At 67.8% G+C, this 54,805-nt stretch carries 57 protein-coding genes (2 of these 57 running past the window's edge); 21 read left to right on the top strand and 36 right to left on the bottom strand.

Features of this window, described 5'->3' with window-relative positions; all coding sequences use genetic code 11:
• The 3 genes from AE618_RS01700 to AE618_RS01710 form a co-directional block, all read right to left on the bottom strand.
• Positions 1–50, bottom strand: partial view of a hypothetical protein gene (locus tag AE618_RS01700; protein WP_054207329.1) — the beginning only. It extends 487 nt beyond the left edge of the window; 50 of the gene's 537 nt are visible here — the first part of the coding sequence; it begins with the start codon at positions 48–50; the stop codon falls past the left edge of the window.
• 271 nt (positions 51–321) lie between these two features.
• Positions 322–882 (bottom strand): 16S rRNA (guanine(966)-N(2))-methyltransferase RsmD, encoded by a 561-nt coding sequence (gene rsmD / locus AE618_RS01705; RefSeq protein ID WP_054207330.1) that lies wholly within the window; start codon positions 880–882, stop codon positions 322–324.
• Positions 883–892: 10 nt separating this feature from the next.
• On the bottom strand, positions 893–3,103 hold the full coding sequence (locus AE618_RS01710; protein WP_054207331.1) for a pseudouridine synthase: 2,211 nt from the start codon (positions 3,101–3,103) through the stop codon (positions 893–895).
• 167 nt (positions 3,104–3,270) lie between these two features.
• Here AE618_RS01710 and AE618_RS01715 point away from each other — a divergent pair, with 167 nt between their 5' ends.
• Positions 3,271–3,726 carry a nucleoside deaminase gene (locus AE618_RS01715; protein ID WP_054207332.1) on the top strand — a complete coding sequence of 152 codons (456 nt, stop codon included), beginning with the start codon at positions 3,271–3,273 and terminating at the stop codon, positions 3,724–3,726.
• A gap of 35 nt (positions 3,727–3,761) precedes the next feature.
• Here the strand turns inward: AE618_RS01715 and AE618_RS01720 are convergent, their stop codons facing one another.
• Positions 3,762–4,127 (bottom strand): hypothetical protein, encoded by a 366-nt coding sequence (locus AE618_RS01720; RefSeq protein WP_054207333.1) that lies wholly within the window; start codon positions 4,125–4,127, stop codon positions 3,762–3,764.
• 306 nt (positions 4,128–4,433) lie between these two features.
• Here AE618_RS01720 and AE618_RS01725 point away from each other — a divergent pair, with 306 nt between their 5' ends.
• Positions 4,434–4,811 carry a hypothetical protein gene (locus tag AE618_RS01725; RefSeq protein WP_054207334.1) on the top strand — a complete coding sequence of 126 codons (378 nt, stop codon included), beginning with the start codon at positions 4,434–4,436 and terminating at the stop codon, positions 4,809–4,811.
• A gap of 333 nt (positions 4,812–5,144) precedes the next feature.
• Positions 5,145–5,537, top strand: coding sequence for a DUF882 domain-containing protein (locus AE618_RS01730; RefSeq protein WP_054207335.1), 393 nt, complete (start codon positions 5,145–5,147; stop codon positions 5,535–5,537).
• Between the two features lie 21 nt (positions 5,538–5,558).
• Here AE618_RS01730 and AE618_RS01735 read toward each other — a convergent pair whose 3' ends face one another.
• Positions 5,559–6,302 (bottom strand): sulfite exporter TauE/SafE family protein, encoded by a 744-nt coding sequence (locus AE618_RS01735; protein ID WP_054207336.1) that lies wholly within the window; start codon positions 6,300–6,302, stop codon positions 5,559–5,561.
• Positions 6,303–6,507: 205 nt separating this feature from the next.
• Between AE618_RS01735 and AE618_RS01740 the strand changes: the two genes are divergently transcribed.
• The gene (locus AE618_RS01740; RefSeq protein ID WP_082364916.1) at positions 6,508–7,248 is read left to right on the top strand and encodes an ArsR/SmtB family transcription factor; all 741 of its coding nucleotides are present in this window, start codon (positions 6,508–6,510) and stop codon (positions 7,246–7,248) included.
• A 14-nt stretch (positions 7,249–7,262) separates the two neighbouring features.
• On the opposite strand, the gene AE618_RS29010 is transcribed toward AE618_RS01740, so the two are convergent.
• From AE618_RS29010 to purD, 6 genes are all read right to left on the bottom strand, one after another.
• On the bottom strand, positions 7,263–10,382 hold the full coding sequence (locus tag AE618_RS29010; RefSeq protein ID WP_156330048.1) for an autotransporter outer membrane beta-barrel domain-containing protein: 3,120 nt from the start codon (positions 10,380–10,382) through the stop codon (positions 7,263–7,265).
• Positions 10,383–10,605: 223 nt separating this feature from the next.
• Entirely contained in the window at positions 10,606–11,508 is a 903-nt protein-coding gene (locus AE618_RS01750) for a patatin-like phospholipase family protein (protein WP_248310713.1), read from the bottom strand.
• A gap of 27 nt (positions 11,509–11,535) precedes the next feature.
• A complete protein-coding gene (locus AE618_RS01755) occupies positions 11,536–12,450 on the bottom strand; it encodes an alpha/beta fold hydrolase (RefSeq protein ID WP_054207338.1) in 915 nt (304 codons plus the stop codon).
• The gene (locus tag AE618_RS01760; RefSeq protein ID WP_248310714.1) at positions 12,447–12,851 is read right to left on the bottom strand and encodes a type II toxin-antitoxin system VapC family toxin; all 405 of its coding nucleotides are present in this window, start codon (positions 12,849–12,851) and stop codon (positions 12,447–12,449) included. The genes AE618_RS01755 and AE618_RS01760 overlap by 4 nt, the downstream gene beginning before the upstream one ends.
• A 14-nt stretch (positions 12,852–12,865) precedes the next feature.
• A complete protein-coding gene (locus AE618_RS01765; RefSeq protein ID WP_082364917.1) occupies positions 12,866–13,126 on the bottom strand; it encodes a type II toxin-antitoxin system VapB family antitoxin in 261 nt (86 codons plus the stop codon).
• Between the two features lie 59 nt (positions 13,127–13,185).
• Complete coding sequence (gene purD / locus AE618_RS01770) at positions 13,186–14,469, bottom strand: phosphoribosylamine--glycine ligase (RefSeq protein ID WP_054207341.1); 1,284 nt, start codon at positions 14,467–14,469, stop codon at positions 13,186–13,188.
• Positions 14,470–14,697: 228 nt separating this feature from the next.
• On the opposite strand from purD, the gene xseA reads away from it, so the two are divergent.
• A complete protein-coding gene (gene xseA / locus AE618_RS01775; RefSeq protein WP_054207342.1) occupies positions 14,698–16,224 on the top strand; it encodes an exodeoxyribonuclease VII large subunit in 1,527 nt (508 codons plus the stop codon).
• A gap of 12 nt (positions 16,225–16,236) precedes the next feature.
• Here xseA and AE618_RS01780 read toward each other — a convergent pair whose 3' ends face one another.
• Positions 16,237–17,067: a dienelactone hydrolase family protein gene (locus tag AE618_RS01780; RefSeq protein ID WP_054207400.1), complete on the bottom strand. Its 831-nt coding sequence runs from the start codon at positions 17,065–17,067 to the stop codon at positions 16,237–16,239.
• An 88-nt stretch (positions 17,068–17,155) separates the two neighbouring features.
• Between AE618_RS01780 and AE618_RS01785 the strand changes: the two genes are divergently transcribed.
• Entirely contained in the window at positions 17,156–17,377 is a 222-nt protein-coding gene (locus AE618_RS01785; RefSeq protein ID WP_054207343.1) for a DUF2093 domain-containing protein, read from the top strand.
• Here the strand turns inward: AE618_RS01785 and lpxK are convergent.
• From lpxK to AE618_RS01810, 5 genes are all read right to left on the bottom strand, one after another.
• Positions 17,354–18,373 carry a tetraacyldisaccharide 4'-kinase gene (gene lpxK / locus AE618_RS01790; RefSeq protein WP_054207344.1) on the bottom strand — a complete coding sequence of 340 codons (1,020 nt, stop codon included), beginning with the start codon at positions 18,371–18,373 and terminating at the stop codon, positions 17,354–17,356. The genes AE618_RS01785 and lpxK overlap by 24 nt on opposite strands.
• On the bottom strand, positions 18,373–19,677 hold the full coding sequence (locus tag AE618_RS01795; RefSeq protein WP_054207345.1) for a 3-deoxy-D-manno-octulosonic acid transferase: 1,305 nt from the start codon (positions 19,675–19,677) through the stop codon (positions 18,373–18,375). The genes lpxK and AE618_RS01795 overlap by 1 nt, the downstream gene beginning before the upstream one ends.
• On the bottom strand, positions 19,674–20,414 hold the full coding sequence (locus tag AE618_RS01800; protein ID WP_054207346.1) for a lysophospholipid acyltransferase family protein: 741 nt from the start codon (positions 20,412–20,414) through the stop codon (positions 19,674–19,676). The genes AE618_RS01795 and AE618_RS01800 overlap by 4 nt, the downstream gene beginning before the upstream one ends.
• Positions 20,415–20,449: 35 nt before the next feature.
• Positions 20,450–20,686 carry a DUF4170 domain-containing protein gene (locus tag AE618_RS01805; RefSeq protein ID WP_054207347.1) on the bottom strand — a complete coding sequence of 79 codons (237 nt, stop codon included), beginning with the start codon at positions 20,684–20,686 and terminating at the stop codon, positions 20,450–20,452.
• A gap of 126 nt (positions 20,687–20,812) precedes the next feature.
• A complete protein-coding gene (locus AE618_RS01810) occupies positions 20,813–21,640 on the bottom strand; it encodes a 3'(2'),5'-bisphosphate nucleotidase CysQ (protein ID WP_054207348.1) in 828 nt (275 codons plus the stop codon).
• Positions 21,641–21,888: 248 nt separating this feature from the next.
• On the opposite strand from AE618_RS01810, the gene AE618_RS01815 reads away from it, so the two are divergent.
• Positions 21,889–22,410: a DUF6101 family protein gene (locus AE618_RS01815; protein WP_054207349.1), complete on the top strand. Its 522-nt coding sequence runs from the start codon at positions 21,889–21,891 to the stop codon at positions 22,408–22,410.
• 7 nt (positions 22,411–22,417) lie between these two features.
• Here AE618_RS01815 and AE618_RS01820 read toward each other — a convergent pair whose 3' ends face one another.
• The 3 genes from AE618_RS01820 to AE618_RS01830 all read right to left on the bottom strand — a co-directional run bounded on the left by AE618_RS01820 (position 22,418) and on the right by AE618_RS01830 (position 24,379).
• Positions 22,418–22,786 (bottom strand): GNAT family N-acetyltransferase, encoded by a 369-nt coding sequence (locus AE618_RS01820; protein WP_197280648.1) that lies wholly within the window; start codon positions 22,784–22,786, stop codon positions 22,418–22,420.
• Positions 22,787–22,882: 96 nt separating this feature from the next.
• Positions 22,883–23,848 (bottom strand): 4-hydroxybenzoate octaprenyltransferase, encoded by a 966-nt coding sequence (gene ubiA, locus AE618_RS01825; protein WP_054207401.1) that lies wholly within the window; start codon positions 23,846–23,848, stop codon positions 22,883–22,885.
• 51 nt (positions 23,849–23,899) lie between these two features.
• Positions 23,900–24,379, bottom strand: a complete 480-nt coding sequence (locus AE618_RS01830; protein WP_054207351.1) for a hypothetical protein — start codon at positions 24,377–24,379, stop codon at positions 23,900–23,902.
• Positions 24,380–24,634: 255 nt separating this feature from the next.
• On the opposite strand from AE618_RS01830, the gene AE618_RS01835 reads away from it, so the two are divergent.
• The 5 genes from AE618_RS01835 (at position 24,635) to AE618_RS01855 (ending at position 30,013) form a co-directional block, all read left to right on the top strand.
• A complete protein-coding gene (locus AE618_RS01835; protein ID WP_054207352.1) occupies positions 24,635–25,381 on the top strand; it encodes a 16S rRNA (uracil(1498)-N(3))-methyltransferase in 747 nt (248 codons plus the stop codon).
• Between the two features lie 160 nt (positions 25,382–25,541).
• Entirely contained in the window at positions 25,542–26,711 is a 1,170-nt protein-coding gene (locus tag AE618_RS01840; RefSeq protein WP_054207353.1) for a carboxylate-amine ligase, read from the top strand.
• 175 nt (positions 26,712–26,886) lie between these two features.
• Positions 26,887–28,284 (top strand): glutamate--cysteine ligase, encoded by a 1,398-nt coding sequence (locus AE618_RS01845; protein WP_054207354.1) that lies wholly within the window; start codon positions 26,887–26,889, stop codon positions 28,282–28,284.
• Between the two features lie 253 nt (positions 28,285–28,537).
• Positions 28,538–29,746, top strand: a complete 1,209-nt coding sequence (locus AE618_RS01850; RefSeq protein ID WP_082364918.1) for an alpha/beta hydrolase — start codon at positions 28,538–28,540, stop codon at positions 29,744–29,746.
• A gap of 63 nt (positions 29,747–29,809) precedes the next feature.
• Positions 29,810–30,013, top strand: a complete 204-nt coding sequence (locus AE618_RS01855; protein WP_054207355.1) for a Flp family type IVb pilin — start codon at positions 29,810–29,812, stop codon at positions 30,011–30,013.
• Between the two features lie 46 nt (positions 30,014–30,059).
• Here the strand turns inward: AE618_RS01855 and AE618_RS01860 are convergent, their stop codons facing one another.
• Entirely contained in the window at positions 30,060–30,941 is an 882-nt protein-coding gene (locus AE618_RS01860; RefSeq protein ID WP_054207356.1) for a LysR substrate-binding domain-containing protein, read from the bottom strand.
• Between the two features lie 170 nt (positions 30,942–31,111).
• Between AE618_RS01860 and AE618_RS01865 the strand changes: the two genes are divergently transcribed.
• The gene (locus tag AE618_RS01865; protein WP_054207357.1) at positions 31,112–31,528 is read left to right on the top strand and encodes a DUF1127 domain-containing protein; all 417 of its coding nucleotides are present in this window, start codon (positions 31,112–31,114) and stop codon (positions 31,526–31,528) included.
• 278 nt (positions 31,529–31,806) lie between these two features.
• The gene (locus AE618_RS01870; RefSeq protein ID WP_054207358.1) at positions 31,807–33,693 is read left to right on the top strand and encodes a methyl-accepting chemotaxis protein; all 1,887 of its coding nucleotides are present in this window, start codon (positions 31,807–31,809) and stop codon (positions 33,691–33,693) included.
• Positions 33,694–33,853: 160 nt separating this feature from the next.
• Here AE618_RS01870 and AE618_RS01875 read toward each other — a convergent pair whose 3' ends face one another.
• The 3 genes from AE618_RS01875 to AE618_RS01885 form a co-directional block, all read right to left on the bottom strand.
• The gene (locus AE618_RS01875; RefSeq protein ID WP_054207359.1) at positions 33,854–34,759 is read right to left on the bottom strand and encodes a DUF937 domain-containing protein; all 906 of its coding nucleotides are present in this window, start codon (positions 34,757–34,759) and stop codon (positions 33,854–33,856) included.
• A gap of 3 nt (positions 34,760–34,762) precedes the next feature.
• On the bottom strand, positions 34,763–36,142 hold the full coding sequence (locus AE618_RS01880; RefSeq protein ID WP_082364924.1) for an MATE family efflux transporter: 1,380 nt from the start codon (positions 36,140–36,142) through the stop codon (positions 34,763–34,765).
• A 62-nt stretch (positions 36,143–36,204) separates the two neighbouring features.
• Entirely contained in the window at positions 36,205–38,064 is a 1,860-nt protein-coding gene (locus AE618_RS01885) for a monovalent cation:proton antiporter-2 (CPA2) family protein (RefSeq protein ID WP_054207361.1), read from the bottom strand.
• Between the two features lie 260 nt (positions 38,065–38,324).
• Here AE618_RS01885 and ispH point away from each other — a divergent pair, with 260 nt between their 5' ends.
• Genes ispH through rnhA form a run of 3 tightly spaced genes read left to right on the top strand, consistent with a single transcriptional unit; the run spans position 38,325 to position 40,711 of the window.
• Positions 38,325–39,290 carry a 4-hydroxy-3-methylbut-2-enyl diphosphate reductase gene (gene ispH / locus AE618_RS01890; protein ID WP_197280649.1) on the top strand — a complete coding sequence of 322 codons (966 nt, stop codon included), beginning with the start codon at positions 38,325–38,327 and terminating at the stop codon, positions 39,288–39,290.
• Between the two features lie 12 nt (positions 39,291–39,302).
• A complete protein-coding gene (locus tag AE618_RS01895) occupies positions 39,303–40,268 on the top strand; it encodes a homoserine kinase (protein ID WP_054207363.1) in 966 nt (321 codons plus the stop codon).
• Positions 40,265–40,711 carry a ribonuclease HI gene (rnhA, locus tag AE618_RS01900; protein ID WP_054207364.1) on the top strand — a complete coding sequence of 149 codons (447 nt, stop codon included), beginning with the start codon at positions 40,265–40,267 and terminating at the stop codon, positions 40,709–40,711. The genes AE618_RS01895 and rnhA overlap by 4 nt, the downstream gene beginning before the upstream one ends.
• 21 nt (positions 40,712–40,732) lie before the next feature.
• On the opposite strand, the gene AE618_RS01905 is transcribed toward rnhA, so the two are convergent.
• A complete protein-coding gene (locus AE618_RS01905) occupies positions 40,733–41,716 on the bottom strand; it encodes a sensor histidine kinase (RefSeq protein WP_054207403.1) in 984 nt (327 codons plus the stop codon).
• Between the two features lie 146 nt (positions 41,717–41,862).
• Between AE618_RS01905 and AE618_RS01910 the strand changes: the two genes are divergently transcribed.
• Positions 41,863–42,249, top strand: a complete 387-nt coding sequence (locus AE618_RS01910; RefSeq protein WP_054207365.1) for a response regulator — start codon at positions 41,863–41,865, stop codon at positions 42,247–42,249.
• 53 nt (positions 42,250–42,302) lie between these two features.
• On the opposite strand, the gene AE618_RS01915 is transcribed toward AE618_RS01910, so the two are convergent.
• Positions 42,303–43,376 (bottom strand): sensor histidine kinase, encoded by a 1,074-nt coding sequence (locus AE618_RS01915; RefSeq protein WP_054207366.1) that lies wholly within the window; start codon positions 43,374–43,376, stop codon positions 42,303–42,305.
• Between the two features lie 207 nt (positions 43,377–43,583).
• Positions 43,584–44,033 (bottom strand): GNAT family N-acetyltransferase, encoded by a 450-nt coding sequence (locus AE618_RS01920; RefSeq protein WP_054207367.1) that lies wholly within the window; start codon positions 44,031–44,033, stop codon positions 43,584–43,586.
• A gap of 172 nt (positions 44,034–44,205) precedes the next feature.
• Between AE618_RS01920 and AE618_RS01925 the strand changes: the two genes are divergently transcribed.
• Positions 44,206–44,610, top strand: a complete 405-nt coding sequence (locus tag AE618_RS01925) for a hypothetical protein (RefSeq protein WP_054207368.1) — start codon at positions 44,206–44,208, stop codon at positions 44,608–44,610.
• A gap of 73 nt (positions 44,611–44,683) precedes the next feature.
• Positions 44,684–44,950, top strand: coding sequence for a hypothetical protein (locus AE618_RS01930; RefSeq protein WP_054207369.1), 267 nt, complete (start codon positions 44,684–44,686; stop codon positions 44,948–44,950).
• Positions 44,951–45,004: 54 nt separating this feature from the next.
• Here AE618_RS01930 and AE618_RS01935 read toward each other — a convergent pair whose 3' ends face one another.
• The 3 genes from AE618_RS01935 to AE618_RS01945 form a co-directional block, all read right to left on the bottom strand.
• Positions 45,005–45,457 carry a hypothetical protein gene (locus tag AE618_RS01935; RefSeq protein WP_054207370.1) on the bottom strand — a complete coding sequence of 151 codons (453 nt, stop codon included), beginning with the start codon at positions 45,455–45,457 and terminating at the stop codon, positions 45,005–45,007.
• 150 nt (positions 45,458–45,607) lie between these two features.
• Positions 45,608–46,093, bottom strand: coding sequence for a peroxiredoxin (locus AE618_RS01940; protein ID WP_054207371.1), 486 nt, complete (start codon positions 46,091–46,093; stop codon positions 45,608–45,610).
• A gap of 50 nt (positions 46,094–46,143) precedes the next feature.
• Positions 46,144–46,920 (bottom strand): protein-disulfide reductase DsbD domain-containing protein, encoded by a 777-nt coding sequence (locus AE618_RS01945; protein ID WP_156330049.1) that lies wholly within the window; start codon positions 46,918–46,920, stop codon positions 46,144–46,146.
• 258 nt (positions 46,921–47,178) lie between these two features.
• Here AE618_RS01945 and AE618_RS01950 point away from each other — a divergent pair, with 258 nt between their 5' ends.
• Positions 47,179–47,790 carry a YqgE/AlgH family protein gene (locus AE618_RS01950; protein WP_054207373.1) on the top strand — a complete coding sequence of 204 codons (612 nt, stop codon included), beginning with the start codon at positions 47,179–47,181 and terminating at the stop codon, positions 47,788–47,790.
• A gap of 15 nt (positions 47,791–47,805) precedes the next feature.
• Here the strand turns inward: AE618_RS01950 and AE618_RS01955 are convergent, their stop codons facing one another.
• The 6 genes from AE618_RS01955 to thrC all read right to left on the bottom strand — a co-directional run.
• Positions 47,806–48,390 carry a Fic/DOC family protein gene (locus AE618_RS01955; protein ID WP_054207374.1) on the bottom strand — a complete coding sequence of 195 codons (585 nt, stop codon included), beginning with the start codon at positions 48,388–48,390 and terminating at the stop codon, positions 47,806–47,808.
• On the bottom strand, positions 48,387–48,605 hold the full coding sequence (locus AE618_RS01960) for a hypothetical protein (RefSeq protein WP_054207375.1): 219 nt from the start codon (positions 48,603–48,605) through the stop codon (positions 48,387–48,389). The genes AE618_RS01955 and AE618_RS01960 overlap by 4 nt, the downstream gene beginning before the upstream one ends.
• 61 nt (positions 48,606–48,666) lie before the next feature.
• On the bottom strand, positions 48,667–51,609 hold the full coding sequence (locus tag AE618_RS01965; protein WP_054207376.1) for an EAL domain-containing protein: 2,943 nt from the start codon (positions 51,607–51,609) through the stop codon (positions 48,667–48,669).
• Between the two features lie 170 nt (positions 51,610–51,779).
• Positions 51,780–52,379, bottom strand: coding sequence for a GNAT family N-acetyltransferase (locus AE618_RS01970; protein ID WP_054207377.1), 600 nt, complete (start codon positions 52,377–52,379; stop codon positions 51,780–51,782).
• 4 nt (positions 52,380–52,383) lie between these two features.
• Entirely contained in the window at positions 52,384–53,757 is a 1,374-nt protein-coding gene (locus tag AE618_RS01975; RefSeq protein ID WP_248310715.1) for a M16 family metallopeptidase, read from the bottom strand.
• On the bottom strand, positions 53,754–54,805 hold the 3' portion of the coding sequence (gene thrC / locus AE618_RS01980) for a threonine synthase (RefSeq protein ID WP_054207378.1). The gene runs 364 nt beyond the window's last position; the window shows 1,052 of its 1,416 coding nt (coding positions 365–1,416); the start codon falls outside the window, past its right edge — the gene reads right to left on this strand; its stop codon occupies positions 53,754–53,756. Before thrC ends, AE618_RS01975 begins: the two co-directional genes overlap by 4 nt.

Raw genomic sequence — 54,805 nt, forward strand, 5'->3', positions numbered from 1 at the left:
GAGCCTTTGCCACTGGGGCAGCACCGCTGGAACAATCCCTGTGCAGCCATGCCGACCTTCTCCTGCAGAAGGCCTATCTCTCAAGGCCGTGCCCGGCATCGTCCAAATGAAGGATTGGGGCTCTCGGCTGAACGACCGTTCGCAATCTGATCCGAGACCGGGCCTGTAGAGCGTGCTGTGTTGTCTCGGAACCACTGCCGTCATCCCGGGCTTGCCCCGGGATCCATCGGAGGCTGCTGAGCTCTACGATGGATTCCGGAGCGGCGCGGCTTCGCCGCTTGTCCGGAATGACCGTCTGTTTCCGCAGAAAATCAGCATGCTCTAAGCCGCCCGCAGCAACAGCACCTGCGTCTCGCCATAGTCGCGGCGCTCCAGCGTCTCGAACGCTTCGGGCAGGGCGATCTCGGCATCGCCTGCCTCCTCCAGCACGATCAGGGCGCCCGGCTCGAGCCAGCCGCCGTCGCGGGCCGAGATCAGGGCCTTTCCGCCCAGCCCCTTGCGATAGGGCGGATCGCAGAACACCACGCCAAAAGGCGCCATCGGGCCGATCGCGCCGAGCTTCGTCGCGTCGCGCCTGAAGACGCGGCTGTGGCCGGCGAGCCCCAGCGCCATCTGGTTCTCGCGGATCAGACCGCGCGCCTCCGTGCCGTCATCGACCAGAAGCGCGAAGGTGGCGCCGCGCGAGAGCGCCTCGAACGCCATCGCGCCCGTGCCGGCGAACAGGTCGAGCACGCGCGCCCCGTCGAGCGGGTCGTCATAGGCATGGGCGAGCACGTTGAACAGCGACTCGCGCAAACGGTCCGAGGTCGGGCGGATGCTCCCGATCCCCGGCTTGGGGCCGACCAGTGGTCGCCCGCGAAAGCGCCCGCCGACGATCCGCATCGGCTAGGCCTCAGTCACGCTTGCCGCCCGAGCGCGGCCCCTTGCCGCCGCCGCCGGGACGGCCGCCCGGACGACCGCCGCCGCCGGGCTTGCCGCCGAACGGCCTGCTGCCGCCGGGCTTGCCGCCCGATGGCTTGCCGCCGAAGGACTTGCCGCCGAAGGATTTGCCCCCGCTGCGTTCGCCGCCGCTGCTGCTGCGCCCCGCAGGTCGCTCGCTGGAGCGCGCCGCATAGCTCTTGGGTGCGCCGCCGGGCTTGTCACCGAAGCTGCGGCCACGACGCTCATCGCCGGACCGTTCGCTGGCGCGCCGTGGCGGGCGTTCGCCACCTTCGCGCGGAGCACGATCGGGGCGGTCGCCGCCGGGCCTGTCGCCGCGCGGAGCGCGGTCGGGACGTGGTGCGCGATCGGGGCGTTCCGCGCGCGATGCACGCTCCGGCCGCTCTGCGCGCGGTCCGGCATCCTGCCAGGGGCGCTCCTGCGTGCGGTCGCGCTCGCCGCCTTCGATGCGCGGACGGCGAACCGGCCGCTCGCTGCCGCCGGCGCGCTCTGGCGCCCGCGGCGGACGTGCCTGGGCTGCGCCGCGCTCGCTGCGGGGCAGGCGGTCGGGGCGGCGCTTCGGGTTCACGCCGTCACGGGCCGGGCGTTCCGCGCGTGCGGGGCGCTCCGCACTGGCGGAGGTGCTGACCCGCTCCACCAGCACGCGGCGGCCATTGGGATCCTCGATCGCCTTGCCGCGACGGCGAACCACCTCGCCGCTGGCCTCGCGCGACTGGCGCTCGACCTTGGGATCGGCGCCACGGCGCGGCGGCGCTTTGCGTTCGCGCTGCGGCTCGGCCTCGGCGTCGCGCCAGACGGTGCGTTTCCACGGCTTCTCGCTGCGGTCGTCCTGCGACGGCGTGCGCACGGCGTCGCTCTGCCAGCGCTCGCGCTCGGGCTTGCCGTCGCGGTCGCCCGCCGGGCGCCGGCGCTGGCGGTCGTCGCCGCTGGGAGCGCGGACGGGGGCGGGCGGCAGTTCGTCGCGGCGCGGCGCCTCGAGATCGACGCCGGCCTTGGCCATCAGATCCTCGCCGAGCTGGTCGCGGATCACGCGCGAGCGCACCTCGTCGGCCTCGCCCTCGGCCAGGTCCGCGAGCTGGAACGGCCCGAACGAAACCCGGATCAGCCGGTTCACGTCGAGGCCGAGATGCTCGAGCACCGTCTTGACCTCGCGGTTCTTGCCCTCGCGCAAATCGACCGTCAGCCAGGTGTTGGAACCCTGCTGGCGCTCGAAGCGCGCCACGACCGGGCCGTAGGAGACGCCTTCGATGGTGACGCCGTCACGCAGCGTGTCGAGCTTGTCCTGCGTTACCGAGCCGAAGGCGCGCACGCGGTAGCGCCGCAGCCAGCCGGTCTCGGGCAGTTCCAGCATGCGTGCCAGGCCGCCGTCATTGGTCAGCAGCAGCAGGCCTTCGGTGTTGATGTCGAGCCGCCCGATCGAGAGCACGCGCGGCAAATCCTCGGGCAGCGCGTCGAACACCGTTGGCCGGCCCTCGGGGTCATGGTTGGTCGTCACGAGGCCGCGCGGCTTGTGGTAGAGCCAGAGCCTTGTGCGCTCGCGCGCCGGCAAGGGCTCGCCGTCGATCAGCACGACATCGTTGGGGCCGATATCGAGAGCCGGGCTCTCCAGCACCTTGCCGTTCACGCTGACGCGGCCTTCCGCGATCATCGCCTCGCTGTCGCGGCGCGAGGCGACTCCGGCGCGCGCCATCACCTTGGCGATGCGCTCCGGCTCCTGGATCAGTGACGGCAGCAGCTTGGCCTCGGAGACGGGCGCCGGGGCGTCTTCGCGGGCCCGCCGCGGACGCGCGGGGCCATCCGAGCGCGGCCGGTCGAAGCGGGGCTTGTCGAAGCCGGGTTTGTCGAAGCGCTTGGCTCCGGCGCCAGCCCCGCCCGTCCGCTCGCCGCGCGGCGCAAAGCCTTCGCGCGGAGGCCGGCTGTTGCTGCGCTCGCCCTCAGGGCGGGCTCGGAACGGGCGCGCCGGGCCCTCAGTGCGGGCAGGGCGCTCGGCGCTGTCGGTGCGGGGCTTGAACGGCTTGCGTTCCCCGCCCGCCGAAGCGCCCGCGCGCGGGCCTTTTCCGCCAAAGCCGCCGCCATCGCGACCGCCGCCGGACCCGCTGCCACGCCCGCCGGTTCCGCCGCCCTTGCGCGGGCCCCGGCTTTTCTGGTTGTTGTCGTCGCTCATGACTGCTCCTGAGCGTGCCGCGCCAAAAGTGACAGGCACTCTCGCGAAAGGGTCAGCTCGAAATCTGGATATAGCCGGCGCTTGTAGCAGAGCGCTCCCATGGCTGCGAGCGACAAAACAGAGGTCCGATGCGCCAGCAACGCCCGTCGCCGTCGCGCGATACGAGGATGCCGGATGAAAGCCCGCTCGATCCGATGGCGCTGGCCTTCGAGGAGGCGCGTGCAGCGGCCGCGCGCGGCGAGGTGCCGGTCGGCGCCGTCGTGACGCGGGGCGGCGTGGTGCTCGCCCGCGCCGGCAATCGCACGCTGGAGTTGAAGGACCCGACCGCCCATGCCGAGATGCTTGCGCTGCGCATCGCCTGCGAGGAAATCCAATCAGAGCGGCTGATCGGCTGCGATCTCCACGTCACGCTCGAACCCTGCCCGATGTGCGCGGCCGCGATCTCCTTCGCCCGCATCCGCCGGCTTTATTTCGGTGCGGGGGACCCCAAGGGCGGCGCGGTCGAGAACGGCGTCAGGCTCTATGCCAGCCCGACCTGCCACCATCAGCCGGAGGTTTACGGCGGTCTGCGCGAGAGCGAGGCGGCGGAGCTGCTGCGAAGCTTCTTCCAGGGGCGGCGCTAGACCGGCAGGCCGGAGCCTCGGCCGTCCGCTCGCCTTTATCGGCTCAGGACGGCGATGGCGGCATCGAGGCGGCTCTCCATGGCGCCAGCCTGACTGAGCGTCGCCCGCTCCAGCACCGTGGCGAGCGCGTCGATCGCAGCCAGGGCATCGCGCCGCGCCTGTTCGATGGCGGCGATCTCTGCCTGGGCGTAGAGCGAGCGCGCGAACAGCGCGACCCGCGTGACGGTCGCAAAGGTCGCATCCTCGATCTCCGGCGAGACAACGACGAAGCGCAGGACGTTTTCGAGATGCGCCTCGGCACTGGGACCGAGCGCCTTGGCGTTCAGAGCGCCGGCCCGGAAGACGGCGCTGCGAAGCGTCTCGATCTCCGAAATCAGATAGTTCTGCACCTCATCGATCATCCACGCCTCCAGACGGAACGCACACGCGACGGAACACATCAGACAACCCCAGCGTAACATAGGTCGGCAGGAGCGGCATGGCCGGACGCATCCTGGGTTAGCGAGCCGTCAAACCGATCCGGCGAAATCGCGCGATCGTCGGGGCTTTCCCCTGGGGCGGCGCAGCGGCGCAGGCTCGGACGACGCATCGGGACGATCGCATTGCGAACGCGGTCTCGTCATGGAATGACCCGACCGGGTCCCGCTTGCGGACCCATTCCGGCGTTCAACTCGGCTGTTCATCCGCAACTGATGGAAGGAAACTCCATGCGCATGATCATCCTGGCCGCCGCTGCAGGCGCCACGCTTGTCCTCGCCGGGCCGGTCAACGCCCAGGCCCCGTCGACCAATCCGGCGCAGACGCCGCCACCTGCATCGGCGCCGCAATCTCCTGCACAGGTGCCCGCCATCAAAACCGTCAGCGTCGTCGATCTCGACGAATTGCCCGAGGCGACAAAGGGCCAGCTCAATCAGCTTCTGGCGACCCGCACGGCCGACCAGCTCGAGCGGCTTCGCCAGGCCATCGACACCGCGCCGGTCGCGAAATCGGCGCTCGAGGCCAAGGGGCTCAGTTCGCGGGACGTGGTGATCGCCCAGATCGACGATGAAGGCGAATTGACCATCATCACCAAGAAGGCAGGCTGACCGCACCGAGGCCCGGCGCCGTGACGGCGCCGGGCGCTTGCTGGCCCTAGTGCGGAAATCCATCCGTTCGATGATCAATCGGCGTGTCGGACGAGACCGTATTGTAGAACTTCGACGTTGGGCGATGATCTAAGCCAAATGTCGTGATGATCATCGCGGTGGCTGTCACGGCGTGGCTATAGCGACAGATCGACTGCCGTCAGACCGCCTTGTTTTAGCCTTGCGACAAATCTATTGGGACGGGGAACCGCTCAGCCAGACCATGTGATGGTGGCTTGAGCCTTCCATTCCCCAGTTCATGTCAGGTTGATAATGCGTTGTATTGCTGCGGCCGTGATCCTCACGGTCTCTATGCCTGTGCTCGCCCATGCGGAGCCCCACATCGAGAAGGTCTCGTTCCAGCCGCAGGTCAAAGGCCTGGGCTGCCTGAAGCCCGAGGCGGTCGCGATGGTCAAGGAGCTGATCGACAAGATCGGCCCGATCCAGATCACCTCGACCTGCGGCGGGCGCCACGCCAGACGGTCCCAACACTATCACGGCAAGGCGATCGATTTCCGGCCGCTCGCCACCTCTGCCCGCAAGGCGGTCGCGGCGGCCAAGGCGATCGAGAGCACCGGCGGGGTCGGCTCCTACCCCAATGGCATCGTCCATGTTGATGTCGGTGACAGGGAGCTGTCCTGGTTCGGCCACAAGCGCGCCGGCCGCCGCTACGCCTATAACCGCTGAGGCGGCGCACCGGGCGGCGGTTCAGGCCGCCGCCCGCAACACCAGATATCCGCCCAGCGCCAGGAGCCCTGCGAAGAAGCAGAGCTTGAACGTCTTCGCCGAGATGCGGTTGCGGATCATCGTCCCCACAGCCATTCCCGCCAGTGCCGGCAGCAGGGCCAGGGCCGAATGCCAGGCGACGGTGGCATCCAGCGCGCCGTTGCCCAGAAGCCCGACAGAGAGCGCCAGTGTCGAGATGATGAAGGAGAGGCCGAGCGCCTGCACCAGCTCGTCCTTGTCGAGCCCGAGCGCCTGCAGATAGGGCACGGCCGGCAGCACGAAGACGCCCGTCGCCGCGGTTGCAATCCCGGTCGCGATGCCGATGACAGGCGCAAGCCAGCCTTCCGCTGATGGTGGAACCTGCAGCTTCGCCGCCTTCAGCCCGACCAGCGCATAAAGCACCAGCGCAATGCCGAGCCACAGCGTCGCCGAGCCGGTCTTCTGCTGCTCCAGCAGGCCGGCGCCGGCCCAGGTACCCAGGCAGATCCCCGCCAGCATCGGCCAGAGCCTGGAAACGATGGCCTTGAGCCCGGGGCCGGTCGCGATCTGCCAGCCATTGGTGATGAGATTGGGCACCACCAGCAGCGCCGCCGCCTGGGCAGGCGCCATCACCACGCCGAGAATCCCGACCGCGATGGTCGGCAGGCCGAGCCCGATGACGCCCTTGACGAAGCCGGCCAGCAGGAAGGTGCCGGCGATGAACGCGATGAGCTGCAGGTTTTCCATGGACGGCTTTCTGGCATTGCCGCCGCCTCCTGTCGCCTCTCGATGCTACGGCCCGCGCCGTAGCATTGCCGCTTGCCAGCTCGACGGTTTGTCGTGAAGCGTCATTGCGAGCGTAGCGAAGCAATCCAGAAGGTCTCGCGCGACGTCGCCCTGGATTGCTTCGCTGCGCTCGCAATGACGGCAGAACCGGGAGCATGATGCCGGGATGAGCACCGACGGCCCCTATCTCGCCGAGATCGCCCATCTGATGGGAGATCCCGCCCGCGCCAACATGCTGCATGCGCTGATGGACGGCCGCGCCCTGACGGCCAAGGAACTCGCCTGGCTTGCCGGCGTCGCGCCGCAGACCGCGAGCGGCCATCTCGCCAAGCTGATGGATGGCGGGCTGCTGGCGGTCGCCGTCCAAGGCCGCCATCGCTATTACCGGCTGGCCGGCCCCGAGGTGGCGCAGGCGCTGGAAGGGCTGATGGTGCTCGCCGGTGCGCAGACGTCGCGCCGCCGCCTGCCCTCTCGCGTCGGCGCGGAGCTGAGCCAGGCCCGCACCTGCTACGACCATTTCGCCGGGCGGCTCGGCATCGGCATCCATGACGCGCTGGTCGCTGGGGGCCATCTGCGCGTCGCCGAGGGCGGCTACGGGCTGACCTCCTCGGGTGAGGCGGTCTTCATGGCGCTCGGCGTCGATCCCGTGCCGACGAAAAGCCGCCGGGCAGCGCTACGCCCCTGCCTGGACTGGAGCGAGCGCCGGCCGCACCTCGCCGGCCACCTCGCTGCGGCACTCGCCTGCCGCTGCTTCGAGATGGCCTGGGTCACGCGCCGCAAGGACAGCCGCGCCGTCACACTGACGGATGCGGGCAGGGCGGCCCTGGCCGATGCGCTGCCCGGTTTCCGATGCGACGCCGAGCCTGCCGCCGAAATGCCCGAGCTCCGGCAAGCCGTCTTCGCCTGAGGGCCGCGCCGGGCCTAGAACTGGATGCGCAGCTGCGCGGACCCGCCGAGGCTGCGGCTGGTGGCGGAGAGTTCGCTGTCGAGGCGGACGCCGAGCGAGACCCGCTCGCTGATCCTCGCATCGAGACCCGCGGCGATCAGCGCGCCGTTTCGGTCGGGTCGTGCGCCGGTCGCGGTGAAGCCGGCTCCCGGCAGGCCGACCAGGCTCGCGCTCAGCTGTGCGTCGCGCTCGAAATAATGCGCCCAGGCGGCCCGCACGAAGCCGGTCACCGGCACGCCGCCGAACACGGCTTGCGAGTCGATCTGCAATCCCAGCTCGGAGCGGCTGCTCACGTCGTTGCGCCTGGAGACGGCGAGTGCGCCGGCATTGCTCCCGATCCCGGACTGCTCGAGAAAGGCGGGGCTGCGGACATGGACCGCTTGCAGCGCTGCCAGCGGTGACAGGCTGAAGCCGTTCCAGCTCGCGACGGAAGCGCTCGCCTGCAACCGGCCGCTCCAGACGGTGCTGACATAAGACGAGGTCAGCGCGTTGCCGAGCACCGGCACGGCGCGCGTCACATCCGTGTCGAGCCTGGCATAGCCGCCGGCGGCGGAGAGGTTGAGCGCGCCAATCCGCGTCATGCCGTAGAGCCCGGCCTGGAAGACGTCGCTCTCGGCCTTGCCGAGCCCGCCGGACAGCGAGGCGCGCGCCTGGCCGCCGGAAACCGCGATGCCGGCGACGGTGCCGGGTGCGACCCGCAGATCGGCACCCACGGCCAGATGGGCATCGGCCAGATCCCGGTTCGCCGAGCCGATGCGGCCGTTGCCGTCGGTGCGTCCCGCCGAGCCGAACGTCGCCCCCCAGAGTGCGAAACGCGGCTCGTCGCGCAAGGCGGGCCGCGCAGGCGAATCCTGGCCCTTGACGATGCGCCCGGTGAATGCGGCGCTGCCTGGCACCGCCGCCGCAGACTGTGAAAGGCGTCCGCCCAGTCCGCCGTCGAGCATCGTCTGCAGGAACTGGCCGGCAACCTGGAAGCCGATCGCGGGCACGCCGGTGTGGGCCTCGCCAGAAAGCTGGTTGACGGCAGCGGGGATTGCAGCGGCAGACTGGTTGTAGAGGTTGAACAGGGCCGAGGCGTTGACGCCGCCCGCCACCGCGCGATCGATCGCGGATGCGACAGCATAAGCGTTGAGCGGAGCCGAGACCCCCAGGCTCGCCGGCGAGACGATCGGCGTCAGGGGCTTTGGCGCCAGCGTCAACAGCACATCGTTGCTGGTATAGCTCACGGTGCTGGTGATGCCGTCGCCGAAGGAGCCGGTGCTGTCCACCGTCCCGAACCGGCCGCTCGCGCCGCCAGCAGCCGAAAGCAACGTGTAGGGGCTGTTGAAGCTGTAGGTCCCGCCGAGCGGCACCAGCCTCAGCGTGCCGGCGAGCGAGGCCGTGCCGGTGACGGTGATCCGGTCGGCCACCGCGCCCTCGATCTCGGCGCGATACACCGAGCCGGGGTTGAGCGTCAGATTGCCGTTGATCGTCAGCGTGCCCGGCGAATTGCCGGGGGAGATCGTGCCGAAAACGGTTGTCGAGGGCAGCTGGCCCGAGCCGCCGAGCGTGGCGCCCGCCGCCACGTTGACCCCCGACGACGACAGGATCGAGCCGTTCACGATCAGCGTGCCGACGGCGACGCTGGTCGGGCCGGTATAGGTGCTCGCGCCCGAAATCGTGGTGGTGCCGCTGAAATTCTGCCGCAGTCCGCCGGCGCCGGAGATCGTGCCGGCGAAGGCGGTTCCGCTGTTGTCCTGTGTCGTCAGCGTCTGCCCGGCGGCCACGGTGACGAGCGAGCCGGAAACGCCGCCCAGGGAGCCGACCGTCTCGCTTTGGGCAACGGCGAGTGTCGCGCCACTGTCGATCATCACCCAAGCGGTGTCGCCAAGCGCGTTGCCACCGGTCACCGTCAGGGTGCCGAATCTGACGAAGGTCGGGCCGGTCGAGGTGTTGACGCCGGAGAGGGTGAGGTTCCCGGCGCCCTGCTTGGTGAGCGATCCGCTGCCGCTGATGGTGCCGGCGAAGGTGCCGGCTGCCGTCTGGTCGAGGACCACCGCCGCATTGTTCGTGAGCGTGCCCTTGATGCTGGCCGTCGTGCCGATCAACGTTCCGCCGGACACGGATGTGCCGCCCGTATAGGTGTTGATGCCCGTCAGCGTGAGGATGCCGTCACCAGTCTTGGCGATGGATCCTGCCCCTCTGATGACGTTGGAGACGGTGACGTCGGTCGGCTGCGCAAATGTCAGCGATCCCGCCTGGATCGCGATGCCTCCGGTCAGACCCGACGTCCCGTTGGTGAAGGTCAAGCTGTTGACGCCGCCCGTGAAGCGCAGCGCGTCGATGTCGCCGCTGCCGCTCCCGGCGACGATCGAGCCGCTGTTCACGATCGTCAGGTTCTGGCCGGTGATGCCGACGCCGGCTGCGCCTTGCGGCCCGTTGCCGACACCGCCATTGCCGCCCACGATGCTGCCATTGTTGACGATGCTCGCGCCGGTTGTGGTGGTCACGACGATGCCGGAGCCGCCCGTGCCGCCGGTGCCGTCGTCCAGTCGAGCATCGTAGCCCCCCCCGGCCCCAACGCCGCCATTGCCGCCATTGCCGCCCGTGATCGTGCCGTTGTTGAGCACCGAAGCGCCCTCCAGCACGCCGCCCGCGCCGCCGCCGCCGCCGCCGCCACCTCCGGCCCAGCTGCCGCCGCCGTCGCCGTTGCCGCCGTTCCCGCCATTGCCGCCCGTGATCGTCGAACTGTTGCTCAGAGTGGTCGCTGTTACGCCACGGCCGCCGCCGCCACCGCCGCCACCCGCTCCGTTGGCGGAGCTGGAGCTGCCGCCGCCGCCGCCACTGTCGGTGCCGCCGCCGCGGCCGGATCCTTCGCTCGTGGTCCCCGGGGGGCCTCCGGCCGGCCCGCTGCCGGCGCCGCCGACGCCGCTGACGCCGCCGATGCCGCCTGCGCCGCCTGTGAAGCTAGCGTCTCCCGCCGCTCCACCGGTGCCGCCGGTGCCCGGCGTGGTTCCCGACCCATTGCCGCCGTTCAAGCCGTTCGCGCCGGCCACTTGCGCCTGCGCGACGCCGGCGGTGCTGATCAGCACCGCCGGCACGGAAACGCCGGCCATGATTGCCGACAGCAAGGGAAACGCGGCGGCGGAAGAGCGTGATAGACGAATCATCATGAGCACCAGCGAATCAAAACAGACTGGGTCAAGATCATTGATAAATCGTCGTTGTCTATGAACGAGATCGCCTCGACACGACAATAACGCGCAAGTGGCGATTAGATCACAACATTCATATCGCATGACCTAACGTAATATATCTAACGTTAGGCCAATTTCTTCTTCAGTCTCGCCTTGTCAGAACTGTGTCGAGTGCTCGCTTGACCTGCTCTTTCACAGGCAGGGAGGCCTCGAGGATCGCCTTGGCCTTGAAGAAGTCGAGGCCGCCGATGCCATCGACGCCGGCGCGGATCAGGATGTCGGGCGGCTGGCGCTCGATCATCCGCTGGACGATCGTCCGCGTCAGGATCTGGCTGACTCCGAGCATCGCTTCCAGCGGCTCAGGCACGCGCGTTTCGCTGATCGTCGCAGGCGCGCTGGTGTCCACCGCCATGACGATCCGGCCCGGCGCCATCAGCCGGTCATAGGGCAGGGGATTGATCGCGCCGCCGTCGATCAGCACGCGGCCATCGATCACCACCGGCCGCACCAGCCCGGGAATGGCCAAAGACGCCGCCACGGCAGGCGTCAGCGGGCCGCTGCCGAGCGAGACCTCCGCGTGGAGATGATAGTCGGTCGCCGCCGCCGCAAACGGTGTCGCCAGATCCTCGAAACGATCGGGTACGGCTTCGGGCCAGAACAGGTCGAGCATGCGCTCGCCGTCGATCAGCACCGGATTGCCCAGGCCACGCATCAGGTCGGTGAACTTGCCGACGCGCGCGTCGAGCAGCCTGGCGATCACCCGCGCTCGGTCCCGGAAGGTGCTGATGACATGCTCGTGCAGATCGCGGCCCGAGAGACCCGCCGCATAGGCCGCTCCAACGATCGCGCCCATCGAGCAACCGGCAATGAAGGCCGGCCTGACCCCGAGTTCGTCGAGCGCCTCCAGAACCAGGATATGGCTCAGACCCCGCGCGCCTCCGGCGCCGAGCACGAGGACGAGCTGGTTCCCGTGCCCATCTGGCTGGCGAGGCGCGGGTTGGTCCGGGGCAGGTTTGGTCTCGATGTCCATATCGCGGTGCGGCATGACCGGACTCTGGGCCTTCACGTCGCCTCAGACAACCGGCTCCACCAGGAATGGCACGAGCGCCGCCAGCGTCGCCGCCGGGTTTTCCTCCGGCAGGAAATGTCCGCTGTCGATCGCCTGGCCTTCCGCCTGCGGCGCGAAGCTCTCGCGCCAGATCTCCAGCGGGCTCGCCCCCTTGGCCGGGATCCCGGCCTCGCCCCAGAGGACCAGAACGGGGCAAAGGATGCGCCTGCCGGCCGCGAGATCGGCCTTGTCGTGCGCGACATCCGTCGTCGCGCCGGCGCGGTAATCCTCGCAGGCGGCATGGATGCGGGCCGGGTCGTTGAAGGATTCCCCATAGGATCGCAGCGCCAGCGGATCGAACAGGTCGAGCGACTTCGCCCGCGTCCAGCTCGCGATCGTATGGTCGAGCCAGCCCAGCGGATCGGCCTTGATCAGGTTTTCCGGCCCCGGCTCGGGCTGGGCCAGGAAGCTCCAGTGATAGACCTGCATGGCGCGCGCGGCGTTCATCCCCTCCCACATCGAGATTGTGGGCAGGATGTCGAGCAGCGCCAGCCGCTCGACCCGGCCGGGATGGTCGAGCGCCAGCCGGTAGGCCACACGCGCGCCGCGGTCATGCCCGACCACCGCGAAGCGCAGATGCCCGAGGCCCTGCATCACCGCGACGATGTCCTCGCCCATGCCGCGCTTGCTGTAGGTCGAGGCGCCGCCATCGCCATGCGGCGCGGCAGACCAACCATAGCCGCGCAGGTCAGGGCAGACGACGGTATGCGTCTTGGTCAGTTCACCGGCGAGCTTGTGCCACTCGGCATGGGTCTGCGGAAAGCCGTGGATCAGCACCACCGGCGGCCCCTCGCCGCCGACGCGGGCGAAGATCTTGCCGATGGGTCCATCGACCCAATGCGCGGTGAAACCGGGGAAGAGGCTGTCGAGATTGCTCATGGCTTGGCTTCCGCAGCGAGCGCCGAGCCGATGTCGGTATGACTGAAATCGTCGCCTTTGTAGAGCAAGGGCGCGTTCAAGGATTTCGCCAGGGCATACGAAAAGCAGTCGCCCATGTTCAACCTCGCGCGATGATGGCCCTTGCCGAAACGGAGAAAGGCCTCGGCTGCCAGGATGGACTGGTCCTCGTCCACCGCGCGGCTATGAATACCGAAACGCGTGAGGAAGGCCCGATGCCGATCGAGATCAAAACCAGGTAAGCGCTGGCTCGCGACCATGAAGGTTTCGACGAAGCTTACAGTCGAGCAGAGCGCTTCACCGACCCGATCGAGACGATCGATGAAGGCGGGGCGTTCGGGTTCTCCCTGCAGGATCGCGATCATCGCGGAACTGTCGATCACGATCCGCGACACGTTCACCGTGGCACGCCGATTTCATCATAGCCGATGATCTCATCATCGGTCAGATGCATCGTGTTCTTCGGCAGTGCGTCGATCTCAGCCAGGTATGCGTCGATCTTCGCTCTGTCTAGACGGCCGGCGCGCGCCGGTTCCGGCAGGCGGTCCAGCCGCTCCTGCATGGCCGTTCGGACAGCCTGCGTCATGGTCTCGCCGGTGCGCATTGCCACGTCCCGGATGAGCCTGTCCGTTTCCGCGTCCTTGATCAGCACACTCACAACCGACCTCCGTATAGATGGGTTCGCCTCTCTATATATACGCTGCCCGCGTGCCGCTGTCAGCCTTCGCGCTCGCGCTTCACCGCCTGCCAGCCGATGTCGCGACGGCAGAAGCCTTCCGGCCAGTCGATCGCATCGACGCCCCGATAAGCCCGCGTCTGCGCATCCGCGACCGTCTTGCCGAGCCCGACCATATTGAGCACCCGCCCGCCGCTGGCGAGAACACTCCCCGTCGCATCCTGCTTGGTGCCGGAATGGAAGACGAGGACGTCATCGAGTGCCTCCGCGGTCTCGATGCCGCGGATGACGCTGCCGGTCTCGGGCTTGCCGGGATAGCCGCGCGCCGCCAGCACGACCGTCAGCGCCGCCTCGTCGGACCAGCGCAGCGTGATGTTGTCGAGCACGCCGTCGCAGGCGGCGATCAGGGCCGGTACGATGTCGCTCCTTAGCCGCGGCATCAGCACCTCGCATTCGGGATCGCCGAAGCGGACATTGTATTCGATCAGCTTCGGCCCCTGCGCCGTGATCATCAACCCGGCATAGAGAATGCCTTGAAAGGGCGAGCCTCGCTCGGTCATTCCCGCGAGTGTGGGCATGATGATGTCCGCCATGACCTGTGCTTCGAGAGCCTTTGTCATTACCGGCGCCGGCGAATAGGCGCCCATGCCGCCGGTGTTGGGGCCGGTATCGCCGTCGCCGACGCGCTTGTGGTCCTGCGCCGAGGCGAGGGGCAGCGCATGCGTGCCGTCGCACAGCGCAAAGAAGCTCGCCTCCTCGCCGATCATCCACTCCTCGATCACGACCTCGGCGCCGGCGGCGCCGAGCCCGCCGGCAAACATCATCTCGATGGCGGCGTTGGCCTCGTCCAGCGTTTCGGCCATGACGACGCCCTTGCCGGCGGCAAGCCCATCGGCCTTGATCACGATCGGCGCGCCTTGCTCGGTGACATAGGCCTTGGCGGACGCTGCATCGGTGAAGCGGCCGAAGCCGGCGGTCGGAATGCCGAACTGCGCGCAGAGCTCCTTGGTGAAGCCCTTCGAGCCTTCGAGCTGGGCTGCGGCTTTCGACGGGCCGAAGGTCTTGATGCCGGCGGCGGTGAGATCGTCGGCGATTCCGTCGACCAGCGGCCCTTCGGGGCCGACCACGACGAGATCGATGGTTTGCAGCCGGCAGAACGCGATCACGGCCGAATGATCGGCGATGTCGATCACGACGTTCTCGCCGCATTGCGCGGTGCCGGGGTTGCCCGGGGCGATGAACAGACGGTCGCAGAGCGGCGAGGCCGAGATCGCCCAGGCCAACGCATGCTCGCGGCCGCCCGAGCCGATCAGAAGGATGTTCATCGCCGTCTCCTTGCGTGCGGACTTTCGTCCACCGTTGTCATCCCGGGCGACAGGAGGGAGACCCGGGATCCATGCCGGAACGGTTCAGGCATGGATCCCGGATCTCCGCTTCGCTCCGTCCGGGATGACCCGCACGGGTTCCGGAGCTAGATCTGGAGGCGGCAATAGCCGCCGATTGCACGGACGGCAACGCTTCTGCCAACGCTGTCCCGCAGCTATGGTCGCGCGATGGACACCGAATCGCCCGACGCCAAGCCCGGCAACGCTCCCGAATGGTCTGTCTCGGACCTCTCCGGCGCGCTCAAGCGCACGCTGGAGGATGCCTTCGGCTTCGTGCGGGTGCGCGGCGAGATCTCCGGCTATCGCGGCCCGGTGGGGTCCGGCCACGTCTATTTCTCGCTGAAGGACGCCAACGCCAAGATCGACGCGGTGATCTGGAAAGGCGTCTTCGGCCGGCTGAAGACCAAGCCGCAGGAGGGGCTGGAGGTCATCGCCACCGGCAAGATCACCACCTTCGCCGGCAAGTCGAGCTACCAGATCATCATCGATTCGATCGAGCCCGCCGGCATCGGCGCGCTGATGGCCCTGCTGGAAGAACGCCGCCGGCGGCTGGCGGCCGAGGGGCTGTTTTCGGAAGAGCGCAAGCAGCTCATCCCCTATCTGCCCCGCGTCATCGGCGTCGTCACATCGCCGACCGGCGCCGTCATCCGCGACATCCTGCACCGGCTGGAGGATCGCTTTCCCCGCCATGTCCTGGTCTGGCCGGTGCGGGTGCAGGGCGAGAGCAGCGCGGCCGAGGTCGCGGCCGCGATCAACGGCTTCAATGCGCTGCCCGAGGGCGGGGCCATCCCGCGCCCGGACGTCATCATCGTGGCGCGCGGCGGCGGCCCGCTCGAAGACCTGATGGGCTTCAACGAGGAGATCGTGGTGCGCGCCGCCGCCGCCTCGCTGATCCCGCTGGTCTCGGCCGTCGGCCACGAGACCGATATCACCCTGATCGACCATGCGGCGGACCTGCGCAGCCCCACGCCGACCGGCGCGGCCGAGAAGGTCGTGCCGGTGCGGGCCGAGCTGATGGCTGCGGTGGCCGATCTCTCGCGCCGGCAGGCAGGCGCCATGCGGCGCCTCTCGGACCGCCGCCGCAGCGATTTGCGCGCGCTGGCCCGCGCGCTTCCTGGACCCGAGGCCGTGCTGTCGGGTCCGCGCCAGCGGTTCGATCTCGCGGGCACGCGGCTGGCGCCGGCGCTGGCACGCAATGCCCGCGTGCATGAGCAGCAGCTGGGGCTGGCCTCGCAGCGCCTCGCCCGGCACTCGCCGCTGCTGCGGCTGGCGACCGCGCGCAAGGACATCGAGCGGCTGTCGAGGGCCATGGCGGTCGCCCGCGACACGCTGCTGCGGCGCGAGCGCGACCGGATCGCGCGCGCCGAGGATCGCACTGGCGCGCTCGCCGGAAGTCTCAGATCGGCCTTTGCCCGTACGCTGCAGCGGCGCCGAGACCGCCTCGACAGCGTCTGGACCCTGGCGGCATCGCTGGGCCCGAATGCCGTTCTGGCGCGCGGTTATGCTCTGGTGCGTGACGAGGCCGGCGTCCTCGTTCGCGAGGTCGGTCAGGCGCGGCCGGGACAGGCGTTGAACGTGCAGGTCGCCGACGGCCGCTTCGGCGCGGTCGTGGCCGGGTCCGGCGAGGTCCCGCCACGGCAGGTGCGGCCTGCTCGGCGCGAGAGCCCTAAGGCCGGGCAGGGCGACCTGTTCTGACACCCCTCAGGTTCAAAGCCCCTTCAGGAAGGCTTTCACGCGCTTGATCGCATCGTCGCGCGCCGCAGGATTGGTGCCGACGGTTGCCTTGCCGGTGCCTGTCGCCGAATTGGCAATGTCGCTTCGCTCCCGAACCTCGAGCCGGGGGTGGTCGAAATCGTGCAGCGCGCCGGGATAGACCACGAGCTCGACCTTCTCGCCGCGCGCCCGCGCCGCCTTGGCGAGATAGTCGCAGGGCGCGGCCGGGGTCCAGTCGTCGGCGTCGCCCATCAGGATCATCAGCGGCAGCCGGGCGGAGAAGCTCGCCGATTCCGACTGGACACGGCAGCCCGGATAGAAGGCGACGGCGCGGGCGAAGTCGGCCCTCTCATCGGCTGGACGGCGATCCCTGCGGATGGCGGCGAGAACTGTCGAACCGCCGCCGGACCAGCCGAGAAGCGCGATCGCGTCAGCGCGGATGTCCGTGCGCGATTGCAGCCATTGCCGCGCCGCCGCGGCATCGGCGACGCGCTCGCGGCTGGCGCGCACGGTCAGTTCCTTGACGCCGCATTGCGAGCCGAGTTTGCGCGAGCCGTAGCTGTCGGGCATCAGCACCGCGATGCCGCTCATCGAAAGGCGCTCGCCCCAGTCGGAGTGGCGCGTCGAGAGCTGGCCATTATCCCGCCACAGGCCGCCGCAACCATGCATGGCGACGACGGCTGGAAATGGCCCGGGACCCTGCGGAAGATACAGGACCGCGTCCAGCTCCCCGTCATAGCTGGGCACGCGCACGCGCTCATAGCCGGCAGCCTGCGCTGCCGTGCTCAGGAGCGCAAAGCCGACCAGAGCGATGGCGAGGCGCATGCCGTTGGACATCATTGACGGGAACGTTATCACGGGCTTGGATTATTTCGACATTTCGAACTGCAAGCAACATGATAGACAAATCGTCATGAACATCAGCGAACGCCCTCCGATGCCCGGCCCCGAAGCCGCGCTCGATTACGGCCACGGCGAGTTCCGTGTCGTGCGGCCTGGTGCCTTCGTGCGCTGCGCCGTCACCGGCGCGCCGATCCGCCTCGACGAACTGCGCTACTGGTCGGTCGACTGGCAGGAGGCCTATGTCTCGCCGGAGGCCGTGCAGCTCAGGCTAAGGCGCGCGGGTCGCGCCTGAGCCGGCTGCCAGCGTCCCGGAGACCATCGCCTCGATCCGTTGGCTTTCAGCGAAAACCAGCGCGACCGGCACCGGCAGCAGGCGGTCGCGCTGCGCGTCTGGCCAGAGCGGCCCGAGCTTGACCATGTCCTTCTCGGTCGTCGCGACCAGGCAATCATAGAGCGTGGCCTCGTCGACGAGCGCCGCGACATCGCGCGGCGTATAGGCATGGTGGTCGCCGAAGGCGCGCTCCGCCACGATCCGTGCCCCGGCCTCCCGCAGCGTGGCTGCGAATTTCTCCGGCCGGCCGATCCCCGACACAGCCATGACCGGCTGTCCGTGGAGCCGCGACAAGGCTTCCTGTGCCGGCTCCAGCCTGGCCTGCATCGCCACCACGCCCTGAGCCTGTGCCGCTGCTGCGACAGCCTCGCCGGCCGCGCCGCCGCCAATGACGAGCACCGCATCGGTCTCGCCCAGTTGGCCGTCCAGCGGCGCACGCAGCGGCCCGGCCGGCAGGCAATAGCCGTTGCCGACGCCCGACGCGCCATCGACCACGGCGAGCCGCAGCCGCTTGGCGAGCGTCGGATTCTGCAAGCCGTCATCCATGACGATCACGCTGGCGCCGAGCGCGCGGGCGAGCGCCGCACCGGCCGCCCGGTCGCGCGCCACCACGGTGCGGGCATGTCGGGCCATCAGCAGCGGCTCGTCGCCGACCGCCTTGGCGGCGTGATGGGCAGGGTGGACCTCGACGGGGCCGCGCAGCGATCCGCCATAGCCGCGCATCAGCACGAACGGCGTCTCGCCGCGTCGGGTCAGCAGGGCCGCCAGCGCGATGGCCGTCGGCGTCTTGCCGGCGCCGCCCGCGACGAAGTTGCCGACGCAGATCACCGGAATGCCGGGGTCGCTCCCGGTGCCGCGCATCCGCCGCAGCGTGATCGCGCCATAGAGCCATCCGAGCGGGGAAAGCAGCCGGGCGAGCGCCCCGGCCGGGCGCCACCAGAAGCGCGGCGCGCGCATCAGGACGAGGCGTCGCGCTGCCCGAGCGCCATGCGCATCAGCAGCGGCTCCAGCGCCTGCATCGTGCGGTTCAGCGCGCCGCCGAGCTGGGCGCTGGTCTGGGCGGCGGCGCGCGCCGCCTGCCGGGCGCTGGCGGGGTCGCTCAGCCAGCGATGCACGGCGCCCGCCAGCCCTTGCGCGTCGGCGACCTCGCGGGCGCCGCCATCCCCATCGAAGGCGGCGAAGATGTCGGCATTGTTGTGGACGAAGGGGCCGTGCAGCAGAGCGCAGCCGAGCTTGGCCGGCTCGATCGGGTTGTGGCCGCCGATCATCGGTACGAGCGAGCCACCGAGATAGGCCACCTGCGAGAGCCGGTAGAGCAGGCCCAGCTCGCCGACCGTATCTGCGATATAGAGCTCGACGTCGCGCTCGGGCATCTGGCCGGCGCCGCGTCGCGACACGGCGATGCCGTTGGCCTGCGCCAAAGCCTCGATTTCGACGCCGCGCTGGGGATGGCGCGGGGCGATGATGGTCAGGAGCTTCGGCAGATAGGACCTGATCCCGAGATGGGCGGCGATGACCTGCTCTTCCTCGCCGGGATGCGTGCTGGCCGCGACCCAGACCGGCCGGCCGGTGGTCAGCCCGTCGAGGATCGCCAGCGTGTCCGCATCGGCGGGCGGGGCCGGCACGTCGAATTTCAGGTTGCCGGCGACGCTGACCCGCGGCGCGCCAAGCTGCGCCAGCCGCTCGGCGTCGCCCTGCGACTGGGCGAGGCAGGATTCGAAGCAGGCGAGCAGATAGCGCGAGGTCCGCGGCGCCTTGTACCAGCGCGCGAAGGAGCGCTCCGACATGCGGGCGTTGACCAGCACCAGCGGCACCTCGCGCCGGCGGGCCTCGATCAGCAGGTTCGGCCAGATTTCGGATTCGCAGATCAGCCCGAGTTCCGGGCGCCAGTAATCCAGGAAGCGGCGCATGTAGCGGGGCACGTCGAGCGGCAGGTACTGGTGGATCACCCCGGCCGGCAGTCGCGCCGCGAGAAGCTTGGCCGAGGTCACCGTGCCGGAGGTGACGAGCACGGTGAGGCCGCGCTTCTGCAGCTTGGCGACCAGCGGCAGCAGCGTCACCGTCTCGCCGACGCTGGCGCCATGGAGCCAGACCAGCGAGCGGTTCGGCCTGCGGACGCCTGGATAGCCGCGCCGTTCCGCGAGCCGCGTCGGGTCTTCCTTGCCGCGTCGCCGCCGCCAGACCAGAAGTCCGGCGGCTGCCGGCTCCAGCACGGCGGTCAGCATGCGGTAGCCGGTGAGGATCGCGCCCTTGCCGGTCATGCCGGCGTGCTCGGGACGGCGAGCGGTGCCGGCCTCAAGCCGGCGCCGGGGTCCTGCGCTCCGACCAGCGCATAGGCGCGGGCATGGACAGCGTCGAGCCCGGCCTCGAGCGCCAGCCGCGCCGCCTCGCATGTCGCCTCGTCGGCCTCGCGCGCGACATGGATCGCCTCGCCGACGACGATCGCACCACGTCCGAAGGGCAGGCCAATCGAGGCCCGGTCCCAGCTCTTGAAATCGATGCGCCGGCTGGTCACGACGGCGATCGGATGAACAGGCCGGCCCGAGGCGCGCGCGAGCTGGATGATGCCCGGCCCGGCGACGCGGGCGCGCTTGGGAATGTCGGCGGTCAGGACCATGGTCTCGCCGGCCTTGAGCCGCTTCATCATCGCCAGGAAGGCGCTGGCGCCACCCTTTTCGCGGATCTTCTTGCCGAGCGCCCCTGAGCCGCGGATCGCGCCGATGCCGAGTTCGCGCAAGGCGACCGCGTTGAAGCCGCCATCGCCATGGCGCGAGACCAGCGAGCAGGCCGGCATCCAGTCCGGCCGTGAGAACGGGATCATGATGTGCTGGCCGTGCCACATCGCGATGATCAGCGGCAATTCCGGCTGGACGCGCTCATAGATGTCGGCGGGCTCGACCACGAAACGGTTGGTCTTTCGCACGAGGCGCAGATAGCCCGCGAGCAGCCGGCCGAGCGCTTCCTGCGCAACGCGCGTCTTGAGGATCGAAAAGCCCATGAAATCGTATTGAGACCTGAAACCTGCGTCGGAAATCAGGCTGCCTCGGGATCGAGCAGCCGGTGCAGGTGAACGACGAAATAGCGTGTCTGCGCCTGGTCGACGGTGGCCTGGGCCTTCGCTTTCCAGGCGGCGTGCGCGGTCGCGTAGTTGGGGAAAACGCCGACGATGTCGAGCTTCGAGAGATCCTTGAAGGTCACGCCTTCCAGCGAACTCAGTTCGCCGCCGAAGACGAGGTGGAGAAGCTGTTTCTGTTCCGGTTCGGCAGCCATTGATCCCTCCAGCACGAGCAGTTCACGTCACGAACGACGCCGCACCCGTTACGCCATCCGCACGCCGCGCGCGAGTGCCGAATGGCCGTCAAATCCGATATGGCCGGCAATTCCGGCGAAATCATTTCAGCTTCGCTGCGGCTGTCCGTCGCGCATGCGCTGAAGCGCCGAGATCAGCGGCTCGGCCAGGCCGCTGCCGCTCGCCACCAGCATGCCGTGGACCGGCGTCTCGCGGTTATAGACGACAGCCTCACCGCTGCCGCCGCTGAGCAGCCCTCCCGCTTCCTGCAGGATCAGGTCGGCGGCGGCGAGATCCCAGTCGCGCGCATCCGCCGAGATCAGCCCCGCATCGATCGTGCCGTCGGCGATCCGTGTCAGGCGCAGTGCCAGCGAGGGGATCTTGTCGGCCTGCTCGAAGGTCTCGCTCCGCGCCAGCGCGTCGAGCATCGGCTTGGGGCCGGCGATGCGGGAGCCGGCGAGGCTCGTCGTCGTCGTGGCTGAGATGGCGGCGCTGTTGCGCTGGGCGCCGCCGCCGCGCAGCGCCTGATAGGTCGCATCGCAGGCCGGCGCATGCACCACGCCAAGAATCGGCACGCCCTCGTCGAGCAGCGCGACGCAGACCGCCCAGTCCGGCGAGCCGCTCATATAGGCGCGCGTGCCATCGATCGGATCGACCACCCAGACGAAGCGTCGCGACAGTCTCAGCGCGTCGTCGACCGTCTCCTCCGACAGCCACGCCGCCTCCGGCAGCAGCACCGAAAGCCGGATGCGCAGGAAGGTATCGACGCCGATATCGGCTTCCGTGACGGGCGAGCCGCCGCTCTTGGACCAGGTCCGGGCCGCCGTCTTTTCGCCCGGGCGGAACAGGTCGACCGCGATCTCTCCCGCTTCCAGGCAGCTCTCGCGCACCGCTTTGAGCAGGTCGGGCGCGATGGGGAGAGGAGGGGGGCTCATGCGCGATCCGTACGAATGGCAGTGCCGAGGTTCAAGCCGAAAATGCCCGCGCACACCGAAAGATTCCGTCAAGCATCATGCATGAAACAGGCCATCAAGGCCACTTCGAGGCGCCAAACACGCTCCTTTAACCCAAACGCTTAAGCGCTCGGAGACGCCTGAGACGCAATCTCACATGGCAAGCACGAGAGCCCCGGACTGCACAGAGGGCTCCGTAGCGGCAGGGATTACAGAGAGGCGTTAAACCGATGGCCAGAGTCACGCCGGCCGCCGGGGAGTTCGGTTTCATGCCGAATTCGCCCGGCGGCGCGACCGACCCCACGATCGTATCCCGCAACCCGATGCCGGTGCAGCCCGAGGTGCCCCGTATCGAGCGGATCGGCTCGGTGCGGATCCTGCGCGGTGCCGCAGGCTGGCGCGGCGTCGCCCTGAGGCTGGCGAACACGACGGGCGAGGACGAGACCTTCCAGCTGGCGCTGACGGCCGGTGACGGCCGTTCGATCACGGTCGCGACGGTCAATCAGGACGATGCCGTGGCGCTCTGGCGCGACTGCGGCCGGGCCAGCGGCCTGCCGCTGCTGCTCGAGACCAGCGACGGCGCGATCAGCGAGCCGTTCCCGCAGATCGGCCCGCTCGCTCTGGGCCCGATCCGGGTCAGGCGGCGTCATGCCTTCCTGAACGGTCGCCGCCCGCGCTTTCTCGTCCGGCGCAAATCCGGACGTCTCGCCGAGCGGCCGGTCGTGATCAGCGGCGACAGGCTGACCGATTGAGGTTGGCCTATTGGCCAAGTGGTGAGAGATCCAGCGATAGCCCAAACTCTCCGCTGGGCAAGGTCTCGCCGGTTTCCCGGAAGCCGAGCGCGCGATAGAATTCGAGCGGGCTTGCGAGGCCGAGGACGACGCTCGTTTCCAGGCACCGGAACCCCGAGGCGCTAAGATCTCGGCAGAGCAGCATGAGGGCCGCCTTGCCGTAGCCTTTACCCTGGTGTCTGTGGTCGATCATGAACCGCCAGAGACTGGCGATCTCCGGCGCGGCGCGCGGCCGCCACATCACGAACCCGACCGGGTCTATTCCGGCGCAGATCGCCTTGAAGCGTGCACAGGGCTCGAAATAGGCCTGCGCGATCGAGACGGCGTTGGGTGCCACATAGCCCTTCTGGTCGTCGCGAGGTTCGAGAGCGCAGATCGCGCGGACAGTTCCCGCAGTGACGTCCGAAAGCGCGACCTCCGACATGGCCTTGGGTTAACCGATGGCGAACCGGCCGAGCGCATCGAGCGCGAAGCCGGCCGCCAGCAGGAGGCCCGCCGCCCAGTTCGAGCGGAACAGCCTGAGCGCGAGCGGCGGCTTCACGCCCTTGATCTGCGCGACCTGCCAGCCGAGATGCCCGGCGAAACCCGCGACCCCGAGCCAGGCGACGATGCCGCCGCCGGCCGTCCAGGTCGCGGCGGCGCTCAAAAGCACTGCGAGCCCGAAGCACGTCCCGATCGCCTCGCGGTTGAAATTGCCGAAATAGCGCGCGCTCGATTTGATGCCGGCGATGACATCATCCTCGATGTCCTGCAGCGCGTAGATCGTGTCGTAGCCGATCGTCCAGACCACGGCTGCCGCATAGATCAGATAGGCCGGGGCATCGAGCTGTCCGAACACCGCGCTCCAGCCGACGAGGCCGCCCCAGGAGAAGGCCAGGCCGAGCACGAATTGCGGCATCTGCGTGATGCGCTTCATGAAGGGATAGACCGCGACGATCGCCAGCGAGGCGATGCCGAGGATCACCGTGAAGCGGTTGAATTGCAGCAGGATCAAAAGCCCGATCAACGACAGGCCGACCATAAAGACGGCCGCCGCCTTGGCCGTGACCTGGCCCGAGGGCAGCGGACGACCTCGCGTGCGCGCGACCTGCGCGTCGAGCTTGCGGTCGACGATGTCGTTGAAGGTCGAGCCGGCGGCGCGCATCACGATCGCGCCAAGCAGGAACAGCAGGCAGTGCCAGATGTTCGGGAAGGGCTGTCCGCCCGCGATCGCAGCCAACCCGGCGGCCCACCAGCACGGCAGCAGCAGCAATTGCCAGCCGACCGGCCGTTCGATCCGGGCGAGCTTGAGATAGGGCCTCAAGCCCCGTGGTGCGCGGGTATCGACCCAGTGCCCGGTGAGCGCGTCGGGCAAGGGGGCGTCTGCACGTGCAGCGTCGTCAGGCGGCCCGTCCGGCATCGATCCGCGATTCGCAAGCGCCGGGTCGGGCATGGCGGTCACGCCAGTCGTCTAGAGCGCGCCCTGAGGAATGCGCACGCCACCGCCGGTGATGGAGTCGCCGCCGCTGAACGGGTTGTTGGCGCCACCGCCCTGAGCCTGCTGCTGCGCCCTGCGTTGCAGCTCTGCCTGCTGCTTGACCGCATTGCAGGCCTGCGTGCGGATTCCTGCGGCCTTCTGGTTGTCGGCCTTCATGCCCTCGATGAAGCTGGGCGGAATCTGGCACCAGTCCTGGTTGTCGGTAGCGAATTTGACGGTCGACGCGCCATTGCTGACGAGTCGGGTCATCGTGCTGCAGGCCTGCTGCGGCGTCAGCTTGCGCTTCGCTTTCTGGGCGGCATTCAGCGAGGCGACGAGCGACTGCCGCTCCTGCAGCAGCGCCTGCATCTTCTCGCAACCCGAGGCCTGGGCGCGCACGGGAGCGGCGTCGATGAAGGCGGCCGCGGCCAGGCCCATCGTCGCGATCACTCCGGAAGCCATCCTCAGCCGCATGTCTTTCCGCTCCTAAATCTGCTGCGCGGGCGCTTGCGCGCTTCCGCGATTTCCTTACCAGCAACGCTGTGTTAGCGCCAAGGACCCTTGCGAGTCCATCTGCTGCCGGCTCGGCAAGCTCTTGTTTCGCTTGTCGATAAGCGGTTGCGGATAAGCCGGGATTGTGGCGCTTTTCGCGCTGAGCGGCCCTTGCCGGCACAATATCAACACGCGCCATGGCCCGGTCGGCCCTGTCCGCAGGAGGCATTGCCGCCGATGTCCATCCCCGATTTCGCCCGCTACCGCCTCTGGCTGGAGCATGGCCTCGCTGACGGCGCGAGGCTGCCGCTTGCGCGTGAGCAGGCCAATTACCTGCTCACCGTGCTGCGCATGAAGCAGGACGACACCGTGCTGGTCTTCAATGGGCGCGACGGCGAATGGCTAGCTGCGATCACGGTCGAGGGCCGCAAGCAGGCGAGCCTGACACTGGTCCGGCAGACGCGCCCGCAGCCGCCTGCGCCCGATCTGCACTATCTCTTCGCACCGCTCAAGCATGCCCGGCTCGACTACATCGCCCAGAAGGCGGTCGAGATGGGGGCTGGTGTGATCCAGCCGGTCTTGACGCGCCGGACCCAGGTTTCGCGGCTGAATTTCGACCGGATGCGCGCCAATGCGATCGAGGCCGCCGAGCAATGCGGCATCCTGGCCTTGCCGGACATCCGGGCCGAGCAGACGCTCGATGCCGCGCTCGACGCGCTCGAACCGAACCGGATCCTGATCTTCTGCGACGAGGCGATGGCGCAGGAAAGCCCGGTTGCGGCGCTCTCGCGCGTCGCGCCTGGGCCGCTCGCCGTACTGATCGGCCCCGAGGGCGGCTTCGACGAGACCGAGCGCCACCGCATCCTGGCGCGGCCGGGGACGGTGCCGATCTCGCTCGGCCCCCGCATCCTGCGCGCCGACACGGCAGCGGTCGCGGCTTTGGCGCTCGTCCAGGCGGTGCTGGGCGACTGGCCGCGGGGATAGTCTGGCGGGACGGCCTGGAACGTCGGCCGCCCTCGAACGTTGCCCGCTCGTGCCGGGGGGCCGCACTCCCGACTCAATCGGAGCCAGTCTGTCGCGTCGGCACGGGGCCGGAGTGCCGGCGCGGTGTCGCCGCCATGCCTGACGCGACGAGGATGATGCCATGAACGAGGCCTGCCGCTTCGGAATCGAGGAAGAGTATTTTCTGTCGGAGGCCGGCAGCCGGGGCGTCGTCCGCAAGGTTTCGCCCGCTTTCATCAAGGCGGCCCAGGCCCTCTTTCCCGACGAGGTCCAGCGCGAAATGCTGCAGTCCCAGATCGAGGTCGCGACCCCGGTCTGCGACTCGATGGATCAGGCGCGCGCCTCGCTGACGGCGCTGCGCACCGGGCTTGCCGGGCTGGCTCTCGAACACGAGATGCTGCTGATGGCCTGCGGCACCCATCCCAGCGCCGCCTGGGCGCGGCAGCGGGCGACCGATGCCTCGCGCTACGACGCGCTGATGCGCGATCTGCAGATGCTCGGCAGTCGCAACCAGCTGTGCGGCCTGCATGTCCATGTCGAGGTCGCCGACGAGGACGAGCGCATCAGGTTGATGGCCCGGATCATGCCGTTCCTGCCGCTTCTGCTGGCGCTCTCGACCTCGTCGCCCTTCTGGCAGGGGCGGCGGACCGGGCTGATGGGCTACCGGCTCGCCGCCTATGGAGAGCTCCCGCGCACGGGGCTGCCCGAACTCTTCACCGATCCCGACGATTATCGCGCCTATATCGAGACCATGGTCGCGGCCGGCGCCATCCGGGATGCCAGCTATATCTGGTGGGCGATCCGCCCCTCCGAAAAGCATCCGACACTGGAGCTGCGGATCGCCGACAGCTGCACGCGCCTCGACGATACGCTTGCCGTGGCTGCGCTCTATCGCTGCCTCGTGCGGCATCTGCTGCGACAGCCCGGGCTGAATGCCGATCTGACGGCGGCGTCGCGCGGCGTCGCGACCGAGAATCTCTGGCGGGCCCAGCGCTACGGCATCCATGGCGGCCTGATCGACGCCGACAGCCGCAGCATGCGCAGCGTGCCGAGCCTGGTCGACGACCTCGTCTTGCAGCTCGCCGAGGATTCGGCAGCGCTCGGCTGCGAGGCCGACCTCGCCGCCTGCCGCAGGATCGCCTCCGACGGGACCAGCGCCGATGTGCAGCTTGCGGTCTATGAGGAGGCACGCACCCGCGATGGCGGGCAGCCAGGCGGTCTCGCCGCCGTCGTCGACTGGATTGCCTCCGAGACCCGGCTGGACGACACCGGTTGGGGCAGAGGCGAGATGAGCCGGCGCGGCGCCGCCTGAGTCAGGCCGCGAGGCGACCTGCACCGGCCGTGGGTCAATTGTTCGCCAACGCGCAGCGGAGGTCGTTGTCGAGCGTTGCGCGCTCGCCTATGTCTGGCGCTCCTGGAGCCTGATCCCCCGCGCCGCCCGGCGCGGGCGGAAGCCCGGCTGCCTTTAGTCTTCTGCCGGAGCGCCCATGGCTCGCGATGTGTCCGATTTGACCCCGATCGGTTCCAAGGACGAACTGATGTCCTGGGTGGCCGCAGGCGAGAAGCCACCCTCCGCCTTCCGGATCGGCACCGAGCACGAGAAATTCCCCTTCTATCGCGACGACCTCGCGCCGGTTCCCTATGAAGGTCGCCCGGCATCCGATGGACGGCCCGCGGCCGGCGGCATCCGCAGCCTGCTCGAGGGCATGCAGGCCAAGCTCGGCTGGGAGCCGATCATGGACGCCGGCCATATCATCGGCCTCGCGGGCCCCGACGGCGGCGGGGCGATCTCGCTGGAGCCGGGCGGACAGTTCGAGTTGTCGGGTGCGCCCGTCGAGACCCTGCACGAGACGGCGTCCGAACTCGCCGACCATCTCGCGGACGTGAAAGCGGTCGCGCAGCCGCATGGCATCGGTTTCGTGTCGCTCGGCCATTCGCCGCTCTGGACTCGGGCGCAAACCCCGGTGATGCCCAAGGGGCGCTACAAGATCATGGCCAACTACATGCCCAAGGTCGGCACGCGCGGCCTCGACATGATGTTCCGCACCTGCACGGTGCAGGTGAACCTGGATTTTGCGACCGAGGCCGACATGGTCAGGAAGCTTCGGGTCTCGCTCGCCTTGCAGCCGCTGGCCACCGCGCTTTTCGCAGCCTCGCCCTTCACCGAAGGCAAGCTCAACGGCTTCCAGTCGATGCGCTCCGAGATCTGGCGCGATACCGACAAGGCCCGTTCGGGCATGATCCCCTTCGCCTTCGACGAGGGGATGTCCTATGAGCGCTATGTCGATTGGGCGCTCGACGTTCCCCTGTATTTCGTCAAGCGCGGCGACACCTACCACGACGTTGCCGGCGCCTCCTTCCGCGACCTGCTCGCGGGAAAGCTCGCACAGCTGCCCGGCGAAAGGGCGACCATTTCGGACTGGGCGAACCATCTTTCGACGCTGTTTCCGGAAGTTCGGCTCAAGCGCTTCCTCGAGATGCGCGGCGCCGATGCCGGCTCGCCGGAGATGCTGAATGCCCTGCCGGCCTTCTGGGTCGGCCTGCTCTATGACCAGGCGGCGCTCGACGGCGCCTGGGATATGGTCAAGGGCTGGAGCGACGAGCAGCGCCAGGCCCTGCGCGACGCCGTGCCGAAGGAAGGGCTCTCCGCCACGATTGCCGGCCGCAGCCTGCGCGACATCGCGCGCGACGTGCTGGCCCTGTCGCGTGCCGGCCTCGTGCGCCGTGCCCGCCTCGATGGTTCGGGTGCCGACGAATCCGCTTTCCTCGATCCGCTCGACGCGATCGTCGCTGCCGACCAGACGGTCTCGCAGCATCTGGTCGAGCGCTATCGCAGTGCATGGGGTGGCGAGATCGAGCCGCTCTTCTCCGAACTCGTACTGTAGGTCACGTCGCACATAGGCCAAGACGGCGCCAGGATCGATGGCGCCGTCGCGCTATGTTGCCTGAATGTGACGCAGCGTCCCGTTGCTGTCGGAGGTGTTCGTCCAGCCCCGTGGCGCCCTTGTCGGCTGCGGTGAAAGGTCTTACCAGATTTGGGTCTGCTCAACGGACCAATACTTGATTGATTTGCCGGCATATCAGCGTCGGGCAAGGACTTCGGATTTTTACGACCATTGCTTGTGTGAGTTCTGAGCCATGCCAATCGCATTGTGGGCGCTGACCGAAGCCAAACGCGTTAGCCCGGCGACACGAGCCGGCATTGCAAGGCGCGCCTGTCTAGCGGCGGCGCTGGCGGTTTCGGTTCTGGCGGCAGGATGCGGTTCGCGACCCGAGGAGGGATTTCTCGCTCCCGTCGCGCAAGTCGATAGCGGAGCCACTCCCCATACGCTCCTGGTTGCGACGACGCGCAAGCGCGACGACCGGCCGGGCACCCTGTTCAACGGCGAGCGCAGCACTCCGCTCGATTTCGCCAAAATCACCGTCTCGGTGCCGCAGAACCATGCCGAGGGCGGGGTCGAATGGGCTTCGACGGCGCCCGGCAATCCAAAGACAGATTTCGTCGTGCGCGAGGCGGGTTATCTCGATGGTGAAAAGGCCTTCGTCAGTACGCTGAACGCGCAGCTCGCGACGCGGCCGAAGGGCAAGCGCGACGTCTTTCTCTTCATCCACGGCTACAACACGCTGTTCGCCGAGGGGCTCTATCGCTTCGCCCAGCTCGTGCATGATTCCAAGGCGCCGGGCGTTCCGGTCCTGTTCACCTGGGCATCGCGCGGCCAGTTGACGCAATATGTCTACGACACCAACAGCGCCACGGCGGCGCGCGACGACCTCGAACGCACCATCCGGCTGCTGCTTGCGAGCAATGCGGAGCAGGTGAACATTCTGGCGCATTCGATGGGCAACTGGGTGACGGTCGAGGCGCTGCGTCAGATCCGCCTCTCCGGCGGCCTGCCGCAGGCCTCCAAGTTCGGGCGCTTGATCCTCGCGGCGCCCGATATCGATCTCGATGTCTTCAAGTCGCAGATGCGCCGCTTCGGCAAGCCGGCGAAGCCCTTCTTCATCGTGCTCTCGAAGGATGACAAGGCGCTGGGCGTGTCGAATTTCCTGGCCGGAGGTCAGGGCAGGCTGGGCGCCGATTCCGACCCTGAGGAACTGGCTGCGCTCGGAGCGGTCGTCATCGACATGACCGAGGTCAAAGGGCTCGACTCCTCCAACCATGGCAAGTTCGCGCAGCTGGCGGCGGTGGCGCCACGCTTGACGGCCGTGCTGGAGAAAGGCGTGACGCCGAAGCGATCGGCGGCCAGCGCAGAGGAGATTGCCGACGGATCTCTGGAGGCGATCGTGAAGCTGCCGATCACCATCATCGGGGCGCCGTTCCGGCTGATCGCAGGCGCAGGGCGCTAGTCCAGGCTCGGGATATCTGAAAAATCGCGGGGTCCGACGCATTGCGCTGTCCCCGTTAACGATTTGGCCGAATTTTCGGGCTATGTCTTGGCCATGCGTCAGTTGGCCACTCTCCTTGTCACTTTTTCGCGCGACGAACGCGGCGCGACCGCCATCGAATATGGTTTTATCGCTGCGCTGATGTCGGCCGCGACGATCGCCATCATCCGGCAGATCGGTCTCAATGTGAGCGATCTGACGGGCGGCGTCATGGGCGGCCTCAAATAGCCGCCGACGCGTCCAAGCCCATTTCGTCTCAATCCCTTTTCGTCCTCTACTCCGCCGCCGTCTTGAAGCTCGCCAGATTGTCCAGGCTCTGGATGATGTGCTCGGCCAGTGCGTTCGACAGCACCGAGGGGTCGAAGCGTGTGCGCAGCAGCCCGATCTTGCAGGACGGGAGCGTCGCGTAGCCCTCCGACCGGCCAAGGATGCGCATCCCGGGCCTGACCGCGCTTTCCGGCAGCACGGAGACGGCCAGGCCGGCGATGACGGCGGCTCCGACAGCGGTCGAGTTCCAGCTCGCATAGAGCACGCGGAAGCGACGGCCCTTGCTTTCCAGCGCATCGACAGCTGCCTGCCGCCAGTTGCATGTCGGCCGGCCCAGCGCCAGCGGCAGCGGGTCCTCCTCATGCACGGCGTGGCGCGCCGACGTCACCCAGAGCAGCGGTTCGATGCGGATGATCTCGCCCTGGCCGCGGCTCTCGACATGGGTGATGATGGCAAGGTCGATGTCGCCGGTGGCGATCCGGTCCGCCAGCATCGGCGTCGGTTCGCAGACGACGGTCACCTCGGCCTTGGGATTCGAGCGGGCAAAGCGCGCCAGGATTTCCGGCAGGTAGCGGTCGGCATAGTCGTCGGGCACGCCCAGCCGGATGCGGCCCTTCAAATCGGCGTCCGTAAAGCTCGCGACGCATTCGAGGTTCAGGCGCACGATCCGGCGGGCGTAGTCCAGCAGCCTTTCGCCGTCCTCCGTCAGCTTGGCGTGGCGCCCGTCGCGTCCGAACAGCGGCCGGCCGACGCGCTCCTCCAGCCGCTTCATCTGCATCGAAACCGCCGACTGCGTCTTGAACACGATCTCGGCCGCGCGGGTGAAGGAACCGGTATCGGCGATCGCCACGAAGGTCTTGAGCTGGTCGGCGTCGAGCACATGAGCCATCGGGACCCCCGGCAATCGGTTCATCAATATCCGTGTTGTGAAACATCATAAGCATTCGTTTGGCTTATGCCTAGAGCAAAGATAACCCTTCGTCAGTGTCCGGTCCCTGCCAGCGGCGCGTCCAGGCAGGGTCGGGGGACGCCCGTCGCTTTCATCCACAGGAGGCCGTCATGCTGCTCATGACATTCGCAACGAAGTCGCTGTCGTCCGTTCCGGTCGTCGCCACGCGTGTTGCTGCCCGTGGCTTCGCGCCGATCGTAGCCCTCGTGAAAGCGCTGATTCACCGCCGAGAGGTTCTGCGCCTCGGCGAACTCGACGAACGCAGCCTGAAGGACATCGGCCTCGTCCGCTCCGATCTCGATGGCGCGCTCGCCGTATCCTGGCTTGCGGATCCCTCGGTCATCCTGGCGGAGCGCTCCAGCGCGCGGTCCTGCGCGGCGCAGACCCGGCGCGAGACCGCCCTTCAACAGGCCGTAGCGGCGCAGCAGACCATCAGGCCTGCCGTGGCCCATGCTGTCGTCGCTCACTCATCCAAGCCTCTCGCCGCCCAGGCGCAGGTCGTCGATCCGGTTGCGTGCCGCGCCTGACCCCTTGGGGCTGCACGTTCCTGAGGGCGGAAGTTTCGTGCTTCCGCCCCTTTTTTTGTCTGGTGCCGTATGGGCACCGCCTGGCAAATCCGCCCGAGATCGGCGCGAGCGAGGCGCAGTGGCGGGTAAGCGCGCCGCGACAGGGGGCAATTTTAGCCGATTATCCAGAAATTCATCGATCAGGCCCGGCGGGCTAACGCAAGATTCACCAATCGCAGCGATTCTTCGGGCCTTGAGCGGGCGCCTGCCTGCACCGGCTTCGTACGAGGATGTCGTCCATGCGGTTCTCCCTTCGCCTGCGGGATCTCTCGATCCGCACCAAGATCGCCATTCCGCTGTTGATCATGGGCGCGATCAGCGCAGCGACGGCGGTGTATAGCGGCATGGAGTATGGCCGCATCCAGAAGACCTACTCCGAACTCATCTATCAGCGCTCGGCCGCGATCCTCGATTCCGCCCAGGCGACCCGGGCGATGAGCGAACTCCTGCGCGATCTCTACAAGGCGATTGCCTATCCCGACTACATGAAGCAGCTCGACGCCGCCCTGAAGGCGGTCGATCAATCCTATCTGACGGCTCAAGGCCGACTGGTCGATGCGAAGATCAGCTTTCCGGCCCGTGCCAATGATTTTGACGAGTTCTCCCGGCGCTTCTCGGCGTTGAAGGGGCAGATCGACGACATCGTCAAGCAGGCGTCCAGAGACGAGGATCTCGCGGCGCTCTCGGTGATGTCCCAGCTCGACGCGTCGATCAGCGGGATCGCCGCCGACGCCGTGAAGCTCAACGACGCGATCAAGACCGACACCCAGACCAAGGCGGACGAACTCGACGCGGCTGGCCAGGCGCTGAGCCAGATGATGCTGGCGCTGACCGGCGTCGGCGTGCTGCTTGGCCTGCTCGGCGCGATGCTGCTGGCGACGCGCACGATCATTCGTCCGCTCGATCTGCTCAAGCGCCGGATGGGAGACCTTGCCGCTGGCGATTACACCGTCGCGATCGAGGGGCAGGCGCGCAAGGACGAGATCGGCGCCATGGCGAGCGCGGTCCAGATCTTCAAGGAGAACGGCCTGTCGGTTCGGCGCCTCGAAGCCGAGACCGCCGAAGGCCGCCAGGCCTCGGAGTCGCAGCGGCGCATCATCGAGGATGAGCGTCTCGCCCGCCTCCGCGAGCAGGAGCGGCAGGCCGGGGAGCAGCAGGTGGTCATGGCCGTGCTCGCCGAGGGGCTGGAATGCCTGTCCCTGGGCGATCTGAGCTACCGCATCGACGCCGCCGTGCCGGACGACTACGCCAAGCTCTGCAGCGACTTCAACCTTGCCGTCAGCCGCCTCGCCGATACGGTCCGCACCATCCAGACGACCTCGGGTGACGTCAGCGCCGCGGCCCACGAGATCAACATGGGCGCCGACGATCTCTCCAGGCGCACCGAGGACCAGGCCTCTTCGCTGGAAGAAACCGCCGCCACGACGGAACAGCTCGCAGCCTCGGTCAAGGCCGCGGCCCATGCCTCGCGTCAGGCCGTCGTGCTGGCGCAGGAAGCGATGGATATCGCGCATAAGGGCGGCGCCATCGTCACCGACGCAGTCGATGCGATGACGCGCATCGAGGCCGCCTCGAGGAAGATTTCGGACATCACCACAGTGATCGACGAGATCGCCTTCCAGACCAATCTGCTGGCGCTGAACGCCGCCGTCGAGGCGGCCCGTGCCGGCGATGCCGGCAAGGGTTTCGCGGTCGTTGCCTCCGAGGTTCGCACCCTGGCGCAGCGCTCCGGCGCCGCCGCCAAGGACATCACCGCACTGATCAGTGAATCCGGTGTGGAGGTTGCGCAGGGCGTCGGTCTCGTCCGGTCGGCCGGCGAGGTGCTGGAGCGGATCGTCGAATCGTCGCGCAAGGTCTCTACCACCGTCGCCGACATCTCCTCGGCCTCCGCCGAGCAGGCCAATGGCATCGACGAGATGAGCCAGACCGTCGCCCATATGGACGAGATGACCCAGCAGAATGCGGCGCTGGCCGAGCAGAGCGCTGCGAGTGCGACCTCGTTGACGACGCAAATCCAGCGTCTCAACGAACTCGTCTCCGGCTTCCGCACGGATGGCGACGGCAGCCGGCTTCACGACGTCGCCGCCGCGATGGCGCGCGGAAACGCGGGCCGCCTCGCGGCTTGATCTGGTTGCACACGGAAAACACGTCGTCAGCCTGGATGAGCCGCGAAGCGGCGCAGATCCAGGATCCGTCATAGAGGTCCGTCGCTGCCTGATGATGGATCCTGGGACGACCCTCGGTCGCCCAGGATGACGGCCCGTTCTACCGTGAGATCATTCGGCCTTAACGCTTCGGGCCACCGAACATCGTGTCGAAGATCGACTTCATCGCCTCCTGATGGCTGTCCTGAACCTGGCGGCCATGCTCGAACATCTGGTTCAGCGCATCGAGGCCGATCGAGCCCGGCCCGGTCTGCGAGGAGGTCGGCGCATCGTCGGGCTCGGGCTCGGGCTCCGGCGCCCGGCGGGAGGATGGCGCTGGACGCGGCTCCGGTTCGGCTTGCGCCGGCTGGGCGCCGCCGAGCATACCTGTCAGAATCTGGCCGAGCATGCCGCCCATCTGGTCCATGCCCATCTGGCCGCCTCCGAAGGGGCCACCGCCTTGCGTCTGCCCGCCGGCCGGCGCTTGGCCATTGCCGAACATGCCGCCGAGGATGGCTTCGAAAGGGTTGGCCGGCGGTGCCGGCGGCGGAGGGGCAGCGGGCTGCATGCCGGGCATCTGGCCACGCATCATCTCCGAGAACTGGCCGAGGATGCCGCCCATGCCATGGCTGTTGACCGATTTGAACAGCCCACCCATCACCATCGAGGCGATGATCGGCAGCATCTGCTTCAGCACCGCCTGGCCGACCCCGCTCGTCGCCGCGGCCTGAGCCGCGACCGCGTTGCTGACCTCCTTGGAGCCGAACAGCTGGCTGAGGACATCGTTGCCCGCGTTCTTCGCATTGTCGGGAATGCCGTCGCCATTGGCGTCGAAGATCCGGCCGAAGGGTTGCGCCGTCATCATCTGCGCCAGCGAGCCGAAGGAATAGGGGTCCTGCGTCTGGCGCTGTAGCCCCATCGAGAAGGCTGGCAGCAGCGCCTCGATCGCGGCCTGGGTTTGCTGCTGGCTGAGCCCGTATTGCCGCGAGAGGTTCTGCATCGCCTGGCCGTTCTGGGCCTGCTGCATCATCTCGAAAAGGTTCATCATGGCTCAGCCTCCGGCTGCCGCGCGGTCTGTCGCCGCCTGTCTCGGGACGATAGCAGCGTCGGGGGGCGAGGCAAGCGAAGCAGACGCGCGGGCCGTCCTTTCCAGCCGGGCGATGCCGCGATAGGCGAAGATCAGCGCCAGGATGCCGAAGGCGACGGCCCCGATAGCCGAGCCGACCAGCGCGCCCTTCGGCCCCGCATACTGCGCGCCGAGCCAGGCCAGCGGCATGGTGCCGAGCGTGGCGCGGCCCCAGCTGAACAATGTCGACAGGAACGGCATGCCGAGATTGTTGAAGGCGGCGTTGGCGACGAAGAGCAGCCCGACGAACAGCCACATCGGCCCGGCCACCAGGCAGAAGAACATCACCAGCTCCGCGGTCAGCCCGGTCGCGCCGAAGGCGGCGACGATTCCGCCGCGCAGCAGCGCCAGCGCCAGCCCGGCGACGACGACGCAGCCGATCGCGAACACGGCCGATGCGGTCAGGCCGCGACGCATCCGGTCGAACCGTCCCGCGCCCCAGTTCTGCGCCAGGATCGGCCCGACAGCCCCCGTCAGCGCGAAGAGGACGCCGAAGGCGACCGGCACCAGCCGGTCCATGATCGCCAGCGCCGCCACCGCCCCGTCGCCGAAACGCGCAAAGATGCTGGCGAAGACGGCGTTGGCGATCGGATTGGAGAGATTCGTCAGGATCGCAGGTCCCGCGATCATCATGGCCCGCGCCGTATCCTGCCGCAGCCCGGCGAGGCTCGGCGGCGCGATCATGTCATGGACCCTGACGGCCCCATGGAGGCCGGTGGCGACGATGATGACGCGCGCCACGACGATCGCCCAGGCCGCCCCGTCGGGCCCGAGCCCGGCCCAGAAGATCAAGAGCGGGTCGAGCCCGGCCGTGACGATGCCGCCGCCCAGCGTGACGAACATGGCCCGGCGCGCATCGCCCACCGCGCGCAAAACGCCAGACAGCCCCATGCCAACGGCCATCAGGGCGTTCGAGGGCAGCACGATCCAGAGGAAGGACAGCGCGACCCGGTAGGATTCGTCATGAGCGCCGAGCAGCCGCAGCAGCCAGGGCAGGCAGGGCAGGGTGACGGCGGTCAGGGCCAGCGCGGCGAGCGCCATCAGCGTCATGGTCGATCCGGCCAGGCGCCTTGCGCCTTGCCGGTCGCCGGCGCCGAGCGCGCGCGCGGTCAGCGCGGCGACCGCGATCATCAGGCCGATATTGATCGAGATCATCAGGTAGAGCACGATCGTGGCGAAGCCGACGCCGGCCGTGGCCTCCGGGCGGCCGAGCCAGGAAACGTAGAGCAGCGACAGAAGGTCGACGACGAAGATCGCCATCAGCCCGATCGCGCCGGTCCCGGTCATCACCGCGACATGGCGCATCAGCGAGCCGCTGACGAAGACGGCGGACTTCGGGGCGGACGCTGCAGGACCGGCGGGAGCGCTCACCGTTCCGGCTCGCCGACGCCGCCGATCGCGATCTCGGCCCCGCCATCCTCGATCGCCTCCTGCGTTTCCGCCGTGAGCGCCTTCGATTTGCCCTTCGGTTGCACCAGCGGCTCCGGCGTGACGCGCGGCACCTTGTCGATGCCGGCTGCGATGCCCTCGTGGAACTGGATTTCCATGCGCTGCGCGTCGCGGTCGCGCACATGCTCGATCACCAGGCTGGCCTCGTCATAATTCAGGCCGAGGCCCTCCAGCGTGACCCGGCCGAAGCCCAGCGCCGATTCGAAGGTCTCGCGCATCTGGTAATCGACATCGGCCTTCATCAGTTCGATCGCGTGGACGCGGTCGAAGGCCCGCGCATGCAGCCGCGCCTGCGGGAACTCGGCCTTCGCCATCTCGACGATGCGCAGTGCGGCCGCCCGGTCGTCGATGCACACGCAGATGATGCGGGCCTTCTCCGCGCCGGCCGCGCGCAGCACGTCGAGCCGCGTGCCGTCGCCATAATAGATCTTGAAGCCGAATTTCGCCGCCGAGCGAATGCGCTCGACATCGGAATCGATCACGGTGACGTCGATATGCTGCAGCAGCAGCGCCTGCGTCACCACCTGCCCGAAGCGGCCGAACCCGACGACGATGACGGACGCCCCGCCTGCGTCGGAGAAGTCCTCCTCGATGGTCTCAGGCACAACGCGCGCCAAGAGCCAGGCGTCGATCAGCTTGGCGACGACCGGGCCGATCAGCATGGAAAGCGCAGCGAGTGCCGTCACGATGGCGCCCTGCTGCTCGTCGAGCAGCCCCAGCGAGACGCCCAGCGGCAGAAGCACGAAGGCGAACTCACCGGCGGGCGAGAGCAGCGCACCGGCCCGGATCGCTTCCGTCGTCGAGGAACAGGAGACGCGCAGGATCGCCGCCGCCACCGCGATCTTGAACAGCACCAGCAGCGGCGCCGCGAGCGCCAGCAGCAGCGCGTTGTCGAGCACCAGCTTCAGATCGAGCGACATGCCGACCGCCATGAAGAACAGCCCGAGCAGCACGCCGCGGAACGGCTCGATATCGGCCTCGAGCTCGTGCCGGAAATGCGATTCCGCCAGCAGCACGCCAGCGAGAAAGGCGCCCATCGCCATCGACAACCCGACATGCTCCATCAGCAGGGCCGCGCCGAGCACGACCAGAAGCGCCGCTGCCGTCATCACCTCTTTGGCGCCGCTCTTGGCCAGGATGCGGAAGAAGGGGTTCAGCACATAGCGCCCCGCGAGCACGATTCCCGCGATCGCGAGCAGAGCCAATCCAAGGCTCGCCAGCGCCTGCGCGGTGCTGCCCTTGGCCGCCCCCGTCGTCGCCAGCAGCGGCAGGATCGCCAGCGCGGGGGCGATCGAGATGTCCTGGAACAGCAGGATCGAGAAGGTGCGACGTCCATAGGCTTCGTGGCCGTCGCTGCGCTCCTCCAGCACCTGCAGCGCGATCGAGGTGGCCGACAGCGCCAGCGCCAGGCCAACGGCCACGCCGCCGCCGACCGAGAAGCCGAACCACCAGGCCACAGTGCCGATCACGAGCGCGCTCAGCGCCATCTGCGACAGGCCGGCGCCGAGAATGTCCTTGCGCATCGAATAGAGCCGCGACGGCTGCAATTCGAGGCCGACGAGGAAGAGCAGCAGGACGACGCCGATCTCGGCGATGCCGCGGATCGCGTCGGGGTCGGCGATCAGCGCCAGCACCGAGGGCCCGATGACGATGCCCGCCGCGAGATAGCCCAGCACCGCCGACTGCCCGAGCTTGCGGAACAGCGGCACGGCGACGACCGCCCCGGCGCAGAAGGTCAGGATCGGCGGCAGATAGCTGGTGTGGGAGACGTCGGCCATGGCTTGCTCGGTTGGAGGATAATCGGGGCTCGGCAAGCGCGGGGCTTCGAGCACGCAACCTAGTGTGTGGAGAGCGATCCTGCGAGGGGGCCTGCGATGCAGGCAGCGTGATGGCCCATGCGGTGGAACCGCGACCGATCCCCTTCCCCCCGCTTGCGGTGGGGAAGGGAGAACCGCCGTCCTCGCCCAACGACCCCGCGTTTCCTTGACATCGCCGGCCCGACGCCGAAAGAAGGCGCGACGTCCACCGGATCCTCTTCGTGACCAAGCCTCCGCTCGACATCCTGCTCTGTGCGCCGCGCGGCTTCTGCGCCGGTGTCGTGCGCGCGATCGACGCGGTCGAGAAGGCGCTCGCCCTGCATGGCGCGCCGGTCTATGTCCGCCACGAGATCGTCCACAACAAATACGTCGTCGAATCGCTGAAGCGGAAGGGCGCGGTCTTCGTCTCCGAGCTGTCGCAGGTGCCCGATGCGACGCGCCCGGTGATCTTCTCGGCCCATGGCGTGGCGAAATCGGTGCCGGCCGAGGCCGATCAGCGCAACCTCTTCGCCATCGACGCGACCTGCCCGCTGGTCACCAAGGTCCATCGCGAGGCCGAGGTCCACCACAAGCGCGGCCGCCACATCCTGCTCGTTGGCCATGCCGGCCACCCCGAGGTGATCGGCACCATGGGGCAGTTGTCGCAAGGCGCGATCACGCTGATCGAAACGCTCGACGACGTCGCGACGCTGGAGCCCCCCTTGGGCAAGGCGCTCGCCTTCGTCACCCAGACGACGCTCTCGGTCGACGACACCCGCGAGATCGTCGAAGCCTTGCAGCAGCGCTTTCCGGAGCTGATCGCCCCGCACAAGGAAGACATCTGCTACGCCACGACCAACCGCCAGGAGGCGGTGAAGCGCGTCGCCCCGCTGGTCGATGGCCTCATCGTCGTCGGTTCGCCGAACTCGTCCAATTCGCAGCGTCTGCGCGAGGTCGCCGAGCGCGCCGGCTGCCCGGTGGCGCGGCTCGTGCTGCGCACCGACGAGATCGACTGGTCGGTCTTCGGGGCCATCCGCAGCCTCGGCATCACCGCCGGAGCGAGCGCGCCCGAAGTGCTGGTCGAGGAGATCATCGACGCTTTCGCTGAGCGTTACGAGGTCCGCGTCGAGACGGTCTCGACCGCCGACGAGAACGTCTTCTTCCCGCTGCCGCGCGAATTGCGCGATGCGCCCGCCGCAGCCGAGTGAGCGAGACGAATTTTGGCCGTCTATACCGAAGTTCCCGATGATGAGATGGCGGCGTTCGTCGCCCGCTACGGCATCGGCGATCTGCTCTCCGTCAAGGGCATCGCCGAGGGCGTCTCGAACTCCAATTTCCTGCTGCACACGACGCAGGCCTTCTTCATCCTGACGCTCTATGAGGAGCGCGTGGATGCAGCCGATCTGCCGTTCTTCATCGGGCTGATGGAGCATCTCGCGGACAGGGGCCTGATCTGCCCGCAGCCGGTCAAGACGCCCGACGGCCAGGCTGTCGGCCGGCTCGCAGGCCGCCCGGCCGCGATCGTCACCTTCCTGGACGGTCTGTCGGTGCGCCGCCCCAACGCCGCGCATTGCGGCGAGGTCGGCCGTGGGCTGGCGCTGCTGCATCAGGCGGGCGCGGATTTTCCGATGTCGCGGGTGAATTCGCTGTCGGTGCCGGACTGGCGGCCGCTCGCCGATCGGGCGGGCGCTGCCGCCGACACGGTCTCGCCGGGACTGCTCCAGCGCCTGCATGCCGAGATCGCGGTGCATGAGGCGCACTGGCCAGACGATCTGCCGGCCGGGGTCATCCATGCCGACCTCTTCCCCAACAACGTCTTCTTCCTCAAGAACAGGCTCTCGGGCCTGATCGACTTCTATTTCGCCTGCACCGACGCCTTCGCCTACGACCTCGCCATCTGCCTGAACTCCTGGTGCTTCGAGGCGGACAACTCCTTCAACCTGACCAAGGGCCAGGCGATGCTCGCGGGCTATCAGAGCGTGCGGCCGTTGACGGCAGCCGAGATCGAGGCCCTGCCGCAGCTCTGCCGCGGCTCGGCCCTGCGCTTCCTGCTGACGCGGCTGGTCGACTGGCTGAACGTGCCGCCCGGCGCGCTGGTCAAGCCGCATGATCCGCTCGAATACGACCGCAAGCTCGCCTTCCACCAGCGTGTCGCCGACGCGCGCGATTACGGGCTGAAGCCATGACTGACACCGTCGAAGTCTGGACGGACGGCGCCTGCTCGGGCAATCCCGGCCCCGGCGGCTGGGGCGTGATCCTGTCCTACAAGGGCACGGCGAAGGAACTCTCCGGCGGCGAGGCGATGACCACCAACAACCGCATGGAGCTGATGGGCGCGATTGCGGCGCTGGAGTCGCTGACGCGGCCCTGCACGGTCGCGCTCCACACCGACAGCCAGTATCTGCGCCAGGGCATCACCGCCTGGATCCATGGCTGGAAGAAGAACGGCTGGAAGACCGCCGACCGCAAGCCGGTCAAGAACGAGGAGCTCTGGAAGCGCCTCGACATTGCGCTCAAGCAGCACAAGATCGAATGGAAATGGGTCAAGGGCCATGCCGGCGACGCGATGAACGAGCGCGCCGACGAGCTGGCCCGCGCCGGCATGGCGCCGTTCAAGCCGGGGCGGTGAGGGCCGCCGGCGGCGCGCCTGTCACACGGCCAGCCGCCGCGAGTCGATCCGCAGCGTGATGATGGCGCCGTCCTCGGTCCAGTCGCGCGCGACGCTGCCGTTGAGCTGCGACTGCATGCTGCGCATCAGGAGCTTGCTGCCATAGCCGCTGGTGTCCGGCGGCGTGGTGATCCGCGGCCCGCCCTGCTCCGTCCAGACCAGCACGATCTCCTCGCCATTGACGGCGCAGGCGACGTCGAGCGTGCCGGTCGCGGCCGACAGCGCCCCGTATTTGACCGAATTGGTCGCCAGCTCGTGCAACACCATGGCCAGCGACGTCGCGCCGCTCTCCCCGACCGACATGCGCGGAACCGCAACACGAATGCGCCCGCTGAACGCGGCTTCGTCGTCATAGGGCGCCAGCAGGATGGTCAGGAGGTCGCCGAGCAGAGCGCCGTTTTCCTTGCGTCCGCTCACCGGCCGCACCAGATCATGTGCCCGCCCGAGCGCCGAGAGCCGGCTGATCAGCTCGCCGGCCATATGCTCGGTCGAGGTGGCGGAGCGGGAGCTGATCGAGGTCAGGGCGGTCGCCATGCTCAGCAGGTTCTTGACCCGGTGGCTCATCTCGCCGGCAAGCAGCTCATTGGCCTCCTCGGCCTGCTTGCGGCCGGTGACGTCGAGGAAGACGCCGTACATGACCCGCCCCTGGATGTCGGCGTCGTCGCCCTGGCCGCGCGCGGAGATCCACTTGACGACGTCGCCGATGAGGATGCGGAAGTCGATCTCATAGGGGCCGACGATGGCGCGCGTCGCGGCGAAGGCCTCGCGCACGCGGTCGCGATCGGCGGGATGGATCTTGGCCGACAGTTCCTCGAACACCACGGTCGGCGCGGGCGGCAGATCCCACATCAGAAAGCCGTGGCCATCCATCGTGAACGCGTCGCTGTCGACGTTCCACGACCACAGCGCGATGCCGGCGGCGTCGATCGCCAGCCTGAGATGGCGCGGGGTCCACGGTGTGGACACGGCTGCAGCCGGATTTTTGTCGAGCGATTTCAATGAAAACGGCACCGTGATCCAGTAATATTTCAGTATATTAGCACCGTGTCGACGAAAAGCGTGAACTATATCGCCGCGAGGCGGTTAGGCTTTCCTAACGAAAGTTTTCAGGAATGCCCCAGATTGTCGTGCTGATCGTCGATGACGAGCCTCTCATCCGGATGGATCTGGCCGATATGGTCAGGGATGCCGGCTATGTCGCGCTGGAAGCCGCCCATGCGGACGAGGCGATCAGGCTGCTCGAATCGCAGCCGACCATCCGCATTCTGGTGACCGACATCGAAATGCCCGGCTCGATGGACGGGTTGAAGCTCGCAGCCGCCGTGCGCGAGCGCTGGCCGCCGGTGGCGATCATCGTCACCTCCGGCCGCATCCTGCCGGCCAACACCGCATTGCCGGCGGCCACGACCTTCCTCGCCAAGCCCTATGACGGCGCCGCGATGGAGGCCGCCTTGCGCAAGGCGGCCGAGGCGGTCCCGCGCGCCGACAGCGAGGCCTGACGGGCAGGGCTGACGGGCAGGGCTGACAGGCCTTGGGCCCGTCGCCCGAGGCGTCAGATATAAGCGACGCCCTCGGTCGCGACGACCTTCCCTTCGGAGGGCCTGCCCATGCCGTGGCGCAGGGTGACGACGGTGCCCGGCTGGGCATCTATGATGATGATCGTGGCCTCGAGCTGCTGGGCGAGCGCCTTGACGATGCCGGACCCGAGCCCGCCCTTGGTGTCGGCCGTCTCCTCGGGCATGCCGACGCCGTCATCGGAGACGCTCAGCGCCCATTCGGCATCGGCGGCGTGATAGGTGACCCTGATCCGGCCGCCTTGCCCGCTCGGATAGGCGTGCTTGAGGGCGTTGATCACCAGTTCGGTGACGATCAGCCCTAGGCTGATCGAGACGTCGGCTTCGACTGTGCTCTCGTCGATCTCCGCCTCGAGCGTCAAGGCGCTGTGATCCTGGATCATGGACGCGCCGATGCTGCGGCAGAGATTGGTCAGGTAGGCCCGCAGGGGCACGCGCCGGAAATGCGACGTGGCGAGCTGCTGTTGCAGCGTCGCGACCGACATCACCCGGCTATGGGCATCGTGGAGATGGCCGCGGGTTTCCTCGGACTGAACCTTGCGTGCGCTCTGCATCAGGATGCTGGCGATGATCTGCAGGCTGTTGGCGACCCGATGCTGCAGCTCCTGCAGCAGGACGGCCTTGTCCCGGAGCAGGTCGTCCTTCTGCTTCTCGCTGTTGCGCGCATCGGTGACGTCCGTCACCGAGAGCAGCAGGCGCACGTCGCCGCCGGTGTAGTCGAGCTTGTGGGCATTGATGACGACGCGCCGCTGGCTCTCATCAGCGCGCTGAAGGTTCATCTCATAGGCCTGAACCTCTGCGAATCCCGCCGCGGTTGCCCGCAGCAGCGAGTCGAGCTGGGGCACGTTCCATTCGCCTGTGCCGAGATCGGCCAGGGAGCGGCCGGCGGTGCTGGCCGGACCGATTTGAAAGATGCGACAGAAAGAACGGCTCGCGACCACGATGGCGAGGTCAGCGTCGAGCATCAGGAGCGGAGCGTCCGATGTCGAAATGACGGCCAGCGCCAGCCCGAGAGCGAGCTCGGTGTGCGGCAAGGTCGATGTGTCGTTCATAGGTGGCTTTTGTGCCCGCTGTATGCTTTCGGAGCGAAAGCGGAATCAGCAGCGCTTGCTGCGGATGCGGTGCGCCCGGATGGATGCAACCTCTCCTCGTGGAGCCACCCTAGCACAACGCTTTCCGAAGCGGGGCATAATCGACAGGGGCCGATGCGAGGCTGCTGCCGCCCGTCGCGCCCGCATCGCTGGATCGAGGCCGGGCCATCACCCCAGCGGCTGGCGATAGACGATGAAGCCCGATTTGTCGGCGACCTTGTCGTAGAGCGCCTGCGCCTGCACGTTGCTCTCATGCGTCTGCCAGTAGACGCGAAAGCAGCCCTTGGCCTGCGCCATGGCGCGCACGGCCTCGATCAGCGCGCGCCCGGCGCCGGTGCCGCGTGCTTCGGGCGCGGTGAACAGGTCTTGCAGGTAGCAGATGTCGGCTTCGCGCCAGGTGGTGCGGTGGGTCACCCAATGGACGATGCCGACGAGCTGCCCGTCACGCTCGGCGACGAAGCCGCCCATCGGCTCGACCCCGCCGGTGAGGCGCGCGAAGGTCACATCGTCGGTCCCGGCCGGCAGCGCGGCTTTGTAGAAGGTGAGATAGCCCTGCCAGAGCGGGTTCCAGCCGGCGCGGTCGGTGGCGACAAGCGGGCGAATGGTGAGGGCGGTCATGGCTTGGCTCCGGCGAAGAGCGCAGACGCTAGGACGGCACGCGCCGTCTGTCTCATGACGAAGCGAGATCGGATCGATCAGCGGCGGGAGGGGGCGGGGCGGAGTCCGGTGGCGACCCTTCTCCGACATTCGGCTTGATGTCAGGATGGCGTTATCAGCACGGAAACAGCGCATGCAGACACTTCAAATACACGACAGTCAGCCTTCTGGCTTTGCAGTGGTCGATCCTCGTAGCGTTCTCAAGCTGCTAGGCGAGCGCGCTCTTCAGGCTTTCTGGCGCGTTGCTGGGGTAGCTCGCTACGATGAAGATGTGATGATTGTCGGGGATGAGGCGGCGGATCGGCTCGAAGCTCTATCCCATTCACAGAGTTTGGTGCCCGGGACCGTGCTAGTTGAGCTAGTCAATCAGACCGGGCAGGTCATCTGGGGTGAGTTCAGGGCCTACCTGAGAGACGAAACAGAGCCTTGGATGATCGTCCGAGCCATCGACAGCTCGTGGTGCGAGATCGAAACCCAGGACGAACAGGTGCTCGAACTGGTGCGCCAATCGTTCACCGATGTGAGACCCCCCGCCTGAAGGCCCGCTATCAACCCGTTGCGGACGTGGCCGACTACGGTCGAACTCGTTCCCTTGGGGGGTGGAAAGAGCAATGCTTGATAGAGATACCGCTCAAGAGGCCCGCAATCACATCTTGGAAGCCATTCGGCACATCAATCAAAGCTGGCAGCTTCTAGAAGGCCGCATGTCCGATGCCACTTTCCAAGAAATGAAACGAGCAGCAGGCATAGTGATCGGAACGCTTGACTACGACTATCTATGCCGAATCTTTGACCTCTTTCCTGAATTGGATGATGTCGGGAGAGCGCCAGTGACAGATAGTCTCGGTCGGACGAGCCGCCCGGAAGAGCCCGGTTAATTCCGCTTTCGACCCGTTGCGGAGGTTTTATCCTCTTCTGTCAGTGGCAGCTTCTCACGCAGCAATCGCATCATTAATCTCATCGTCGATCCAGGGGGCGCCGCCTCGCCCGCACCACCTGCGCAACCCATTCAGTAGCGTCGGGCTGGCAATCGCATGTGCGGCCTGAAACGTGCCATAGCCGACTTCGTGACGTTCAAGCTCGCTCTCGACGAGGGGAAGAGCCAGAATCGGATCACGCTCCGCTAAGCCAAGGAGTGCTTCCGCTCGAACACACGCGTCCTCGTCCCGCGTTGCCGCAAGAAGAGCCTCTCGAACTTCGGCGGTGTCGATGTCCTGCCCAGCCAGCAAGAGCGTGGCCCAATCGCGGTTCGACGTATCGCTATCGCTCATATGGGCAATGAGCAGTTGCAGGTTTTGTTGCGCGAATTCGCTGCCCGAAAGCGGAATTTCGCCTCTGACGACCTTGCAAAGGAACTCTGAGGAGGGCTCGTAAAACTCTTCCATCAGCCTGGATCATCAAGTGAAAATGCTTAAGGACCGCTCCCGACCCGTTGCCGACAGCGGATAGCATAGGGCGAAACGACCCATCCAGCCTCAGCAAAAAGCCCGCGTCACCCTTGCGGACGACGCGGGCTCGATCGCGAACGTTTGCGCTCAGAGCTTTTCGAGCAGCGCCGTGGCGCCGGAGATCTCGGCCTTGCCCGGGCCTTCCTCGATGTTGAGCGAGGACACCACGCCGTCCTCTACGATCATCGAATAACGCTGCGAGCGGGTGCCGAGGCCAAAGCCCGAACCGTCGAGCGAGAGGCCGATCTCCTTGGCGAAATCGGCGTTGCCGTCCGACAGGAACTCGATCACGCCGGCGGCGCCGGTGGCCTTCGCCCAGGCATCCATGACGAAGACGTCGTTGGTGCTCGTCACCATGATCGCGTCGACGCCCTTGGCCTTGATCTCGGCGGCCTTCTCCAGATAGCCGGGGAGGTGGTTCTTGTGGCAGGTCGGCGTGAAGGCGCCGGGGACGGCGAAGAGCACGATCTTCTTGCCCTTGAACAGATCGTCCGTGGTCTTGGCGGCCGGGCCGTCGGCCGTCATCAGCCGGAACGTCGCCTGGGGAAGCTTGTCACCCACCTTGATGGTCATCGCGCCTGTTCTCCGTGAAGCCTGCGGCAGGGCGCCGCGAGCCTCACGAATTAGGGCTTGGCGGCGGGGATGTCGAGGTCGAGCCGCGTCTCGATCGCGCCGGGCTTGCCGCGCACGGTGATGATGAAGGGCACCGGGCCGGCGCTTCCCTTGGGCCGCTCTGCGATCCGCAGCAGCGCGACGGTCGTCCCGTCGGCCTGGCGGCTCAGCGTCGGCTTGCCGAAGGACCACATCCCGGCACCCTCGATGAAGACATCCTGGACCATGGACTCCGCAGGTCCCTGCAGCACGAGGCGAAGGCCGGGATCGATCGCGCCTTCGTCGAGCTTGGCTTCGAGGATGGAGATCTTCTCCTTGTGCGGCCCGAGCGTCACAGGCTTGGGCACGCGCGCCTCGAAGCTCTCCAGACGCGGCGACGACACCGAGGTCACGCCCGGCTCCAGCCAGAGCCTGGCCTCGCCCCTCACGGGTATGCAGATCTTCTCGCAGACGGCGTAGTCGAGCTTCAGCACCAGCATGACCGGCTTGGCGGGGTCCACCGGCTGCACCGAAACCGGGATCACCACCTCGCCGACATAGCCGATCGAATAGCCATTCGCGTCCTGGAAGCGCTCGGGCGCTGGCCAGCGCACGTCGAGCCCGCCGACATTGGTGGAACCGGTCCAGTCGAAGACCGGCGGCAGGCCGAAGTCGCCGGGGCTGCGCCAGTATGTCTTGTAGCCGGGCGTCATCACGATCTCGACGCCGACGCGCTGTTTGCCGGACGCGGCGGTGGCGCCCGCGATCAGGCGCAAGGACGCATGATCGCCCTTCGACCAGGGCGACATCGCAGCCTCTTGCGCATGCGCGGGTGCGCTCAGCACGGCGACAAGGAGCGCAAGGAGGGGGAGCAAGCGTTTCACAGTCGAAATTTAGGCTTTGCAGTTGGAAATTGCGACCAAAACCAGCGCTCTACCGCCGAACAATCGCGTGATGAAGCGTGATCGCATCATGGTGGCGCGACTTTGGGGCGCAAAGACGGTGCCCGTGTTTTCCAGAGCCGCCCCCAGTTCCCAGGGCGGGTCAAAGTGATCTAGCATGGCAGCATGAAGATCGGCTCACATCAACGCGTCAGCGGCCGCAGCTATCTCGACGGGCAGTGCCTGATCGCGATGCCCGGCATGGCCGATACGCGCTTCAGCCGCAGCGTCGTCTATGTCTGCGCCCATTCCGAGGATGGCGCGATGGGCATCATCGTCAACAAGCCGGCGGCCGATACGCGGTTTCCCGATCTCCTGGTCCAGCTCGACGTGATCCCGCCCGAAGAGCTGATTCGGCTCCCGAGCCAGGCCGAGCGCCTGCAGGTGCTGCGCGGCGGCCCGGTCGAGACCAAGCGCGGCTTCGTGCTGCACACCGCCGATTTCTTCCTGGAATCGGCGACGCTGCCGATCGATGACGGCATCTGCCTGACCGCGACACTCGACATCCTCAGGGCCATCGCCATCGGCAGCGGGCCGGAGAACGCGGTGCTGGCGCTGGGCTATGCCGGCTGGGGCGCAGGCCAGCTCGAATCCGAGATCCAGGCCAATGGCTGGCTGCATTGCGCCGCCGATCCGGCCCTGCTCTTCGACGACGGCATCGACACGAAGTACAACCGCGCGCTGGGCAAGATCGGCATCGACCCTGCCTTTCTGTCGAGCGAGGCCGGGCACGCTTGAGGCGGCCCGCCGACCTCAATCACCATCGGCTTTTGCTGCAGGCGCCGCATGGATGCAGTCGCCGAAGCGCTGGTAATTCCCGGCATGGGCGGCTTTCGAAGCCTCCATCCACTGCTCGCGGACGATGCACGTCAGGTCGATCGGGTGACCCGCCTGTCGCGCCAGCGCTTCGAGATAGAGCGCCTGCGTCCTGCCGTTTCCTTCCCGGAACGGATGGACGTAGTTAACGTCGCCGATGATCTCGCCGGCCTTGTCGGCGAAGGCGCGGGCGGACAGGCCTTTGAGAAATTTGGCTGCAACGATGCGCCTGTGAACATCGGCCATGCCGGTCGTGATGTACTGGCGGAACTGGAACTGGTTGCCGCCCTTGGCGATCTCGACGGTGCGAAGTTCGCCGGCACAGTCGTAGACGTCCTGGAACAGGTGGCGGTGAATCGCGCGGAGGTGAGCGAGGTCGAATTGTCCCGAGGGGATGCCTTGCTTGATGCGGAACGACACCAACTCGCGCTCGTGAAGGTCGAGCTCAGCCTCGTCGCGAAGGTCGAGTCTGTTCCTCAGCACGATAAAGTCGGGAGGATAGCAGTAGACCTCGTCGCTCATTCGGCGGCTTGAGCACCTCGGGTCGCAGCGGCTCGCGCACGCAGATGCGCCAGGATGCGATCGTCCGACCAGCCCTCTCGCTCAAACATCTCGAACATCTCAATCTGCTCCTGATCGAGAGGATTACCTTCGATTTCGTGCAGATGAGCAGCGACGCGCAGCCGATCACCGGAAGCTGCATTCTTGTCAATTGTCGGGTTGCCAAGGCTGCGCATAGCGCCAGCTTACACTATTCCGTCGCCATTTTCTACTTCGCGTTCAGTTTCAGGCGCTCGCTCAAGCCGCCTCGCTGGCACTCGCCGCCGCCGCGCCCATCAGCCGCCGCGCTTCGGCCGCGCTCATCGGCTGGCCGAAGATGTAGCCCTGCGCGTACTGGCAGCCGAGCTGGTAGAGCTCGATCGCGTCAGACTCGCTTTCTGCCCCCTCGGCGACCACGTCCATGCGCAGATCGGCGGCGAGCTGGACGATCGAGCGCAGGATCACCGGCGGCTTGCCGTTGCCCATCTGGCGCACGAAGCTCTGGTCGACCTTGATCGTGTCGAAGGGGAAGCGCTGCAGATAGGACAGCGAGGAATAGCCGGTGCCGAAATCGTCGAGTGACAGGCCGGCGCCGAGATCGCGGATGCGCGACAGCATCTGCGCCGCGTATTCCGGGTTCTCCATCACCAGGCTTTCGGTGATCTCGAGCTTCAGCGTGCCCGGCAGGATGCGCCGACGCGCCAGCACGGTCTTTACGTCATGCAGCAGATCGTGGCGCAGCAATTGCCGGCTGGAGACGTTGACGCTGGCGAAGATCGGCGGGTCGACATCGAGCGCCGCCTGCCAGGCCTCGAGCTCGCGCGCGGTGCGGTCCATCACATAGACGCCGAGATCGACGATCAGCCCGGTTTCCTCGGCGATGGCGAGGAAGTCCTGCGGCATCAGCCGGCCCTCGCGCGGATGGTCCCAGCGCACCAGAGCCTCGAAGCCTGCGATGGTGCGGTCCTCCAGCCGGACGATCGGCTGGTACATCACCTGGATCTCGCCGCGTTCGATGGCGCGCCGCAGGTCGCTTTCGAGCGCGAGGCGGTCGTTGCGGTCGGTCCGCATCGCCGGCACGAAGACCTCGATCTTGTTGCCACCCTGACGCTTGGCATGGGCCATGGCGAGCTCGGCGTTCTTCAAGGCGTCGTCCTTGCGCGCCGCCGGCGCCGGGTCGAACAGCGCCAGACCCACCGAAGGCGTCAGCAGGATCTCGCGCTCGGCGAAGGTGATCGGCGTCGAGACGGCGCGGCGCACCAGCTCGGCCAGCGCCAGAATGCGCTCTGGATCGCGCTCGGAGACCAGGATCATCGCGAAGGTGTCGCCGCCGATGCGGGCGAGTGTATCCTGCGCTCGCAGCAGCCGGCCAAGCCGTCGCGCCAGCGTCAGCAGGATCGAATCGCCGGCCGAGAAGCCGACGGATTCATTGACCTGCTTGAACCGGTCGATGTCGATCACCAGCACCGTCGGGCGGATGTTGTCGTCGGCGCGGGTGAAGCCGAAGACGGCCGAGAGCCGGTCCTGGAAGAGCTTGCGGTTGGGCAGGCCGGTCAGGTTGTCATGGACCGCGTCGTGCAGCATGCGCTCCTGCGCGGTGCGCTGCTCGGTGACGTCGGCGAGCGTGCCGATGACGCGGATGACCTCGCCGTCCGAGCCGATGACGGGCCGCGCCTTGAGGTTGAACCAGTGATAGGCGCCATTGGCCGAGCGCAGGCGCAGGTCGAGGTTGAGCTTGCCGCGCCGCTGCTCCAGCACCGCGTCGAGGGAGACGCGATAGCGGTCGCGATCGGCGACATGCATGTGCTCGAACCAGCGCGCGGCCGAGCCTTCGAGCGCGCCGCGCCCCAGGCCCAGCAGCGTCTCGATCTGCGGCGAGACGAAGATCTTGTCGGCGCTGACATCCCAGTCGAAGACGAGGTCGCCCGAGCCCGACAGGGCGAGCGCCCGCCGCTCGGTGTCGGAGACGAGGCCTTGCGACAGGCCGCTGCCGGCAAACGCGTGCTGGATCACGGTGAAACCGATCAAAAGCACGATCAGCACGAGCCCGCCCAACAGGGCAGGCGCGACCAGATCGCGCTGGAACTGCCCGGTGACGGTGAAGCCCGCCGCCGTCACCCAGACCGCCAGCAGGAACCAGGTCGGAATCAGCATCACCGCGCGCTCATAGCCATGCGTCGCCAGATGCAGGATCAGGACGAAGCCGACGGCCGCCACCGCCGCGATCGAGATGCGCGCGATGCCCGACGCCATCGGCGCGTCGACGACGGCAAGGCCCACCAGCGCGGCCAGCCCCAGCATCCAGACGATGGTGACGTGGCTGTAGCGCACATGCCAGCGCGCCAGGTTGAGATAGGCGAAGAGGAACACGAGCAGCGTCGCCGCCAGCACCACCTCGGCACCCGCCCGGTAGATGCGCTCGATCGCCGGCGTCAGCGGGAAGATGCGCTGGAAGAAGCCGAAATCGAGCCCGGCATAGGCCAGAACCGCCCAAGCCAGCGCCGCTGCGGCCGGAAAGATCACCGCGCCCTTGACCACGAAGATGATCGTCAGGAACAGCGCCAGCAGCCCGGCGATACCGATGATGATGCCCTTGTAGAGTGTCAGCCCGTTGGTCTTCTGGCGATAGGTATCCTGCTCGTAGAGATAGAGCTGCGGCAGGTTGGGCGATTTCAGCTCGGCGACGAAGGTCACCGTCGTGCCGGGGTCGAGCGTGATCAGGAAGACGTCGGCGTCGGGGCTGACCTCGCGCTCGGGGCTGAGGCCCTGGCTCGCGGTCACGGCCTCGATCCGGCTGTCGCCGAGATCGGGCCAGATCACGCCCGAGCCGATCAGCCGATGGAACGGTGCGACCAGAAGCCTGTCGATCTGCTCGTCGGAATCGTTGGTCAGCGCGAAGACGATCCAGTCCGGCCGCGCACCGGACTCGCGGGCCCGCACCGCAATGCGGCGGACGATGCCGTCGGGCCCCGGCGCGGTCGAGATCTGGATGACGTCGCCGTCGGATTTGTTGCGCTCGACGACATTGGTCAGGTCGAGAACGGTGGCATCGACCGGGACGCGCACGGCTTCGACGGCAGCCGCCGGTTCGGCCGCCGCGAGCACGAGCCAGAGTGCGAGCCCGGCGATAGCGAGGCCGAACCGGATCAGTCGGTCGGGAAGGGTCAAGCTGCGCTCGGATTGGGGGCGGGGAATTGTCATGCGTCTTCGGGCGTCAGTCCTATCGGCGGCTCGTGGCAAGGGCAAGGCGTCCTGCGGGGGCGTGAACAAGGCGCAGCGCTTACTTCTCCCTCCCCACCGCTTGCGGGGGGAGGGAATCGGCCGCGGCCTCACGGAACAACAAAAGCGATGGCCCTGCACTCCGCCCGCAGTCACCGTGTTTCGTCCGGCAGCCTGTCGCTCGCCAGGGCGGCATAGAGCAGGTGGTCGGCCCAAGCTCCGTTGATCCGGAGATAGGACCGCGCCAGCCCCTCATGCTGGAAGCCGACCCGGTCGAGCAGCCGGCGGGACGGGGCGTTGCTGGGCAGGCAGGCGGCCTCGACGCGGTGCAGCGCCAGCTCCTGGAAGGCGAAGCGCAGCGCGCCGCGGACAGCCTCGCTCATATGGCCCTTGCCGGCATGGCGCTGGCCCATCCAGTAGCCCAGCGTGCAGGCCTGCGCGACGCCGCGCCTGATCAGCCCGAGCGTCAGTCCGCCGAGCAGCATCTCCGAGCGGGCGTCGAGAAGGAAGAGCGAATAGGCCTCGTCGGCGGCGATCTCGCGGGCGGCCCGCTTCACCCGCAGCCGGAACGAGGTCCGGGTCAGGTCGTCCTCGTTCCAGGTCGGCTCCCAGGGCGTCAGGAACGCGCGGCTTTCCATGCGCAGCACGGCCCAGGCGGCGTAGTCGGTGGCCTGAGGCGCCCGCAGGATCAGGTTCTGTGTCCGGATCAGCGGGCGCGTGGGCGGCTCTGTCGTGAAGCGGAACAGCGCCATTGTCCTAATCCGCCGCCCGCGCTGCCTGCTTCAGCCTCGTGGCTGTCGGCAGACCCTTCAGTGGACCGACGGCCGCGATCGTCGGCTGGTGGCCGAGCAGCGAGCGTCCTGCGGCCCGCACATCCTCGAGCGTCACCGCATCGAGCCGCGCCGCGAGCTCCTCGCGCGGGATCGCCCGGCCGAAGAGCAGAACCTGTCGGGCCATCTGTTCGAGCTTGCCGCCGGGGCTTTCCAGCGAGGCGAGCAGCCCGACCTTCATCTGCGCCCGGGCGCGCGCCACCTCGGCCTCGCTGGTGTCCTCCGCCGCCTGGCGCAGGCAGGAAAGCGCGACCTCGATCAGCTCGCCGACATCCTCGGGCGCCGTGCCGGCTCCGATGCCGAAGACGCCGCAATCCGAGAAGGGCCAGTGGAAGGCGTCGATCGCATAGGCCAGGCCGCGCTGCTCGCGCACCTCCTGGAACAGCCGCGACGACAGGCCGCCGCCGAGCACCGCCGAAAAGATCTGCAGCGGATAATGCGCGCCGTCCTTGAACGCCTGGCCGGGAAAGCCCAGCACGAGATGGACCTGCTCCTCGTCGCTGGTGACCCGCGCCTCGCCGCCGAGATAGCGGCCGCTCTCACGCTCCGGCGGCGTCGCGGGGCTCGCAGGCAGGGCGGCGAGATGGGTCTCCGCGAGCTTGACCAGCTCGGCATGATCGACGGCGCCAGACGCCGCCAGCACCATGTTGCCGGCATGGTAGTGCCGCGCCAGATAGGCGCGGATCGCCTCGGGCGTGAAGCTCTTCACCGTCTTGGCCGTGCCCAGGATCGGCCGGCCGAGAGGCTGGTCGGGGAAGGCCGCCTGCAGGAAGCGGTCATAGACGAGATCGTCGGGCGTATCCTGGACGGCGCCGATCTCCTGAAGGATCACGCCCTTCTCGCGCTTCAGCTCCTCTGGGGTCAGCGAGGAGGCGGTCAGGATGTCGGCGAGGATGTCGACCGCCAGCGGCAGGTCGGCACCCAGCACGCGCGCCGTGTAGCAGGTGTATTCGACCGAGGTCGCGGCGTTGAGATCGCCGCCGACGCTCTCGATCGCCTCGGCGATCTCCAGCGCATTGCGCCGTGCCGTGCCCTTGAAGGCCATGTGCTCGAGCAGATGGGCGAGGCCGTGCTCATGGGGCAGTTCGTCGCGCGAGCCCGCGCCGATCCAGATGCCGAGCGACACCGTCGCTGCATGCGCCATGCGCTGCGAGACGACGCGCAGGCCAGACGGCAGCGTCGTCAGCCCGACATCGGGATCATGCGCGCCGCGCAGGCCGCTGGCTGCGACCTCGGCGATCTCGGCCGGGCCGGCCGCGCTCATCTCCGCGCTGGTTTCCGCATTCGTCCCCGCGCTCATGCCGCTGCTCCCCGCACGGCGCGGGCCTTGGCGCGGACGAAGGCCTCGATCGCCCCCTGGTCGTTGGGCAGCAGCGTGAAGCGCTCCTCGCGCTCCATCAGATCGGCGAGATGGGCGGGAAGCGCTGGCGTCACGCCGCTTGCAGCCTTCACCGCAGCCGGGAACTTGGCGGGATGGGCGGTGCCGAGCACGATCATCGGCGTCGCCGGGTCCCTGGCGAGACCGCCGCGCGCTGCCGCGACGCCCACCGCCGTATGCGGATCGAGCAGATAGCCGGCCTCGCGCCAGGTCTGGCCGATCTCGGCCGAGGTCGCGGCCTCGTCGATGCCGACCGCGTCGAACTCAGCGCGGATGGCCGCCAGCGGGCCGGGAGCGATCTCGAATCGGCCCGATTGCTGCAGCGACTGCATCAGCCGGCGCACGGCCGCGCCGTCGCGACCATGCACCTCGAACAGCAGGCGCTCGAAATTCGAGGAGATCTGGATGTCCATCGAGGGCGAGGTCGTGGCATGCACGCCCTTCATCTCATAGGCGCCGCTTTCCAGCGTGCGCGCCAGGATGTCGTTGCTGTTGGTGCCGATCAAAAGGCGCTCGACGGCTAACCCCATGCGCTTGGCCACGAACCCGGCGAGCACATCGCCGAAATTCCCGGTCGGCACGGCAAACGACACCTTGCGGCCGGGCGCGCCGAGCGAGACGGCGGCGGTGAAGTAATACACCACCTGCGCCGCGATGCGGGCCCAGTTGATCGAGTTCACGCCTGACAGCCCGATCTCGTCGCGGAAGGCGTGGTGGTTGAACAGCGCCTTCACCAGGTTCTGGCAGTCGTCGAAGGTGCCATCGACCGCAATCGCATGGACATTGTCGGCCTCGACGGTCGTCATCTGCCGGCGCTGCACGTCCGAGACGCGGCCCTGCGGGTACAGGATGAAAACGTCCACCCGCTCCAGCCCCTTGAAGGCGTCGATCGCCGCGCCGCCGGTATCGCCCGAGGTCGCGCCGACGATGGTGGCACGCTGGCCGCGCTGCTTGAGGACATGGTCCATCA

The sequence above is a fragment of the Allobosea vaviloviae genome (genome assembly GCF_001298265.1).
GTDB classification, from domain to species: Bacteria; Pseudomonadota; Alphaproteobacteria; order Rhizobiales; family Beijerinckiaceae; genus Allobosea; species Allobosea vaviloviae_B.

Bases quoted from the DNA above. Each gene is read 5' to 3' on its own strand.
- rsmD (WP_054207330.1), bottom strand. From the start codon at position 882: ATGCGGATCGTCGGCGGGCGCTTTCGCGGGCGACCACTGGTCGGCCCC.
- AE618_RS01840 (WP_054207353.1), top strand. From the start codon at position 25,542: ATGAACGAGGCCTGCCGCTTCGGAATCGAGGAAGAGTATTTTCTGTCG.
- AE618_RS01945 (WP_156330049.1), bottom strand. From the start codon at position 46,920: ATGTCGCCCTGGTCGAAGGGCGATCATGCGTCCTTGCGCCTGATCGCG.
- purD (WP_054207341.1), bottom strand. From the start codon at position 14,469: ATGAACATCCTTCTGATCGGCTCGGGCGGCCGCGAGCATGCGTTGGCC.
- AE618_RS01815 (WP_054207349.1), top strand. From the start codon at position 21,889: ATGGCCAGAGTCACGCCGGCCGCCGGGGAGTTCGGTTTCATGCCGAAT.
- AE618_RS01740 (WP_082364916.1), top strand. From the start codon at position 6,508: ATGAGCACCGACGGCCCCTATCTCGCCGAGATCGCCCATCTGATGGGA.
- rnhA (WP_054207364.1), top strand. From the start codon at position 40,265: ATGACTGACACCGTCGAAGTCTGGACGGACGGCGCCTGCTCGGGCAAT.
- AE618_RS01720 (WP_054207333.1), bottom strand. From the start codon at position 4,127: ATGATCGATGAGGTGCAGAACTATCTGATTTCGGAGATCGAGACGCTT.
- AE618_RS01830 (WP_054207351.1), bottom strand. From the start codon at position 24,379: ATGCGGCTGAGGATGGCTTCCGGAGTGATCGCGACGATGGGCCTGGCC.
- AE618_RS29010 (WP_156330048.1), bottom strand. From the start codon at position 10,382: ATGGCCGGCGTTTCCGTGCCGGCGGTGCTGATCAGCACCGCCGGCGTC.
- AE618_RS01800 (WP_054207346.1), bottom strand. From the start codon at position 20,414: ATGGGCTTTTCGATCCTCAAGACGCGCGTTGCGCAGGAAGCGCTCGGC.
- AE618_RS01860 (WP_054207356.1), bottom strand. From the start codon at position 30,941: ATGGCTCATGTGCTCGACGCCGACCAGCTCAAGACCTTCGTGGCGATC.
- AE618_RS01850 (WP_082364918.1), top strand. From the start codon at position 28,538: ATGCCAATCGCATTGTGGGCGCTGACCGAAGCCAAACGCGTTAGCCCG.
- AE618_RS01965 (WP_054207376.1), bottom strand. From the start codon at position 51,609: ATGACAATTCCCCGCCCCCAATCCGAGCGCAGCTTGACCCTTCCCGAC.
- AE618_RS01875 (WP_054207359.1), bottom strand. From the start codon at position 34,759: ATGATGAACCTTTTCGAGATGATGCAGCAGGCCCAGAACGGCCAGGCG.
- AE618_RS01715 (WP_054207332.1), top strand. From the start codon at position 3,271: ATGCCGGATGAAAGCCCGCTCGATCCGATGGCGCTGGCCTTCGAGGAG.
- AE618_RS01880 (WP_082364924.1), bottom strand. From the start codon at position 36,142: ATGCGCCATGTCGCGGTGATGACCGGGACCGGCGCGATCGGGCTGATG.
- AE618_RS01950 (WP_054207373.1), top strand. From the start codon at position 47,179: ATGAAGATCGGCTCACATCAACGCGTCAGCGGCCGCAGCTATCTCGAC.
- ubiA (WP_054207401.1), bottom strand. From the start codon at position 23,848: ATGCCGGACGGGCCGCCTGACGACGCTGCACGTGCAGACGCCCCCTTG.
- AE618_RS01925 (WP_054207368.1), top strand. From the start codon at position 44,206: ATGCAGACACTTCAAATACACGACAGTCAGCCTTCTGGCTTTGCAGTG.
- AE618_RS01885 (WP_054207361.1), bottom strand. From the start codon at position 38,064: ATGGCCGACGTCTCCCACACCAGCTATCTGCCGCCGATCCTGACCTTC.
- AE618_RS01795 (WP_054207345.1), bottom strand. From the start codon at position 19,677: ATGACCGGCAAGGGCGCGATCCTCACCGGCTACCGCATGCTGACCGCC.
- AE618_RS01920 (WP_054207367.1), bottom strand. From the start codon at position 44,033: ATGACCGCCCTCACCATTCGCCCGCTTGTCGCCACCGACCGCGCCGGC.
- AE618_RS01710 (WP_054207331.1), bottom strand. From the start codon at position 3,103: ATGAGCGACGACAACAACCAGAAAAGCCGGGGCCCGCGCAAGGGCGGC.
- lpxK (WP_054207344.1), bottom strand. From the start codon at position 18,373: ATGCGCGCGCCGCGCTTCTGGTGGCGCCCGGCCGGGGCGCTCGCCCGG.
- AE618_RS01835 (WP_054207352.1), top strand. From the start codon at position 24,635: ATGTCCATCCCCGATTTCGCCCGCTACCGCCTCTGGCTGGAGCATGGC.
- AE618_RS01915 (WP_054207366.1), bottom strand. From the start codon at position 43,376: ATGAACGACACATCGACCTTGCCGCACACCGAGCTCGCTCTCGGGCTG.
- AE618_RS01870 (WP_054207358.1), top strand. From the start codon at position 31,807: ATGCGGTTCTCCCTTCGCCTGCGGGATCTCTCGATCCGCACCAAGATC.
- AE618_RS01755 (WP_054207338.1), bottom strand. From the start codon at position 12,450: ATGAGCAATCTCGACAGCCTCTTCCCCGGTTTCACCGCGCATTGGGTC.
- AE618_RS01725 (WP_054207334.1), top strand. From the start codon at position 4,434: ATGCGCATGATCATCCTGGCCGCCGCTGCAGGCGCCACGCTTGTCCTC.
- AE618_RS01970 (WP_054207377.1), bottom strand. From the start codon at position 52,379: ATGGCGCTGTTCCGCTTCACGACAGAGCCGCCCACGCGCCCGCTGATC.
- AE618_RS01805 (WP_054207347.1), bottom strand. From the start codon at position 20,686: ATGGCTGCCGAACCGGAACAGAAACAGCTTCTCCACCTCGTCTTCGGC.
- AE618_RS01930 (WP_054207369.1), top strand. From the start codon at position 44,684: ATGCTTGATAGAGATACCGCTCAAGAGGCCCGCAATCACATCTTGGAA.
- AE618_RS01735 (WP_054207336.1), bottom strand. From the start codon at position 6,302: ATGGAAAACCTGCAGCTCATCGCGTTCATCGCCGGCACCTTCCTGCTG.
- AE618_RS01955 (WP_054207374.1), bottom strand. From the start codon at position 48,390: ATGAGCGACGAGGTCTACTGCTATCCTCCCGACTTTATCGTGCTGAGG.
- xseA (WP_054207342.1), top strand. From the start codon at position 14,698: ATGGACACCGAATCGCCCGACGCCAAGCCCGGCAACGCTCCCGAATGG.
- AE618_RS01865 (WP_054207357.1), top strand. From the start codon at position 31,112: ATGCTGCTCATGACATTCGCAACGAAGTCGCTGTCGTCCGTTCCGGTC.
- AE618_RS01780 (WP_054207400.1), bottom strand. From the start codon at position 17,067: ATGCGCCTCGCCATCGCTCTGGTCGGCTTTGCGCTCCTGAGCACGGCA.
- AE618_RS01810 (WP_054207348.1), bottom strand. From the start codon at position 21,640: ATGAGCCCCCCTCCTCTCCCCATCGCGCCCGACCTGCTCAAAGCGGTG.
- AE618_RS01940 (WP_054207371.1), bottom strand. From the start codon at position 46,093: ATGACCATCAAGGTGGGTGACAAGCTTCCCCAGGCGACGTTCCGGCTG.
- AE618_RS01785 (WP_054207343.1), top strand. From the start codon at position 17,156: ATGAACATCAGCGAACGCCCTCCGATGCCCGGCCCCGAAGCCGCGCTC.
- AE618_RS01935 (WP_054207370.1), bottom strand. From the start codon at position 45,457: ATGGAAGAGTTTTACGAGCCCTCCTCAGAGTTCCTTTGCAAGGTCGTC.
- AE618_RS01975 (WP_248310715.1), bottom strand. From the start codon at position 53,757: ATGAGCGCGGGGACGAATGCGGAAACCAGCGCGGAGATGAGCGCGGCC.
- AE618_RS01960 (WP_054207375.1), bottom strand. From the start codon at position 48,605: ATGCGCAGCCTTGGCAACCCGACAATTGACAAGAATGCAGCTTCCGGT.
- AE618_RS01845 (WP_054207354.1), top strand. From the start codon at position 26,887: ATGGCTCGCGATGTGTCCGATTTGACCCCGATCGGTTCCAAGGACGAA.
- AE618_RS01910 (WP_054207365.1), top strand. From the start codon at position 41,863: ATGCCCCAGATTGTCGTGCTGATCGTCGATGACGAGCCTCTCATCCGG.
- AE618_RS01750 (WP_248310713.1), bottom strand. From the start codon at position 11,508: ATGCCGCACCGCGATATGGACATCGAGACCAAACCTGCCCCGGACCAA.